This window comes from Intrasporangium sp. Soil_C_50, from assembly GCF_057656595.1.
This window is the reverse complement of the sequence record NZ_JBDGKB010000020.1, coordinates 1-55,731: the sequence shown is the minus strand read 5'-3', so window position 1 is coordinate 55,731 and position 55,731 is coordinate 1. Positions and strand designations below refer to the sequence as shown.

57 protein-coding genes and 3 tRNA genes (1 of these 60 only partly in view) are annotated in these 55,731 nt (G+C 72.4%); 41 read left to right on the top strand and 19 right to left on the bottom strand.

Features of this window, described 5'->3' with window-relative positions; translation table 11 throughout:
* On the bottom strand, positions 1-601 hold the 5' end (the start) of the coding sequence (locus AC3A5R_RS22500) for a RecQ family ATP-dependent DNA helicase (protein WP_487623000.1). It extends 1,577 nt beyond the left edge of the window; the window shows 601 of its 2,178 coding nt (coding positions 1-601); it begins with the start codon at positions 599-601; its stop codon lies beyond the left edge, outside the window.
* A 109-nt stretch (positions 602-710) separates the two neighbouring features.
* On the opposite strand from AC3A5R_RS22500, the gene AC3A5R_RS22495 reads away from it, so the two are divergent.
* Entirely contained in the window at positions 711-1,214 is a 504-nt protein-coding gene (locus AC3A5R_RS22495; protein WP_487622999.1) for an acyl-CoA thioesterase, read from the top strand.
* Between the two features lie 10 nt (positions 1,215-1,224).
* Positions 1,225-1,884, top strand: a complete 660-nt coding sequence (locus tag AC3A5R_RS22490) for a DUF8185 domain-containing protein (RefSeq protein WP_487622998.1) — start codon at positions 1,225-1,227, stop codon at positions 1,882-1,884.
* A gap of 57 nt (positions 1,885-1,941) precedes the next feature.
* On the opposite strand, the gene AC3A5R_RS22485 is transcribed toward AC3A5R_RS22490, so the two are convergent.
* Positions 1,942-2,742, bottom strand: coding sequence for a glycerophosphodiester phosphodiesterase family protein (locus AC3A5R_RS22485; protein WP_487622997.1), 801 nt, complete (start codon positions 2,740-2,742; stop codon positions 1,942-1,944).
* Between the two features lie 102 nt (positions 2,743-2,844).
* Positions 2,845-4,644 carry a glycoside hydrolase family 13 protein gene (locus AC3A5R_RS22480; protein ID WP_487622996.1) on the bottom strand — a complete coding sequence of 600 codons (1,800 nt, stop codon included), beginning with the start codon at positions 4,642-4,644 and terminating at the stop codon, positions 2,845-2,847.
* Positions 4,645-4,786: 142 nt separating this feature from the next.
* Here AC3A5R_RS22480 and AC3A5R_RS22475 point away from each other — a divergent pair, with 142 nt between their 5' ends.
* Positions 4,787-5,635: an LLM class flavin-dependent oxidoreductase gene (locus tag AC3A5R_RS22475; RefSeq protein WP_487622995.1), complete on the top strand. Its 849-nt coding sequence runs from the start codon at positions 4,787-4,789 to the stop codon at positions 5,633-5,635.
* A gap of 41 nt (positions 5,636-5,676) precedes the next feature.
* Here the strand turns inward: AC3A5R_RS22475 and AC3A5R_RS22470 are convergent, their stop codons facing one another.
* Positions 5,677-6,150, bottom strand: coding sequence for a MarR family winged helix-turn-helix transcriptional regulator (locus AC3A5R_RS22470; RefSeq protein WP_487622994.1), 474 nt, complete (start codon positions 6,148-6,150; stop codon positions 5,677-5,679).
* A gap of 55 nt (positions 6,151-6,205) precedes the next feature.
* Between AC3A5R_RS22470 and AC3A5R_RS22465 the strand changes: the two genes are divergently transcribed.
* Both AC3A5R_RS22465 and AC3A5R_RS22460 read left to right on the top strand, forming a co-directional pair.
* A complete protein-coding gene (locus AC3A5R_RS22465) occupies positions 6,206-7,426 on the top strand; it encodes an FAD-dependent monooxygenase (RefSeq protein ID WP_487622993.1) in 1,221 nt (406 codons plus the stop codon).
* Entirely contained in the window at positions 7,423-7,821 is a 399-nt protein-coding gene (locus AC3A5R_RS22460; protein ID WP_487622992.1) for an NUDIX hydrolase, read from the top strand. The genes AC3A5R_RS22465 and AC3A5R_RS22460 overlap by 4 nt, the downstream gene beginning before the upstream one ends.
* Positions 7,822-7,835: 14 nt before the next feature.
* Here AC3A5R_RS22460 and AC3A5R_RS22455 read toward each other — a convergent pair whose 3' ends face one another.
* The 4 genes from AC3A5R_RS22455 to pepN form a co-directional block, all read right to left on the bottom strand.
* Positions 7,836-8,495 (bottom strand): hypothetical protein, encoded by a 660-nt coding sequence (locus AC3A5R_RS22455; protein ID WP_487622991.1) that lies wholly within the window; start codon positions 8,493-8,495, stop codon positions 7,836-7,838.
* 56 nt (positions 8,496-8,551) lie between these two features.
* Positions 8,552-8,938: a globin gene (locus AC3A5R_RS22450; protein WP_487622990.1), complete on the bottom strand. Its 387-nt coding sequence runs from the start codon at positions 8,936-8,938 to the stop codon at positions 8,552-8,554.
* Between the two features lie 33 nt (positions 8,939-8,971).
* The gene (locus tag AC3A5R_RS22445; protein ID WP_487622989.1) at positions 8,972-9,877 is read right to left on the bottom strand and encodes a mechanosensitive ion channel family protein; all 906 of its coding nucleotides are present in this window, start codon (positions 9,875-9,877) and stop codon (positions 8,972-8,974) included.
* A gap of 260 nt (positions 9,878-10,137) precedes the next feature.
* The gene (gene pepN / locus AC3A5R_RS22440; RefSeq protein ID WP_487622988.1) at positions 10,138-12,699 is read right to left on the bottom strand and encodes an aminopeptidase N; all 2,562 of its coding nucleotides are present in this window, start codon (positions 12,697-12,699) and stop codon (positions 10,138-10,140) included.
* A gap of 248 nt (positions 12,700-12,947) precedes the next feature.
* Between pepN and AC3A5R_RS22435 the strand changes: the two genes are divergently transcribed.
* The 4 genes from AC3A5R_RS22435 (at position 12,948) to trmB (ending at position 16,093) form a co-directional block, all read left to right on the top strand.
* Positions 12,948-13,535 carry a mycothiol-dependent nitroreductase Rv2466c family protein gene (locus AC3A5R_RS22435; RefSeq protein WP_323099835.1) on the top strand — a complete coding sequence of 196 codons (588 nt, stop codon included), beginning with the start codon at positions 12,948-12,950 and terminating at the stop codon, positions 13,533-13,535.
* Positions 13,536-13,600: 65 nt separating this feature from the next.
* Complete coding sequence (locus AC3A5R_RS22430; RefSeq protein ID WP_487622987.1) at positions 13,601-14,083, top strand: ribose-5-phosphate isomerase; 483 nt, start codon at positions 13,601-13,603, stop codon at positions 14,081-14,083.
* Between the two features lie 45 nt (positions 14,084-14,128).
* On the top strand, positions 14,129-15,244 hold the full coding sequence (locus AC3A5R_RS22425; protein WP_487622986.1) for a PP2C family protein-serine/threonine phosphatase: 1,116 nt from the start codon (positions 14,129-14,131) through the stop codon (positions 15,242-15,244).
* A gap of 81 nt (positions 15,245-15,325) precedes the next feature.
* Positions 15,326-16,093, top strand: a complete 768-nt coding sequence (gene trmB / locus AC3A5R_RS22420) for a tRNA (guanosine(46)-N7)-methyltransferase TrmB (protein WP_487622985.1) — start codon at positions 15,326-15,328, stop codon at positions 16,091-16,093.
* 235 nt (positions 16,094-16,328) lie between these two features.
* On the opposite strand, the gene AC3A5R_RS22415 is transcribed toward trmB, so the two are convergent.
* Positions 16,329-16,402, bottom strand: a tRNA-Pro gene (locus AC3A5R_RS22415).
* Between the two features lie 108 nt (positions 16,403-16,510).
* Between AC3A5R_RS22415 and AC3A5R_RS22410 the strand changes: the two genes are divergently transcribed.
* Both AC3A5R_RS22410 and AC3A5R_RS22405 read left to right on the top strand, forming a co-directional pair.
* Positions 16,511-16,584 (top strand) — tRNA-Gly (locus AC3A5R_RS22410).
* A gap of 45 nt (positions 16,585-16,629) precedes the next feature.
* Positions 16,630-16,929, top strand: a complete 300-nt coding sequence (locus AC3A5R_RS22405; protein ID WP_487622984.1) for a DUF2087 domain-containing protein — start codon at positions 16,630-16,632, stop codon at positions 16,927-16,929.
* 42 nt (positions 16,930-16,971) lie between these two features.
* Here the strand turns inward: AC3A5R_RS22405 and AC3A5R_RS22400 are convergent, their stop codons facing one another.
* Positions 16,972-17,523: a hypothetical protein gene (locus tag AC3A5R_RS22400; RefSeq protein ID WP_487622983.1), complete on the bottom strand. Its 552-nt coding sequence runs from the start codon at positions 17,521-17,523 to the stop codon at positions 16,972-16,974.
* 158 nt (positions 17,524-17,681) lie between these two features.
* Here AC3A5R_RS22400 and tig point away from each other — a divergent pair, with 158 nt between their 5' ends.
* The 5 genes from tig (at position 17,682) to AC3A5R_RS22375 (ending at position 21,444) form a co-directional block, all read left to right on the top strand.
* Positions 17,682-19,073, top strand: a complete 1,392-nt coding sequence (gene tig / locus AC3A5R_RS22395; protein WP_487623011.1) for a trigger factor — start codon at positions 17,682-17,684, stop codon at positions 19,071-19,073.
* Between the two features lie 107 nt (positions 19,074-19,180).
* Positions 19,181-19,507 carry a hypothetical protein gene (locus tag AC3A5R_RS22390; protein WP_487622982.1) on the top strand — a complete coding sequence of 109 codons (327 nt, stop codon included), beginning with the start codon at positions 19,181-19,183 and terminating at the stop codon, positions 19,505-19,507.
* Positions 19,508-19,728: 221 nt separating this feature from the next.
* Complete coding sequence (locus AC3A5R_RS22385) at positions 19,729-20,370, top strand: ATP-dependent Clp protease proteolytic subunit (RefSeq protein WP_076259080.1); 642 nt, start codon at positions 19,729-19,731, stop codon at positions 20,368-20,370.
* Between the two features lie 29 nt (positions 20,371-20,399).
* Positions 20,400-21,053, top strand: a complete 654-nt coding sequence (locus AC3A5R_RS22380; protein WP_076259078.1) for an ATP-dependent Clp protease proteolytic subunit — start codon at positions 20,400-20,402, stop codon at positions 21,051-21,053.
* Between the two features lie 136 nt (positions 21,054-21,189).
* Complete coding sequence (locus AC3A5R_RS22375) at positions 21,190-21,444, top strand: acyl-CoA-binding protein (RefSeq protein WP_487622981.1); 255 nt, start codon at positions 21,190-21,192, stop codon at positions 21,442-21,444.
* Between the two features lie 147 nt (positions 21,445-21,591).
* On the opposite strand, the gene AC3A5R_RS22370 is transcribed toward AC3A5R_RS22375, so the two are convergent.
* Positions 21,592-22,560 (bottom strand): DUF559 domain-containing protein, encoded by a 969-nt coding sequence (locus AC3A5R_RS22370; RefSeq protein WP_487622980.1) that lies wholly within the window; start codon positions 22,558-22,560, stop codon positions 21,592-21,594.
* Positions 22,561-22,854: 294 nt separating this feature from the next.
* Here AC3A5R_RS22370 and AC3A5R_RS22365 point away from each other — a divergent pair, with 294 nt between their 5' ends.
* The 3 genes from AC3A5R_RS22365 to AC3A5R_RS22355 all read left to right on the top strand — a co-directional run bounded on the left by AC3A5R_RS22365 (position 22,855) and on the right by AC3A5R_RS22355 (position 25,661).
* On the top strand, positions 22,855-23,520 hold the full coding sequence (locus AC3A5R_RS22365; RefSeq protein WP_487622979.1) for a hypothetical protein: 666 nt from the start codon (positions 22,855-22,857) through the stop codon (positions 23,518-23,520).
* Between the two features lie 184 nt (positions 23,521-23,704).
* Positions 23,705-24,982 (top strand): ATP-dependent Clp protease ATP-binding subunit ClpX, encoded by a 1,278-nt coding sequence (clpX, locus tag AC3A5R_RS22360; RefSeq protein WP_487622978.1) that lies wholly within the window; start codon positions 23,705-23,707, stop codon positions 24,980-24,982.
* A 52-nt stretch (positions 24,983-25,034) separates the two neighbouring features.
* On the top strand, positions 25,035-25,661 hold the full coding sequence (locus tag AC3A5R_RS22355) for a hypothetical protein (RefSeq protein ID WP_487622977.1): 627 nt from the start codon (positions 25,035-25,037) through the stop codon (positions 25,659-25,661).
* Between the two features lie 32 nt (positions 25,662-25,693).
* On the opposite strand, the gene AC3A5R_RS22350 is transcribed toward AC3A5R_RS22355, so the two are convergent.
* From AC3A5R_RS22350 to valS, 6 genes are all read right to left on the bottom strand, one after another.
* On the bottom strand, positions 25,694-26,254 hold the full coding sequence (locus AC3A5R_RS22350) for a hypothetical protein (RefSeq protein WP_487622976.1): 561 nt from the start codon (positions 26,252-26,254) through the stop codon (positions 25,694-25,696).
* Between the two features lie 4 nt (positions 26,255-26,258).
* The gene (locus AC3A5R_RS22345) at positions 26,259-27,587 is read right to left on the bottom strand and encodes a DUF58 domain-containing protein (RefSeq protein ID WP_487622975.1); all 1,329 of its coding nucleotides are present in this window, start codon (positions 27,585-27,587) and stop codon (positions 26,259-26,261) included.
* A complete protein-coding gene (locus tag AC3A5R_RS22340) occupies positions 27,584-28,570 on the bottom strand; it encodes an AAA family ATPase (RefSeq protein WP_487623010.1) in 987 nt (328 codons plus the stop codon). Before AC3A5R_RS22340 ends, AC3A5R_RS22345 begins: the two co-directional genes overlap by 4 nt.
* 93 nt (positions 28,571-28,663) lie before the next feature.
* Complete coding sequence (locus tag AC3A5R_RS22335) at positions 28,664-29,245, bottom strand: hypothetical protein (protein WP_487622974.1); 582 nt, start codon at positions 29,243-29,245, stop codon at positions 28,664-28,666.
* The gene (locus AC3A5R_RS22330) at positions 29,235-29,957 is read right to left on the bottom strand and encodes a DUF4129 domain-containing protein (RefSeq protein ID WP_487622973.1); all 723 of its coding nucleotides are present in this window, start codon (positions 29,955-29,957) and stop codon (positions 29,235-29,237) included. The genes AC3A5R_RS22335 and AC3A5R_RS22330 overlap by 11 nt, the downstream gene beginning before the upstream one ends.
* Positions 29,958-30,110: 153 nt before the next feature.
* The gene (gene valS / locus AC3A5R_RS22325; RefSeq protein WP_487622972.1) at positions 30,111-32,765 is read right to left on the bottom strand and encodes a valine--tRNA ligase; all 2,655 of its coding nucleotides are present in this window, start codon (positions 32,763-32,765) and stop codon (positions 30,111-30,113) included.
* Between the two features lie 130 nt (positions 32,766-32,895).
* On the opposite strand from valS, the gene AC3A5R_RS22320 reads away from it, so the two are divergent.
* From AC3A5R_RS22320 to AC3A5R_RS22265, 12 genes are all read left to right on the top strand, one after another.
* A complete protein-coding gene (locus tag AC3A5R_RS22320; RefSeq protein ID WP_487622971.1) occupies positions 32,896-33,672 on the top strand; it encodes a lysophospholipid acyltransferase family protein in 777 nt (258 codons plus the stop codon).
* 65 nt (positions 33,673-33,737) lie between these two features.
* Entirely contained in the window at positions 33,738-34,511 is a 774-nt protein-coding gene (locus AC3A5R_RS22315) for a TIGR03936 family radical SAM-associated protein (RefSeq protein WP_487622970.1), read from the top strand.
* Positions 34,512-34,717: 206 nt separating this feature from the next.
* Positions 34,718-38,011, top strand: a complete 3,294-nt coding sequence (locus AC3A5R_RS22310; RefSeq protein WP_487622969.1) for an Rne/Rng family ribonuclease — start codon at positions 34,718-34,720, stop codon at positions 38,009-38,011.
* A 123-nt stretch (positions 38,012-38,134) separates the two neighbouring features.
* Entirely contained in the window at positions 38,135-38,443 is a 309-nt protein-coding gene (gene rplU / locus AC3A5R_RS22305; protein ID WP_076259053.1) for a 50S ribosomal protein L21, read from the top strand.
* A 36-nt stretch (positions 38,444-38,479) separates the two neighbouring features.
* Positions 38,480-38,749, top strand: coding sequence for a 50S ribosomal protein L27 (gene rpmA / locus AC3A5R_RS22300; RefSeq protein WP_487622968.1), 270 nt, complete (start codon positions 38,480-38,482; stop codon positions 38,747-38,749).
* A gap of 131 nt (positions 38,750-38,880) precedes the next feature.
* A complete protein-coding gene (gene obgE, locus AC3A5R_RS22295) occupies positions 38,881-40,413 on the top strand; it encodes a GTPase ObgE (RefSeq protein WP_487622967.1) in 1,533 nt (510 codons plus the stop codon).
* Between the two features lie 40 nt (positions 40,414-40,453).
* On the top strand, positions 40,454-41,578 hold the full coding sequence (locus tag AC3A5R_RS22290) for a sensor histidine kinase (protein ID WP_487622966.1): 1,125 nt from the start codon (positions 40,454-40,456) through the stop codon (positions 41,576-41,578).
* Positions 41,575-42,321, top strand: coding sequence for a LytR/AlgR family response regulator transcription factor (locus AC3A5R_RS22285; RefSeq protein ID WP_487622965.1), 747 nt, complete (start codon positions 41,575-41,577; stop codon positions 42,319-42,321). The genes AC3A5R_RS22290 and AC3A5R_RS22285 overlap by 4 nt, the downstream gene beginning before the upstream one ends.
* Positions 42,318-42,767 carry a hypothetical protein gene (locus AC3A5R_RS22280; protein WP_487622964.1) on the top strand — a complete coding sequence of 150 codons (450 nt, stop codon included), beginning with the start codon at positions 42,318-42,320 and terminating at the stop codon, positions 42,765-42,767. Before AC3A5R_RS22285 ends, AC3A5R_RS22280 begins: the two co-directional genes overlap by 4 nt.
* A gap of 9 nt (positions 42,768-42,776) precedes the next feature.
* Positions 42,777-44,336 carry a sodium/solute symporter gene (locus AC3A5R_RS22275; protein ID WP_487622963.1) on the top strand — a complete coding sequence of 520 codons (1,560 nt, stop codon included), beginning with the start codon at positions 42,777-42,779 and terminating at the stop codon, positions 44,334-44,336.
* A 178-nt stretch (positions 44,337-44,514) separates the two neighbouring features.
* Positions 44,515-44,805, top strand: coding sequence for a DUF485 domain-containing protein (locus AC3A5R_RS22270; protein WP_323099840.1), 291 nt, complete (start codon positions 44,515-44,517; stop codon positions 44,803-44,805).
* Entirely contained in the window at positions 44,802-46,445 is a 1,644-nt protein-coding gene (locus tag AC3A5R_RS22265) for a solute symporter family protein (RefSeq protein WP_487622962.1), read from the top strand. The genes AC3A5R_RS22270 and AC3A5R_RS22265 overlap by 4 nt, the downstream gene beginning before the upstream one ends.
* Before the next feature lie 101 nt (positions 46,446-46,546).
* Here AC3A5R_RS22265 and proB read toward each other — a convergent pair whose 3' ends face one another.
* Positions 46,547-47,659 carry a glutamate 5-kinase gene (gene proB / locus AC3A5R_RS22260; protein WP_487622961.1) on the bottom strand — a complete coding sequence of 371 codons (1,113 nt, stop codon included), beginning with the start codon at positions 47,657-47,659 and terminating at the stop codon, positions 46,547-46,549.
* Between the two features lie 98 nt (positions 47,660-47,757).
* Between proB and AC3A5R_RS22255 the strand changes: the two genes are divergently transcribed.
* The 4 genes from AC3A5R_RS22255 (at position 47,758) to AC3A5R_RS22240 (ending at position 51,556) form a co-directional block, all read left to right on the top strand.
* Positions 47,758-48,426, top strand: coding sequence for a GntR family transcriptional regulator (locus AC3A5R_RS22255; RefSeq protein WP_487622960.1), 669 nt, complete (start codon positions 47,758-47,760; stop codon positions 48,424-48,426).
* 18 nt (positions 48,427-48,444) lie between these two features.
* Positions 48,445-49,464 (top strand): 1-aminocyclopropane-1-carboxylate deaminase, encoded by a 1,020-nt coding sequence (locus AC3A5R_RS22250; protein WP_487622959.1) that lies wholly within the window; start codon positions 48,445-48,447, stop codon positions 49,462-49,464.
* 80 nt (positions 49,465-49,544) lie between these two features.
* On the top strand, positions 49,545-50,828 hold the full coding sequence (locus AC3A5R_RS22245; protein WP_487622958.1) for a glutamate-5-semialdehyde dehydrogenase: 1,284 nt from the start codon (positions 49,545-49,547) through the stop codon (positions 50,826-50,828).
* A gap of 32 nt (positions 50,829-50,860) precedes the next feature.
* Positions 50,861-51,556 (top strand): class I SAM-dependent methyltransferase, encoded by a 696-nt coding sequence (locus AC3A5R_RS22240; RefSeq protein WP_487622957.1) that lies wholly within the window; start codon positions 50,861-50,863, stop codon positions 51,554-51,556.
* Here the strand turns inward: AC3A5R_RS22240 and AC3A5R_RS22235 are convergent.
* Positions 51,541-52,698, bottom strand: coding sequence for a glycosyltransferase family 2 protein (locus AC3A5R_RS22235; RefSeq protein ID WP_487622956.1), 1,158 nt, complete (start codon positions 52,696-52,698; stop codon positions 51,541-51,543). The genes AC3A5R_RS22240 and AC3A5R_RS22235 overlap by 16 nt on opposite strands.
* Before the next feature lie 95 nt (positions 52,699-52,793).
* Between AC3A5R_RS22235 and AC3A5R_RS22230 the strand changes: the two genes are divergently transcribed.
* The 6 genes from AC3A5R_RS22230 to AC3A5R_RS22205 all read left to right on the top strand — a co-directional run bounded on the left by AC3A5R_RS22230 (position 52,794) and on the right by AC3A5R_RS22205 (position 55,475).
* Positions 52,794-53,384 carry a DUF402 domain-containing protein gene (locus AC3A5R_RS22230; protein WP_487622955.1) on the top strand — a complete coding sequence of 197 codons (591 nt, stop codon included), beginning with the start codon at positions 52,794-52,796 and terminating at the stop codon, positions 53,382-53,384.
* A gap of 4 nt (positions 53,385-53,388) precedes the next feature.
* The gene (locus AC3A5R_RS22225; protein WP_323099738.1) at positions 53,389-53,610 is read left to right on the top strand and encodes a hypothetical protein; all 222 of its coding nucleotides are present in this window, start codon (positions 53,389-53,391) and stop codon (positions 53,608-53,610) included.
* A gap of 2 nt (positions 53,611-53,612) precedes the next feature.
* Positions 53,613-54,236 (top strand): nicotinate-nucleotide adenylyltransferase, encoded by a 624-nt coding sequence (gene nadD / locus AC3A5R_RS22220; protein ID WP_487622954.1) that lies wholly within the window; start codon positions 53,613-53,615, stop codon positions 54,234-54,236.
* Entirely contained in the window at positions 54,233-54,625 is a 393-nt protein-coding gene (gene rsfS / locus AC3A5R_RS22215; protein ID WP_323099743.1) for a ribosome silencing factor, read from the top strand. Before nadD ends, rsfS begins: the two co-directional genes overlap by 4 nt.
* Positions 54,622-55,275 (top strand): histidine phosphatase family protein, encoded by a 654-nt coding sequence (locus tag AC3A5R_RS22210; RefSeq protein ID WP_487622953.1) that lies wholly within the window; start codon positions 54,622-54,624, stop codon positions 55,273-55,275. Before rsfS ends, AC3A5R_RS22210 begins: the two co-directional genes overlap by 4 nt.
* A gap of 127 nt (positions 55,276-55,402) precedes the next feature.
* Positions 55,403-55,475: transfer RNA gene (locus AC3A5R_RS22205), tRNA-Ala, on the top strand.
* Positions 55,476-55,731: the final 256 nt, after the last annotated feature.

Genomic DNA, 55,731 nt, shown 5'->3' with positions numbered 1-55,731 from the left:
GGGTCGTGAGCAGGTCGCGGATGCGGCGGTAGTCGGGCCGGAAGTCGTGGCCCCAGTCGCTGACGCAGTGTGCCTCGTCGACGACGAGGAGGCCGCACGTGCGCGCGAGGTGCGGCAGCTGCTCGTCGCGGAAGCGCGGGTTGTTGAGCCGTTCGGGGCTGACGAGCAGCACGTCGACCTCACCGCGGGCCAGCGCCCCCGACACCTCGCCCCACTCGTCGGCGTTCGTCGAGTTGAGGGTGACGGCCCGGATCCCGGCCCGCTGGGCGGCGCCGATCTGGTCGCGCATCAGCGCCAGCAGCGGGCTGACGATGACGGTGGGGCCGGCCCCCTCGGCGCGCCGCAGGGCGGTGGCGACGAAGTACACCGCCGACTTGCCCCACCCGGTGCGCTGGACGACGAGGACCCTGCGGCGCCCCTCGACGAGCTCGGCGATGGCTTCGAGCTGGCCGTCGCGGAAGTCGGCGTCGGGGCGGCCCACGAGCCGGCGCAGCGCTTCGGTGGCCCGGGCCCGGAGCGCGTCGTCCACCGGGGCGTCGGAGATGCCGGTCGGGTGGGTCGTCGCGGGCTCGGCGGCAGGGGTCGCGGACATGCGGGACATGCGCCCCAACCTACGTGCCGGCGCCGACGCGACCACCATGGCCACCGGCCGTGTGGACGGACATGGGCGCCCGGGCGGGGGATGTGGACGGGCTGCGAGGATGGGCAGCATGACCGATGGGACGACCGACGCGCACACCCCCTACGCCGCCCACGTCGCGCTGCGCTGGTCCGACATGGACGCCTACGCCCACATCAACAACGTCCAGTTCCTCCGCCTGCTCGAGGACGCCCGCGTCATCGCGTTCCGCGACTGGTTCGACGCCAGCGGGGCCGGCGACAAGTCGCTCCTCGACGAGGGCGTGCTCGTCGCGCGCCACGAGATCGAGTACCGCCGGCCGCTCGGGTTCCGGCACGCACCGGTCGAGATCCGGCTGTGGGTCTCGCGCGTGGGCGGCGCTGGCTTCGACGTCGCCTACATCGTCACCGACCCCGAGGGCATCGACCCGGAAGGCACCGAGACCCGTGGTGCCGAGGTCGTCTACGCCGTGGCCGAGACCGAGCTGGCGCTCTACGACTTCGCCTCCGCCTCACCCCGCCGGATGCGGCCCGAGGAGCGCGCCGCCCTGCAGGCCCACCGCGGCGGGCCGGCCCCGTTCCGGCGTCGTCGGTGAGGTGGCGGAGATGAGCGCCTCGACCCAGCACGTCGACCTCGGCGACCCCCGTGCCCTCGCCGACCTCGACACCTTCCTCGGCCGCGCCCGCCGGGCCAACCCCGACGGGGCGGTGCGGCTCCAGGTCGTCGGCGGCGTCGTGCTCGTCACCGTCGCCGTGCTCGAGGGCACCGGCCTGCTCGGCGAGGGCACGGTGCTCGGGCTGCGCGTCGCGCCGGTGCGCCCCGAGGGCACGGACGGGGACGTCGACGCCACCGTGTCGTTCGCCTCGCTCGCCGACCGCCGGGCCCGTCACGACCCCTCGAACGGCTCGAGCGTCCTCGCCGTCCCGCCGACGACGGTCCGCGCGTCGTGGAGCGGCCTCACCCCGCCACGCGACGGCTGGGAGCCGGTCGGCCGGCTCGCGTCGGAGACCGTCGACGCCGTTGCGCGCGAGGGGATCTCGCAGATCGCGCAGGGCACGCCCGACGGCGCCGGCGGTCACGCCGTCACGGCGCTGCGGCGTCGGGTGTGGGGCGCCATGACCGACTCGGTGCCGCCCGTCGCGGCCGGCCTCGCCTTCGGGGCGCACGTCCTCGGCTTCACGGCGCCGGGGGCGGAGGCGTCGGTGTCGACGAACGGACGCTGGACGCGTCTGTCGACCTCCCGCGGGCACGTCCTCGTGCGTTGACGCGTCGGCACGCCGGACGCGTCGGCACGCGCCGACGCCTGACCCGCCCCTGACGCGTCAGCGCCCCGTCCAGCCACCCCGCTGGACGAGCACCTGCTTGAGCACGTCGATGCGGTCGCTGACGAGGCCGTCGACGCCGAGGTCGAGCAGCTGGTGCATCTGCCCGGGGTCGTCGATGGTCCACACGTGCACCTGCTTGCCCGCGGCGTGGGCGGCGGCGACGAAGCCGGGCGTCACCACCTCGACGACGCGGCCGCGGACCGGGAACGAGGCCGGCACCTGGAACACCTCGGCGGGGGAGTGCAGCCACCGGGCGAGCCACCGCGGCCCGTAGCGGGTGACGGCCGCCCCCACCGGTGCCGCGGCCGTCGTGACGCGACCGCGCGCCAGACGTCGGAACTGCGCGATGTTGCGCTGCGAGAACGACCCCACGCACACCCGGTCGTGCAGGCCGCGCTCCTCGACGATCTGCCACAGGACGGGAGCGGTGCCCGCAGCCTTGAGGTCGATGTTGAGGTTGACCTCGGGCCACGCGTCGAGCACCTCGGTGAGCAGCGGCACGTGCTCGCCCTGGCCGAGCGTGGCCGCGCGCACCTCGTCCCACGTGAGGTCGTGGATGAGCCCGGCCCGGTCGGTGACCCGGTCGAGGCGGGTGTCGTGGAAGGCGACGAGCCGGCCGTCCCTCGTCAGGTGCACGTCGGTCTCGAGGTGGGTGTAGCCGAGGGCCACGGCGTTGCCGAACGCCGTCATCGTGTTCTCGAGGCCGATGTTCGGCCGGTACAGTGCGCCGCCGCGGTGTGCGAGGGCCACCGGCGTCCGGGCGAGGTAGGGGCGGGGACGCGGTGCCGGCACGGTCATGTCGCGAGACTAGGCGCTCGCCGCGGCCCCCGTCACCGACTGCCCGTCACGCGACGAGGGCGCCCCCGGTGGCCGGGAGCGCCCTCGTGCGAGGTGGGTGGCTCAGGCCCAGAGGGCCCAGACCGTGGTGTCCGTCGGCACGAGGCCGCCCTCGAGCGGGCCCGACGTGACGAGCACGTCGACGCCCTCGGGCAGCTCGACCGGTTCGGTGCCGAGGTTCGCCACGACGAGGACGCGCTCGCGGTCCTCGGCGCCGTTGGTCAGCGCGACGACGTCCGGGCCGTAGCCCTCGACCCACGTGAGCGAGCCGGTGCCGAGCGACAGGCGGCGACGCGCGGCGAGAAGCGACCGGTACAGCTCGAGCGTCGAGCCGGGCACGCCGGTCTGGCGGTCGACGGCGTACTCGTCGTAGACGGCCGGCTGCGGCAGCCACGTCGCGTCGGACGGACCGAAGCCGAGGCTCGGGGCGCCCGCGACCCACGGGATCGGCACGCGGCAACCGTCGCGGCCGGTCTCGGCGCCGTTGGTCCGCGCGAACGTCGGGTCCTGGCGGAACGCTGCGGGCATGTCGGTGGAGTCGGGCAGGCCGAGCTCCTCGCCCTGGTAGACGTAGGCGCCGCCGGGCAGCGCGAGCATCAGGGTCGTCGCCGCGCGGGCTCGGCGCAGGCCGAGCGCACGGTCGGGCTGCGGGTCGGTCGCCGAGATGCCGTTCATCCGCGGCGTGCCGGGCGCGAAGCCGAGGCGCGACGCGTGCCGCACGACGTCGTGGTTGGACAGCACCCACGTCGAGGGCGCACCCACCGAGTCGGCGGCGTGCAGCGACGACGTGATCACGGCACGCAGGTCCTCGGCCACCCACGAGGACGTGAGGAAGTCGAAGTTGAAGGCCTGGTGCATCTCGTCGGGGCGGACGTACTTGACGGCGCGCTCCTGCGGCTCGACCCACGCCTCGGCGCAGAGGATGCGGTCGGGCGTGCCGTAGGACTCGAGGATCCGGCGCCAGGCGCGGTAGACCTCGTGGACGCCGTCCTGGTCCCACATCGGGCTGCGCTTGGTGTGGTCGATGCGCGGGGCGTCCTCGGGCTGGGCGACCGCCGGCGTGGCGTCGTCGTCGTGCTCGGCGTGGCCGAGCATGACGGTGCGCTCCTCCTCGGTGTCGGGCAGCCCCTGCTCCTTGATGAGGCCGTGCGCGACGTCGACGCGGAAGCCGTCGACGCCGCGGTCGAGCCAGAAGCGTAGGATCGACTCGAACTCGGCACGCACCTGCGGGTGCTCCCAGTTGAAGTCGGGCTGCTTGGGGTCGAAGAGGTGCAGGTACCACTGGCCTGGGCGGCCGTCGGCCTCCGTGATGCGGGTCCACGCGGCGCCGCCGAAGACGGACTCCCAGTTGTTCGGGGGCAGCTCGCCGTGCTCGCCGCGTCCCTCGCGGAACATGTAGCGCTCGCGCTCGGCCGAGCCGGGGCCCGCCGCGAGGGCGGCCTGGAACCAGACGTGCTCGTCGGAGGAGTGGTTGGGCACCATGTCGACGATGACCTTGAGGCCGAGCTCGTGGGCGCGCGCGATCATGGCGTCGGCGTCGGCGAGCGTGCCGAAGATGGGGTCGACGTCGCGGTAGTCGGCGACGTCGTAGCCCGCGTCGGCCTGCGGCGAGGTGTAGAAGGGCGAGAGCCAGATCGCGTCGACGCCGAGGGCGCTCAGGTGCTCGAGGCGGGCGGTGATGCCCGGCAGGTCGCCGATGCCGTCGCCGTCGGCGTCGGCCCACGAGCGCGGGTAGATCTGGTAGATCACGGCCTGGCGCCACCACGCCGCGTCGGGGCGGTCGGCGGCGTGGATCGGGCTGGGCGCCTCGCGGACGTCCGCCGCGGTGCCGGTCGTGAGGGTCTGGGTTGCTGATCGCGTCACGGGCCACCATCGTTCCGCATCAGGACCGAAACTCAAAGCAAGAATTGCAAGATCTTGCATGCCGTCTCCTGATTCCGAGCCTGCCCGGTGCCCGGACCCGGTGTCGGGACCCGGTGTCGGGACCCGGTGGTAGGCAGGGTCCATGCGCTACGGCTTCGTCGTCCCGTTCACCACCGAGCACGAGTTCGTCGAGCTCGCGCGGCTCGGGGAGGAGCGCGGCTGGGACGCCGTCCTCACGTGGGAGGCGCTCTTCGGCACCGACGCGTGGGTCCTGCTCGGCGCCACTGCCGTGGCCACCGAGCGCATCCGGCTCGGCACCTTGCTGACGCCCGCCTCGCGCTACCGCCCGTGGGACCTCGCCACCGATGTCGGCACCGTCGACCGGCTGAGCGGCGGCCGCGCGTTCCTGTCGGTCGGGCTCGGCGCCCTGCACCCGGGGTGGACGGCCTTCGAGGCCGACGAGGGCCGCGGCGTGCGGGCCCGCAAGCTCGACGAGTGCCTCGACGTGTATTCCGGGCTGACGCGCGGCGGCGACCTCACGTACGAGGGGGAGTTCTACCGCGCCGTGCCCTACGACTTCCCGAAGCCGGCGCTGACGCCCCAACGGCCGCACCCACCGGTGTGGGTCGTCGGCGCCCCGGCGCCGGGCGGTGGGCGGCAGCGCTCGCTGGAGCGGGCGGCGCGCTGGCAGGGCCTGATCCCAGCCGTGCACCCGCCCGACGGTGAGCCGAAGACCGTCGAGGCCTTCGCCGCCGTCGTCGACCCGGTCCGACGGCTCCGGGCCGAGCTCGGGCTGGCGTGGGAGGGCTACGACGTCGTCGTCGAGGCCGACTCGTGGGGTGACTTCGCCACGCTCGAGCCGGCCGAGCCTGCGGCGTGGGCCGACGCGGGTGCCACGTGGTGGGTCGAGAGCTGGTGGGACGTGCCGGCCGGGCCCGACGGCGTGGCCGAGCTGCGCCGACGCGTCGACGCCGGGCCGCCGCACCGCTGACGTCCGCGCTCACGCTCGCACTGACGGCCCGTGAGGCCGGGTCAGTCGCGCCGGCCCAGGTGCTCGCGCTGGTCGTCGGTCAGGGCGGTGATGCGGTGCAGGTAGTCGGTCATGAAGGCGAGCTGCTCGGGGGAGAGCTCGTCGAGCATCGGCCGGCCCGCGGCGACGAGCGGTCCGTAGGCCTGCCACGTCAGCGCGTTGCCCTGCTCCGTCATCTCGACGAGGACGGTCCGGCGGTCGGCCTCCGAACGGCGTCGGCGCACGAGCCCGCGCTTGGCCAGCCGGTCGACCAGGGCCGTCGTCGCGGCGGGGCGCAGGCCGGTGGCCGTGCTCAGCTGCCCGGCCGTCTTCGGGCCGTCGACGAGCCAGTCGAGGCAGCGCAGGTCGCTCGGTCCGAGGTCGAGGAGCCGGCCGACGGCGTCGTCGAAGGCCTGCACCGAGCGCTGGTACTGCTGCATCGCCGAGCCGAGGGCCTCGACGAGGTCGTCGCGGGCGGGTTGACGGGACGGGCTCACCGCACCTACCTTTCGAAAATCAAATCATTTGGTCCTCGTAAGAAAGGTTAGCAAGATGCGTGCACTCGTCGTCGGAGGCGGCATCGCCGGCCCCGCCACCGCCCTGGCCCTGCACCGGGTCGGCATCGAACCCGTCGTCCTCGAGGCCTGGCCGCGCGGTGACGGCGAGAAGGGCTCCTACCTCACCCTCGCCCCGAACGGCCTGCACGCCGTGGACGTGCTCCACCTGCGGGAGGTCGTCGAGCCGCTCGGCTTCGCCACGGACGGCCACGAGATCGTCGGCAGCACCGGCCGGCACCTCGGCTCCCTCTCGCTCGGGGTGCCGCTCGACGACGGCCGGGTCGGCCTGACCCTCAAGAGGTCCCGCCTGGCGCTCGCCCTCGCCGACGAGGCAGCAGCCCGAGGGATCGAGGTGCGCCATGGCACCCGGGTGGTGGACGTGGTCGACACGGCCGGGGCCGTGCAGGTGCGTCTCGCCGACGGCAGCACGCTCACCGCGGACCTGCTCGTCGGCGCCGACGGCGTCCACTCCGTCGTGCGCCGGGCCATCGACCCCGACGCTGCGGCCGCTCGCTACGTCGGCCTGACGAACTTCGGCGGCATCACGGACGCCGCATCCGCCTCGTCCCTGGCAGAGGAGCTGCCCGAGCGGGCCTGGTACTTCGTCTTCGGGGCCCGGTGCTTCTTCGGCGCCCACCCCACACCGGCAGGCGAGGTCGTCTGGTTCGTCAACGAGCCCCGGCCGCCGATCACCCCGGAGGAACGCGCCACGGCGACGCCCGAGCAGTGGCGCGCGCACCTGGCCGACCTCCTCGACGCCGACGCCGGGCCCGCCTCCGCGCTCGTTCGCGCCGGCCGGCTCGAGCTGTGGGCCGACAACACCCACGACCTGCACCATGTCGCGGGCTGGCGCCGCGGACGCGTCATCCTCGTCGGCGACGCCGTCCACGCGCCGGCCCCGAGCTCGGGCCAGGGGGCCTCGATGGCTTTCGAGGACGCCGTCGTCCTCGCCACGAGCCTGCGCGACCATGCGGACCCGGACGACGCCCTCGACGGGTACGAGCAGGCCCGGCGCCGACGCGTCGAGCGGATCGTCGCCGCGGGGGCCCGCAGCAGCAGCGCGAAGGTTCCCGGACGCGTCGGGCGTGGCCTGCGCGACTTCGCGCTGCGTGTCGTGTTCCGGTACCTCGCCACCGAGCGCGCCGGCGCCTGGATGACCGGCTACCGGGTGCCGTGGGAGCAGGCGGGCACCCCACCGCTAGCGTCGAGGCCATGACGACCTATGTCACCGCCGCCTTCTGCCTCCTGCGCGACGGGCACCTGCTCACGGTGCGCAAGGCCGGCTCGAGCCGGTTCATGCTGCCGGGCGGCAAGATCGACCCGGGCGAGTCGCCGTACGAGGCCGCCCTGCGCGAGGTCAGCGAGGAGGTCGGGCTCGTCCTGCCGCTCGGCACCGGCACGCCGCTCGGGCGGTTCCACGACGTCGCGGCCAACGAGCCCGACTCGTGGGTCGACGCGACGGTGTACGTGGCGCCTCTCGACCCGGCCGACCGGCCCGAGCCGCGCGCGGAGATCGCCGAGCAGCGCTGGCTCGACCTCGCCGGCGACCTGCCCGAGGACCTCGCGCCGCTGCTGCAGAATCACGTCGTCCCGGCCCTGCGCGCCCTCTAGGGCCGCCGGGCGGGTCAGTGCGGGCCGTCGTCCATGTCGATGACGCCCGCGGCAGCCGCCTTCTTGACGGCGTCCGCCTCGGCCCGGGTCAGCTTCCCGTCCTTGACCGCTTGGGCGAGCCGGTCGTCGAAGGCCTTCTGCCGGTCGGCCTGACGGGCGGCCTGCCCGGCGGCGACCGCGGCACGCACCTTCGTGACGTCCATGCCGAGCCGCTTGGCCAGCGCTGCCGTGTACGCGTCCAGGGCTGCCTGTCGCTGGGTCGTGGACGGCGGCGCCGTGGGAGGCGTCGTGGGCTTGGGCCGGGCGGCGCGCAGGTCGTCGCGGGCGCTCTTCATGGCGTCGCGCAGGGCTTGCTCGGTGACGCCGAGCCGGGCGGCCAGACCGGACAGGTCGCCACCGAGGCGCCCGAGGCCCATGCCCCGGCCGAGCCCCGGACCGCCCGGCCGGTGATCCTTGCCCTTGCCGAACGCGTGGCCGTTCCCGTTGCCGTTGCCGTTGCCGTGGCCGGTTGCGGTGCCCGTGGGGGTCGCCGCTGCGGGGGCAACCATGGCACCGGTGCCCGACGCGGCCCCCGGGGCGTCGGCACGCGCCACGGCGGCGACGCCGAAGCCGATGGCCAGCGCCGCGGCACCGGCGGTGGCGACCCCGACGGCAGTGCGGTTCAGCTCGACCATGTCAGCCTCCTGGAGGTGCGGTGAGTCGAGCGTACGTGCCGTCGGGGGCCGGGGGGTCAGAACGTGCCGTCGGGGCCCGGGGCGTTGACGAGGGAGTACGCGGCACGCGTCAGGTAGTCGCGCAGCAGGTCGTCGTGCTCGGGGGCGAGGTCGAGGGTGTCGACGGCGTTCATCATGTGCAGCAGCCAGCGGTCGCGCATGTCGGGCGTGACGGTGAAGGGCATGTGCCGCATGCGCAGGCGCGGGTGACCGCGCTGCTCCGAGTAGGTCGTCGGGCCGCCCCAGTACTGCTCGAAGAACATCCGCAGGCGCTCCTCGGCCGGGCCGAGCTCGTCCTCGGGGTAGAGGGCGCGCAGGGGCTCGTCCTGCGCCACGCCGCGGTAGAACTCGTGGACGAGCTTGGCGAAGGTCTCGTGGCCGCCGAAGTCCTCGTAGTACGTCACGCGCGTCAGTCTCTCAGGTGGGTCGCGAGCCGATCAGAGCGGCTTGCCGCCGCCGTAGGGCGGCAGGGCCGGTGACGGGCTCTTGATGCCGGCGCGGTCGAGGGCGCCCTTGACCTGCTCGCGGATCTCGCGCTGGATGGCGAACTGCTCGTTGGCCACGGTCTTGGCCAGGACCCGGATCGTGATGACGCCGGCCGACATCGACTCGACGCCGACGACGTTCGGCTCCTCGAGCAGGATGTCCCGCCACCGCTCGTCGTCGTCCATGACCGAGACGACCTCGCGGATGACGCCGATGGCCTTCTCGACGTCCTGGTCGTAGGCGATGGGGATGTCGACCATGGCGGTCGACCAGCCCTGCGTCTTGTTGCCGATGCGGATGATCTCGCCGTTGCGGACGTACCAGGTCATGCCCTGCGCATCGCGCAGCTGGGTGATCCGCAGCGACACGTTCTCCACCGTGCCGACGGCCTCGCCCGTGTCGACGACGTCGCCGACGCCGTACTGGTCCTCGATGATCATGAAGACGCCGGACAGGAAGTCCTTGACGAGGCTCTGGGCGCCGAAGGCGAGCGCGACGCCGCCGACACCGGCCGAGGTGAGCAGCGGCGCCAGCGGGATGCCGACGAGAGACAGCACGGTCAGTCCCGTCAGGCCGAAGACGACGAACGTCGTGATGCTCTTGAGCAGGGCTCCCATCGTCTGGGTGCGCTGCACGTGGCGGACGTTCGCGGCACCCAGTGAGCTGGGGGTGCGTCGGTTGTTGCCGAGGAGGCCGGCGAGCCGCTCGGCCCGCTTGGACGCGGCCGTCGCGACGACCCGGTTGATGAGGCGGTGCACGAGCCATCGCACGACGATCCCGAGGGCGATCGTCAGGATGATGAGCAGGGGAGTGCCGACGAGCCAGTCGCCGACCTCCGACCAGGTGAGCTGGGGCATCGAGAGCTCCAACGCTCCCTCCGTTCCGGGCAGGTGTGGTGTCGCCGTGGATGGCGGGGTCAGGGTCGTGAGTGCGTCAGTCACAGGCTCTCGGTCGGTGCTTTCGGGGGCAGGTGGAGGGATGCTGCGGCAACGCCGGAGCGTCGTCTCGATGGTCGCAGACGGCGGGGCCGGGCGACCGGGCGGGGGAAGCGGGAGAGCGCCCGACCGGCCCCCGGGAGGGGCCGGACGGGCGCTCGGGCGCTCGGGCGCCGGGCGCGTCAGGCCCGGCGGTCCGCCTCCTGCGCGCGCAGGGCGCGGGCGATCGTGTCGCGGTTCTCGGCGACGGTGCGCACGAGGCCGGCCTGGGCGTCGGGGTGGGCGTTCAGCCAGGCGTCCGAGGCCTCGAGCAGCTCGGTGTTGGCGATCGCGAACGGGTAGAACCCGCCGACGACGCGCTCGCCGATGGCGACGCTGCGCGCGGCCCACGCGTCGACGAGCATCTCGTGGTACTTCGCGACGTACGGCTCGAGCAGCGACAGGTCGGTGCTCCGACGGAAGCCCGCGGACACGGCCTCGACCATCTGGTTGGACAGGACGTTCTGCTCGACGGCCTTGGCCCACGCGTCGGCCTTGGCCTCGGCGGTCGGGCGCGAGGCCAGTGCCTCGGCGTGCCGCTCCTTGCCGGTGGCCGTCGGGTCGCGGTCCAGCTCGGCCTCGAGCTCGGCGTCGGTGACGACGCCGAGGGCGGCCAGGGCACGGGTGAACGTCCAGCGCAGCTCGGTGTCGACCGTCAGGCCCGACAGCGACTCCTCGCCGGCGAGCAGCGCCCGGAAGCGGTCGGCGTCGGAGGCGTCGGCCGTCGTGTTGGCCCACCCCTCGACGAGCTGGAACTGCGCGTCGCTGCCCGGCTCGGCCGACTCGGCCAGGGCCCGCAGCGAGCTGCTGAGCAGCGCCGAGGTGTCGGCCCGGTGCTCCGGCGCGACGTAGAGGCGCGCGGACTGGACGATCTGGCCGAGCAGGACGCGCAGCAGCGTCGAGTCGCTCTCGCCCGGGAGGGTCTCGAGGACGAAGCGCACGAAGTCGCGCGCCGACATCTCGGCGTCGCGCGTCATGTCCCACGTCGCGCCGAGCACGAGCGAGCGGGGGAGGGAGTCCTGGAAGCCGCGCGGGTGCGCCAGCGCCGTGGCGAGCGAGCGCTCGTCGAGGCGGATCTTGGCGTAGGCGAGGTCGTCGTCGTTGAGCAGCAGCAGGTCCGGCTGCGCGGCCCCGACGAGCTCGGCGATGTCCGTGCGCTCACCGGCGACGTCGACCTCGTGGTAGGCCGTGCGGACGAGGTCGTCGCCCTGCACCGAGTACAGGCCGATCCCGAGGCGGTGCGGCCGCAGCGTCGGGTACTCGTCGGCGGCGGTCTGCTCGACGGCGAAGCGCGTGTAGCGGCCGTCGGCGTCGACGTCGAACGACGGGCGCAGCGTGTTGACGCCGGCCGTCTCGAGCCACAGCTTGCTCCACTCGGTCAGCTCGCGACCCGACGCGGTCTCGAGCTCGCCGAGGAGGTCCGAGAGGGTCGTGTTGCCCCACGCGTGCTTGCGGAAGTACTCGCGCAGCGCGGCGACGAACGGCTCGCGGCCGACGTAGGCGACGAGCTGCTTGAGAACGGAGGCGCCCTTGGCGTAGGTGATGCCGTCGAAGTTCACCTCGACGTCCTCGAGGTGGCGCATGTCGGCAGCGATGGGGTGGGTCGAGGAGAGCTGGTCCTGCGTGTACGCCCAGGCCTTCTCGGCCGTGCCGAACGTCGTCCAGGCGCTGCTCCACTCGGTGGCCTCCGCCTGGCACGTCGTCGAGGCCCACTCGGCGAACGACTCGTTGAGCCAGAGGTCGTCCCACCACTTCATCGTCACGAGGTTGCCGAACCACATGTGGGCCAGCTCGTGCAGGATCGTCAGGGCGCGGCGCTCGATCTTGGCCTCGCTCACCTTGGAGCGGAAGACGTAGACCTCGGTGAACGTCACCGCCCCGGCGTTCTCCATCGCGCCCATGTTGTACTCGGGCGTGAAGACCTGGTCGTACTTCTCGAACGGGTAGGCCTGGTCGAACTCCGACTCGAAGAACGCGAACCCCTTCTTCGTGCAGTCGAAGATGTTGTCGGCGTCCAGGTGCTGCGTCAGCGACTTGCGGCAGAACACGCCGAGGGGCACGGTGCCGCGTCGGGTCTGCACCTCGTCCCGGACCTCGTCGTACGGGCCGGCGATGAGCGCGGTGATGTACGAGGAGATGCGCGGGGTCGGTGCGAAGGACCACGTGGCCTTCTCGACGCCGTCGGCGACACCTGCCGGCTCGGGCTGCGGCGTCGGGGAGTTCGAGATGATCTTCCAGTGCGCGGGCGCCGTGACGGTGAACGCGAAGGCGGCCTTGAGGTCGGGCTGCTCGAAGACCGCGTACATGCGGCGCGAGTCGGGCACCTCGAACTGGGTGTAGAGGTACACCTCGTTGTCGACCGGGTCGACGAACCGGTGCAGGCCCTCACCGGTGTTCGTGTACCGGCCCGTGGCCTCGATGGTCAGCTCGTTGTCGGCGGCGAGGCCGGGCAGCGCGACGCGCGAGTCGGCGAAGAGGGCCGCCGCGTCGAGGTCGGCGCCGTTGAGGGTGACGCGCTCGACCGAGTCCGCGATGAGGTCGATGAACGTGTCGGTGCCGGGCTCGGAGCAGGCGAACCGTGCCGTCGTGACCGTGCGGAACGTCTCGGGGCCAGTGGTGAGGTCGAGACGGACGTCGTAGCTGTCGACCCGCAGGACCGCGGCCCGGGCCGCCGCCTCCTCGCGGGTCAGGTTCTTGCCGGGCACGAAGGGACCTCCTGGGGACGGAAAGTGCGTGGCGTGCGACGCAGGCGGGACCGGTCGGACGGCCTCGTCGCCCGGACATCCTCGCACGGGACCACCCCCGCACCGCCACTGCGATACGGCTCGTCGAGGGCCGGTGCAGGCGTTCTCGGGCGGGTGCGAGGATGTCCACCATGACGGCGGCGACCCCTGCACCCCTCCCCTCGACGACCCGGCCGGACGCCGACGGCGGCGGGGACCAGGCGGTCGAGATGTGGTTCGACCCGATCTGCCCGTGGGCGTGGATGACGTCGCGCTGGCTCATGGAGGTCGAGCGCCTGCGCGACCTCCGGGTGACCTGGTCGGTCATGAGCCTCGCCGTCCTCAACGAGCACCGCCACGACCTCGACGCCGCCTACCGGGCGCGCATGGACGAGGCCTGGGGCCCCGTTCGCGTCATCATCGCCGCCGCCGAGGCGCACGGCGACCGCGTCATCAAGCCGCTCTACGACGCGATGGGCACCCGCATCCACCTGCGGAAGATGAGCGACTTCGACGCCGTCATCCGCGAGTCCCTCGACGAGGTCGGCCTGCCTGCGGCGCTCGCCAAGGAGGCCCACCACAAGAAGTTCGACGCCGCGCTGCACCGCAGCCACAAGCGCGGCATCAGCCTCGTCGGCACCGAGGTCGGCACCCCGATCATCTCGGTCGCGGGCGTCGCCTTCTTCGGGCCCGTCGTCACGCCGGCCCCCAAGGGCGAGGACGCGCTCCGCCTGTGGGACGGCTGCGTGCTCGTCGCCTCGACGCCCGGCTTCTTCGAGCTGAAGCGCACCCGTACGCTCGGCCCGATCCTCGACTGACCGGTTCCGACACGCCCACCCCGGCACACCCACCCCGACAGACCCCGACGCACCCAAGGACGGACATGCGCATCCACATCGGCGGCGACCACGCGGCCTTCGACCTGCACCAGGCCCTCCTGACCCACCTGCGCGAGGCCGGCCACGACGTGGTCGACCACGGCCCGTTCTCCTTCGACGCCCTGGACGACTACCCGGTCTTCGTCCTGCGGGCCGCGGAGGCCGTTGCCGCCGAGGCGGGCTCGCTCGGCGTCGTCCTCGGCGGCTCGGGCAACGGCGAGCAGATCGCGGCGAACAAGGTGAGTGGGATCCGGGCGGCGCTCGCCTACTCGACGGAGATCGCGAGCCTGGCCCGCGAGCACAACGACGCGCAGGTCGTGTCCATCGGTGCGCGGTTCACACCGGTGCCGGACGCCATTGCCATCGTCGACACCTTCATCGGGACGAACTTCTCAGATGGGGAGCGCCACGCCCGTCGTCTAGGTATGGTTTCCGCGTACGAGAACACGGGGGACTTGCCGGCGCTGCCGGACTCGGACGCGTCCTGACTGGGCGCCCGGGCCGGCTCCCCTCCAGCCCAGCAAGGGAGGCACGTGGCGACCAACGAGAGCATCGTCTCTCGCCGTTCGGGCTACGCTGCCGGACCCCTCCGACGCCTGAGCCATCTCGGCCCGTGGCTGTCGCGCGCGCCCTGGGTCGTCGTCGGCCTCTTCCTGACGCTGGGCATCATCGGAACGGCGGCCATCTACCAGTGGCCGCTGGCCGTGCCGTGGAGCATCTACTGCTTCCTCGTCGTCGCCGCGGGCCTCTTCCTCGAGCCGCGGTTCCTCCTCGTCGTCTTCATCTGGCTCTTCCTGGCCATGTCGATCCTCGGGGTGTACCTGAGCGAGATCAAGGGCTCCCCGACCGGATCCCAGATCGTCACCGTCGCCACGATGCTGCTCATGCTGTGGCTCTCGCACGCCCGCGCCCAGGTCGGCGTCGTCGGGGTCAGCGGCGAGTCGATGCTCGTCGACATGCGCGACCGGCTGCGGGCCCAGGGCGAGCTGCCCGAGCTGCCGCCGACGTGGCAGGCCGAGGTGGCCCTCGAGTCCGCCTACGGTGACGGCTTCGCCGGTGACTTCGTCGTCGCGAGCCGGTCCACCGACGGACGCACGCTCGAGGTCGCGCTCGTCGACGTGTCCGGAAAGGGCCGCGAGGCCGGCACCCGCTCGCTGCTGCTGTCCGGGGCCTTGGGAGGCCTGCTCGGTGAGACGGAGGAGGACGGGTTCCTCCACTCGGCGAACAACCACCTGCTCCGGCTGCGCTGGGCCGAGGGTTTCGCCACCGCGGTCCACGTCGCCGTCGACCTCGAGAGCGGCAACTTCACCATCGGCTACGCCGGTCACCCCGCCGCCGCGCAGTTCGCGGCCGGCTCGGGCCGTTGGCGGATGCTGACCGGTGGACGCGGCCCGCTCCTCGGTGTCATCGAGGAGGCGCGCTACCCGCGCGAGAGCGGCACGATGCGCCGGGGCGACGCCCTCGTCCTCTACAGCGACGGTGTCATCGAGGCTCGCGACAAGGCGCTCGTCGACGGCATCGACCGGATGCTCGGCCGGGCCGAGTCGTTCATCCGCACCGGGTTCGAGGGCCTGGCCCAGCGCCTCTGCGACCAGGCCGCCGCGGGCCTGGGCGACGACCGCGCCGTCGTCACCATCTGGCGCACCTGACGCGTCCGGCGGGCGGTGCCACCCCGTCCGCGCGGGTCGGCGGGTTCGGGCGTGGGGCAGCGCCCTCACTACGATGCCCGCGTGGACGAGCAGCCCGACGACCAGACCCCCGCCGACGCGGCCGACGCGTCGGTGCCCGCCGCGCGCCGCAAGGCGCACGACGTGCCCGACCTGCCCGAGGGCGTCAGCCCGGCCCGCGTGCGCAGCTTCGTGCGCCGTGGGCGTCTGTCGACGCTGACGCTCGAGCGGATGGAGACGCTGGCCCCCGCGCGGGCACTGCCACCCGGCCCGTTCGACCCCACCGTCGCGTTCGGACGCCTCGCCCCCGTCGTCCTCGAGATCGGGTGCGGCCACGGGCACGCCGCCATCGCCTACGCCGCCACGCACCCCGAGCACGACCTGCTCGCGATGGACGTGCACACCCCCGGCATCGCCCGCATGCTCGCCGACGCCGAGACGGCCGGCGTGCCCAACCTCCGCGTCGAGGTCGGCGACGCGGTCGTCTTCCTCGAGGAGCGCGTCAGTGACGCCGTCCTCGATGCCGTCCACCTCTTCTTTCCCGACCCGTGGCGCAAGACGAAGCACACCAAGCGGCGCTTCGTCAGCCCGACCAACCTCGACCTGCTCGCCCGCGTCCTCAGGCCCGGTGGCCACGTCCTCGTCGCCACCGACCAGGACTTCTACGCCGAGCACGTGCTCGAGGAGGTCGCAAACCACCCGCGCTTCACCGCCCGACGCGTCGAGCGCCCCGCGTGGCGACCCGGCGACGGGTTCGAGGCCAAGGGCCTGCGCGCCGGCCGCACGATCAACGAGCTGCGCCTCGACCTGCTCCCGCTGGCTTCCGCCTGAGCCGGGTCGGTGCTTGCGCACCTGCTCGAGGCCCGCTGTGGGCTCAGGGCCGGCTCGGGTGGCTTCGGTCCTGCCAGCACGAGTCTCGATGAGGACGGGGGCAACAGGACGCCGGCCTCTCCGCCGCGGCTCGTTCCTCGCCGCGGCGGTTCGGCCTCCCGGCATCCTCGTGCCCCGACGAGCGAAAGGCCCGGCTGAACGCGACGGAGTCGCTTCAGCCGGGCCTTTCGTGATGTCGGGGCAACAGGATTTGAACCTGCGACCTTCCGCTCCCAAAGCGGACGCGCTACCAAGCTGCGCCATGCCCCGTTCGCGCCCGCGGACGCGACGAACCCGCTGGCAACGGGTCGAATTCGGCGGACGGGGCGCGAACCAGTAGGCTAGCGCCTCGGATCGCAGGCATCGACCAGCGCTCCTGCGGGCGTAGCTCAATGGTAGAGCCTCAGTCTTCCAAACTGATTACGCGAGTTCGATTCTCGTCGCCCGCTCCAGAAAGCCAGTGGCACCGCCCCGGGCGCGACTCCTACGGTTGACGCGTGTTCCGCCCCGACCTCCAGGACGCCCTCCGCGACCGCGACGCCGTCCTGCGTGCCTTCCTCGCACCCGACGGCTCGTTGACCGCCATCCCGACGAAGATCCGCAAGCGACTCGTCGTGCTCGACCTGCTCGCCCAGCAGTTCGAGCCCGGTCGCCGTTACGAGGAGACCGAGGTCAACAACACGCTCCGGGCCTACCACCCCGACGTCGCGGCCCTGCGCCGCTACCTCGTCGAGGAGGGCTTCCTCGACCGGGCCGAGGGCTACTACTGGCGCAGCGGCGGCACCGTCACCGCGTGACGCGTCGGCAGTGGCGCGTCGGTGACGACGCGTTCGGCGGGCTCAGTCGGCGCGGAAGCCGAGCGCCTCGGACAGGTAGGACTCCGCACCGCCGGCCTCGAGACCCACCTCGACGGCAGCTGCCGTGCGCGGCGACGGCCACGCGTGCAGCCAGAAGAGCGCGAGCCCGCCCGGCAGGGCGATGAGCAGCGTCAGCCACGTGTGCGGCGTGAAGACGAACGACACGGCGAAGGCCACGAGCACCGGCGCCTCGGCGAACGCGGTGCGCAGGATCGTCGTCGAGGTGAAGTAGCGCAGGCTCGTCGCCTCGGCGTTCTCGCGCGGCAGCCCCAGGGGGAGCGCCGGCACGGTGTAGCCGAACCGCCGCACGAGCACGGCCGACCCGACGAGCGCGACGAGCACGATCGCGACGGCGGGCCACGACGGCATCGGGGCGTCCGGGTCGACGGCGATGCGCACCGCCGAGAACATCAGCGCTCCGATGCCGACCATGCCCGAGACCATCTGGACCGTCCGCAGCGTCCCGAGGGCGCTGGACGGCACCCGGTTCGTCGGGTCCGACGGGCTGGGCGACGGGGCCGGCGACTCGCTCATGGGCCCCGAGCATAGGCGAGCGCGGGAGGGCTGCCGTCGGCGCATTTAGCCATCCGTCGTGCGGCCTATAGCATGGTGCGTCGGTTCCCTGTCCAGCGTCGGCGCCACCGTCGAAACACGCGCCGACCCCCCAACCGCCCAAGATGGAGTACCCCGCAGTGAAGAGTGCCCTCGAGACCCTCAGCCCGACCCGGGTCAAGATGACCGTCGAGGTCCCGTTCGAGGAGCTCAAGCCGAGCCTCGATGCGGCCATCCAGCACATCGGCGAGCACATCCAGGTCCCCGGCTTCCGCAAGGGCAAGGTCCCAGCGCGCATCATCGAGCAGCGCGTCGGCCGTGCGGCCGTCCTCGAGGAGGCCGTCAACAACGCCCTCCCGACCTTCTACGGCCAGGCCCTCGAGGCCAACGAGGTCCGCCCGCTCGGCCAGCCCGAGATCACCGACCTCAAGGTGCCGGCCAAGGACGGCGAGGACTTCAGCTTCACCGCCGAGGTCGACAAGCGCCCCGAGATCGACCTGCCCGACTTCTCGGACATCGAGCTGACCGTCGACGAGGCCACCGTCTCCGACGACGAGGTCACCAAGCGCCTCGACGACCTCCGGGCCCGCTTCGGCACCCTCAAGGGCGTCGAGCGCGCCGTCCAGGACGGCGACTTCGTCTCCATCGACCTGTCCGCCGAGATCGGCGGCGAGGAGATCGACGCGGTCAAGGGCGTCTCCTACGAGGTCGGCAGCAAGAACATGCTCGACGGCCTCGACGAGGCCCTCGTCGGCATGAGCGCCGACGAGACCAAGACCTTCACCGCCCCGCTCGCCGGTGGCGACCAGGAGGGCCAGGACGCCGAGTGCACCGTCACCGTCACGGCCGTCAAGGAGCGCGAGCTGCCCGAGCTCGACGACGAGTTCGCCCAGCTGGCCTCGGAGTTCGACACGCTCGACGACCTCAAGGCCGACCTCGCCCAGAAGGCCGAGATCGACGCGAAGTTCGCCCAGGGCGTCGCCGCCCGCGACCAGCTCCTCGACGCGCTGCTCGAGAAGGTCGAGGTCCCGGTGCCCGAGGGTGTCGTCGAGGCCGAGGTGCACAGCCACCTCGAGGGTGAGGGTCGTCTCGAGGACGACGAGCACCGCGCCGAGGTCGACGAGAGCACCCGCAAGGGCCTGCGCACCCAGCTGCTCCTCGACGCGATCGCCGAGAAGGAGGAGGTCCAGGTCCAGCAGCAGGAGCTCATCGAGTTCCTCGTCATGAGCTCGCAGCAGTACGGCATGGACCCCAATGCCTTCGCCCAGCAGATCGACAAGGACGGTCAGATCCCCGCCATGGTCTCCGAGGTCGCGCGCCGCAAGGCGCTCGCCACGGTCCTCGAGAAGGTCTCCGTCAAGGACACCGCCGGCAACACGGTCGACCTCAACGAGGCCGTCCCGGGCTCCGAGGGTGACGAGGACGAGGCGCCCGTCGCCGAGGCCACCGAGGCCACCGAGGCCACCGAGGCCACCGAGGCCACCGAGGCCACCGAGGCCACCGAGGCCACCGAGGAGAAGGCCGACGCCTGACGCGTCCCCTTCCTCGTAGACGAACGGCCGGTCCTGTACGGGGCCGGCCGTTCTGCGTGCCCGGGTCGAGGCCGCGCACGCCGGGACAGTCTGGGTACGTGACGACCATGAGCACCCACGACGAGTTCGCACCTGGCCTGACCGACACCGACATCAACAGCGAGCGCCCCGACGGATCCGGCGGCGAGGGCACGTCCGCGACGACCTCCGCCACGACGAGTGGTGCCTCCGACGGCAGCCCGGCCGACGCGTCGGGCGCGGCGACCCACGAGGACGTGGAGCGCGGCAACGCCGACGGCAGCACCCCGAGCGCCGAGCCGCGCGAGGGTGCGCTCGGGGCTGCCCAGGACGCGACGGACCAGCAGGCCGAGCAGTGGGCCGACCAGGCGAGCGCCGCGGGGGAGTCCGGGCAGGACAACGGCCTGAACGAGTGACGCGTCGGCGCGCGTCGACACGCGTCGACGACCTGAGCGCCTCCGGCTTGCGCCGGGGGCGCTCAGGTTTGTGCGCTCACGGCGAACAGGAGCCGAATCGGGAAATCTGGTCCGGGGGCCGCGCGTTAGGGTCAGTGACGAGCCGGCCGGTGACCGGACCGAGACCCCGACGACCGGGGCCGAGGGCGGCACCGCGACCGGACAACTTCGACGATGGAGACATGGTGAACTCGGACATCTCCGCCAACGGCAACGGCCAGCCGGGTGGTCTCGACGACCACATCTACAACCGTCTGCTCAAGGAGCGGATCATCTTCCTCGGGTCCGACGTGCGCGACGACAACGCGAACGCCATCGCCGCGCAGCTGCTGCTGCTGTCGGCCGAGGACCCCGAGAAGGACATCTGGCTCTACATCAACAGCCCCGGTGGTTCGATCTCGGCCGGCATGGCCATCTTCGACACGATGAACTGGATCCCCAACGACGTCGCGACCGTCGCCATGGGCATGGCCGCCTCGATGGGCCAGTTCCTCCTGTCGGCCGGCACGAAGGGCAAGCGCTACGCCACGCCGCACGCGCGCGTCATGATGCACCAGCCCTCGGGCGGCATCGGCGGCACGGCCACGGACATCAAGATCCAGGCCGAGCAGATGCTCTACGTCAAGAAGCAGATGGCGCAGCTCATCGCCGAGCACACGGGGCAGACCGTCGACCAGATCGAGAAGGATTCCGACCGCGACCGCTGGTTCAGCGCGGAGGAGGCCAAGGAGTACGGCTTCGTCGACCACGTCTTCAGCCGCTCCGACCAGGCCGTCGAGGGGCGCGGCGTCGGTTCGGCCGACGCCAAGCCGGACGCCAACTGACCACGGCTGCAAGGACTTTGGAGAACACCATGATGATCGAACCCACGAACCGTCTCGCCGTGGCGCAGCCCTCGAGCCGCTACATCCTGCCGCAGTTCGAGGAGCGCACGTCCTACGGGATGAAGCGTTCCGACCCCTACAACAAGCTCTTCGAGGACCGCATCATCTTCCTCGGCGTGCAGGTCGACGACGCGTCGGCCGACGACATCATCGCCCAGCTGCTCGTTCTCGAGTCGCTGGACCCCGACCGCGACATCCTCATGTACATCAACAGCCCCGGTGGCTCGTTCACGGCGATGACCGCGATCTACGACACGATGCAGTTCGTCCGACCCGACATCCAGACGTTCTGCATCGGGCAGGCGGCCTCGGCCGCGGCCGTGCTCCTCGGCGCCGGCGCGCCGGGCAAGCGGTTCGCCCTGCCGAACTCGCGCATCCTCATCCACCAGCCGGCCCTCTCGGGCGGCGACTACGGCCAGGCCTCGGACATCGAGATCCAGGCGAACGAGGTGCTGCGCATGCGCACCTGGCTCGAGGACACCATGGCCCACCACACCGGCCGCACGTCCGACCAGGTCCGCCAGGACATCGAGCGCGACAAGATCCTCGGGGCGGCCGACGCCAAGGAGTACGGCCTCATCGACGAGGTGCTCGCCTCCCGCAAGGCCTCTCTGGAGGTCTGACACCCGAATCGAAAGAGCAGTCCGTCCCGCCGCCGCGCCCCGCGCAGGGGTGCCCAAGGGACGGACTGCTCTTTCGATTTCGGGTACCTGCTTGGATGGGTGGCGTCCGGGTGGTGCGCCGATCGGAGGAGCGGACATGGCGAGTGCGGAGTTCGAGCAGGCGGTCGAGGCGGTCAAGGGCCTGACGACCGACCCCGGCAACGACGTCAAGCTGAAGCTCTACGGACTGTTCAAGCAGGTCACCGAGGGCGACGTGAGCGGCTCGCGCCCCGGGATGATGAACCCGGTCGGCCGGGCCAAGTACGACGCGTGGGCGAAGCTGTCGGGCACCGCCCCGGAGGCCGCCGAGGAGCAGTACGTCGCGATCGTCCGCGACCTCACCTCCGCCTGACGCGTCCCAACCCATCCAGCGCGACAAGCGACCACGAGGCGCGTTGTCGCGTCCGCCCGGCGTCCGCCGGCGCAACACGGGGCCACATGGCGCGTTGTTGTGGCCGTTCCGCTCCGGTGAACGCAACAAGCGACCACGTGGCGCCGTTCAGGCGGGGATGGCGACGTCCTCCGGCAGGCTCGGGAAGTGCAGCCGCCACGCGTCGGACAGGCATGGCACGCACATGCCCTGGTCGCGCATCGCCGTGGTGACCCGGCTCAGGGTGCGCGCCGGCGTCCGGTAGACGTCCTTCGACCGCACGACGACCAGGCGCCACTTGTCGCCGTCCATCCACTCGCGGCGGTCGACGTCGCTGTCCCACTGCTCGTCGGACTCGGCGTGCTGCCGGCCGTCGTACTCGATGACGAGCCGCGCGTGCGGGAACGAGAGGTCGAAGCGGAAGCGGACCCTGCCGTCTGGCCAGCGGATGCGATGGTTGACCACGGGCTCCGGAAGGCCGGCCAGCACCATGAGCATCCGCACGCGGCTCTCCATCGGCGAGTCGACCTCGCCGCGCACGAGCGTCGCGGCGCGTCGTGCCAGCCGTCGGGCCTTGCCCCGGTAGGCAGCCGCCGCCTCGACCAGCTGCGCGGGGTTGACGACGCCGGCCTTGACGAGCGAGTCGCCGGCGACGACGAGGTCGACGAGTCCGAGCTCGTCGCTGAGGTCGAGGAACGTCGAGGCGGGCGTCGTCACGCGGATCCCGCGGGCCGTCGTGCCCCGCTGTCCCGGCTTGGGCCGGTGCGTCTTGAGACCGGCACCCCGCAGACGGGTGCGATCGGTCACGTGGACCAGGCCGTCGTCGGGGACCACGGCGCCCCAGACCCGGGCGGCCGTGTGGTGCGAGGCCACGGCGTCCGGGCCGGCGGCGAGGAGCCCGGCACGCGCAGCGACGAGCGGCGTGACCGGCACCGGGGCCGCGACGTAGACGCCCCGGAGCAGCCTGCGGTAGCGACCGGAGCGCAGGTCCCAGGCGCTGACGCCCGGGGGCGGGACGACGTGGCGTCGCCCGGTCGCCGGGTCGGTGGTGGTCGTGACCTTGAAGGGCCCTCGAGGTGGCGGAGGTGCGCCGGACATGGCCCGATGCTCCCGCAGGGGAGACGTCTGCCGAGCGCCTCATCCACACCCCTCGTCAGGTGGCCACATGGTCGCTTGTCGCGGCCGGCGGCCGTGGCCGGCCACATCACGAAGCCAGGTGGCGGCTTGTCGCGGCTGGTCGATCGCGTCCGGCGCGGCATGGCGCCATGTGGTCCCTTGTTGCGTTGTCAGGGCAGCGAGGCGGGGTCAGCGCACCGACCGGGCCCGCAACGATCGGGCCACGGCTGGAGTCTGGTGGGCATGGGAGAGCCGCGCACCTGCCACGCTCAGGCCATGACAGGGGTGTCACTGGGGCGGCGACGCCGCACGGTCGGGTTCCGCGCGCTTGCCGTCGTGGCGCTCGCGGCCGCGACGCTGCTCGGCGTGAGCGTGGGCGCGCCCGTCCCCGGGGCCGCGGCGTCCTGTGGCATGCCGGTGGCGGGCGAGGTGGTCGGGTGGGCCGACGTCGTCGTCGCGGGACGGATCACCGAGGTCGACGACCCCGGCGCCTCGTACAGCCCGCACCCGGTGTCGTGGACCGTCGAGGTGGCCACGGTCCACAAGGGGCAGGCGCCTCGCGTGCTCCACGTCGCCTCCGACAGCGACGCCATGCCGGCCCCGGGCGTGTACGTGCTGCCACTGGTCGTCCAGGACGGGAGGCTCGTCGGCGACGGCTGCGCGCTGAGCGGTACCGGGCCGGGCCTCGACTCCGACCTCGCACGCGGGATCCTCGCCGCGGCCGGCCCGGGGCACGCGCCCTCCGACGGCGAGGCGGCCACCGCGCTGCCCGGATACGCGCCGATCGACCTCGGCTCGGGGTGGAGTCCGGCTGGCGTCGGGTTCGCCCTGATGGGCGCCGCGCTGGCCCTCGCGCTGCTCGCGGTGGCCGTCGCCGGGCTGCGCCGGGCGCGCGTCGAAGCCCGTGCCCGACGCGTCGCGATGGGCCGCTCGACCCGCTGACCTGCGTCGATTCGGCTGGAACACCGTTCAACTGACACCGGCGTCGTTTGTCAGCCATCAGCGGACAAACGGCGTTGCGCGAGCGAGGGCGCCCCCCGCCGTCGTCTAATAGAGGCGACCCCGCGGGCAGTGGGGACGCTCGGGCGCATCCGGCACCCGGGGTCGAGCGACCAGGAGCGAATCGGTGGCACGCATCGGAGAAGGCGGGGACCTGCTCAAGTGCTCGTTCTGCGGAAAGAGCCAGAAGCAGGTCAAGAAGCTCATCGCCGGGCCCGGGGTGTACATCTGCGACGAGTGCATCGACCTCTGCAACGAGATCATCGAGGAGGAGCTCGCCGAGAACAGCGAGCTGGGCCTCGACCACCTGCCCAAGCCACGCGAGATCTTCGACTTCCTGCAGAACTACGTCGTCGGCCAGGACACCGCGAAGAAGGCCCTCGCCGTCGCGGTCTACAACCACTACAAGCGCATCCAGGCCGGTGAGGGCCCCAAGCGCGACGACGAGCACGTCGACATCGCCAAGAGCAACATCCTGCTCATCGGCCCGACCGGCTCCGGCAAGACGTACCTGGCCCAGACGCTCGCGAAGATGCTCAACGTGCCCTTCGCCATCGCCGACGCCACGGCCCTGACCGAGGCCGGCTACGTCGGCGAGGACGTCGAGAACATCCTCCTCAAGCTCATCCAGGCCGCGGACTACGACGTCAAGAAGGCCGAGACCGGCATCATCTACATCGACGAGGTCGACAAGATCGCCCGCAAGAGCGAGAACCCGTCGATCACCCGCGACGTCTCCGGCGAGGGCGTGCAGCAGGCGCTCCTGAAGATCCTCGAGGGCACGACGGCGTCGGTGCCCCCGCAGGGCGGGCGCAAGCACCCGCACCAGGAGTTCATCCAGATCGACACGACGAACGTCCTGTTCATCGTCGGCGGCGCCTTCGCCGGCCTCGAGAAGATCATCGAGTCTCGCGTCGGGCGCAAGGGCCTCGGCTTCGGGGCCGCCCTGCACAGCCCCAAGGACCTCGGCGACAGCTTCCAGGACGTCATGCCCGAGGACCTGCTCAAGTTCGGCCTGATCCCCGAGTTCATCGGACGCCTGCCCGTCCTGACGACTCTCGCGCCGCTCGACCGCCAAGCCCTCGTCAACATCCTCACGGCGCCGCGCAACGCGCTCGTCAAGCAGTACCAGAAGATGTTCGAGATCGACGGCGTCGAGCTCGAGTTCAGCGAGGAGGCCCTCGAGGCCGTCGCCGACCAGGCCCTGCTGCGCGGCACCGGTGCCCGCGGCCTGCGCGCCATCATGGAGGAGGTCCTGCTCCCCGTGATGTTCGACGTGCCGAGCGACGACGGCATCGCCCGCGTCGTCGTGAGCCGCGAGGTCGTCCTCGACAACGTCAACCCGACGATCGTCCGGCGGGAGGCCGAGCCGCGGGCCAAGCGTCCGCGCAAGGAGTCCGCCTGACGCCGGTGCGGATCGTCACCGGATCCGACCCGTCCTGACGGGAGGCTGAGCCGTGGTCCTACCGTTCCGCCTGCAGGCCGGCGACCCCGTGCCGGTGCAGCAGACGTCGACGACGTGCGGGTCGGCCTCGCTCACGGTGGCCCGGATGCTCGTCAACCCGGCCTTCGCGCAGTGGATCCGCCTCGGTGTCCCGCGCGATCCGGCCGCCGCGATGGACACGGGCACGGAGACCGCGCGGTTCGCGGCCTACGAGCAGGTCGTCGCCCGGCGCACCGGCGGCTGGTTCGGTGGGGGAGGACGGCCGCAGCTGCCGTGGCCCCGCGCGCTCGGCACCTCGCCGTGGGGGGCCCGCAACGAGCTGCGCTTCGGCGCCGGCGCCCCCGGGACGCGGTGGCACACCTCGTGGTTCCGGCTCGGCTCGACCGAGCGGCTCGGCCGCGCGTACGACGACCTCGTGGCCTCGGTGCGGCCGGGCCGTCCGGGCGTCCTCTACATCGGCAGTCCCAGGCTCCCGCGGCATGTCGTGCTGGTGCTGCCGCCCACGGGCGGCGACGGCCTCGACGTGTACGAGCCGTCCATCGGACGCGTCGTCGGGCTGTCGCGCGACGCTTTCGTGACGCGTCGGCTGCGCCTCGCCGGCTGGGACGTGCCCTGGGCCGCCGTCCACGACGTGCCCTGACCGACGCGCCCTGGCCGACGCGCTCGGGGTGGTCAGTCGCGCTCGGCCGGCGGCTCGGTGCGCAGGAGCAGGACGGCCGCGGCGAGGCCGGCCAGACCGATGACGAGGGCGGCCGGTCCGGCCACGCTCCCGCGGCCGACGAGCAGACCTGCCAGCACTCCCACGGGCAGCGCTGCCGCCGCCGCGATCCCGGTCGAACGCGCCCAGCGGAGCAGCTCGCGCCCGGCCAGCTGTGTCGCAGGCGGGACCGACGCCCCGAGCGCCGCCGCGGCGTGGCCGACGGCGACCCCGGCCGCGGCCGGCAGGCTCCACCACGAGAACGAGCCCTCCGGTGTCAGGGTGAACCAGCCGAAGAGCATGAGCCCCCAGTAGGCGAGCGGCAGTGCCGACCCGGTCCACGAAAGGGTGAACAGCGGGACGGCCGCGAGCACCCAGTAGAGGCCGCCGAAGCCACCCGACGCGCGGGACAGGCACACGAGGTAGACGAGTGCGCCGAGGGCGTGGGTGACGGCGAGGCCGAGCTGGCTCGTGGACCACTCCGGTCCGCCGAGAAGCAGCGTCCAGCGCGAGTGCCGCGTCCTCCTGCTGGTCACCTCGTCACCGCCTCGCCAGCCGTGGTGCACGGGCGCGACGCGCGATGTCGCGCAGCACCTGGTCGAGGGATCCCGGCCCGCGCCAGGCCACGACCGGCACGCCGCGCCCCCGCAACCCCTGAACCTGGGCCTCCCTCTGCAGCAGCCGGATCCGCCAGGCGAGCGATACGTAGGGGTTGGTCGACGGGTCGGTCAGGTGCTCGGGGAAGGTGTCGACGACGACGACCGTCATCCCCCTCGAGGCGAGGGTGTGCGCCAGCATCACCATGGTCGGGTCGACGAGGGGTGACAGCACGAGGCACAGGGCGTTCGCGTCGACGCCGCGGATCGCTGCCTCGCCGGTGTCGCGCCGCTCGGTGGCCGGCGAGATCGAGGCGAGCGTCTCGAGGACGCGACGCAGGTGGTTGACACCCGAGCCGACGCCGAGCGTCGGCACCTTGGCCGCCCCGACGGTCCGCAGGGTCAACCGGTCGTTGCCGGACAGGAAGTGCTCGCTCATGGCGCCGGCGGCCCGGACCGTGACGTCGAGGCTCGTCGGGCGCCCGTCGATGCCCTCGCGCGGACCGAGGTCGCTGAAGGCGTCGACGAGCAGGAACACGTGCGCGTCCTCGTCGGTGTAGGTCGAGGTGACGTGGAGCGTGCCGGTGCGCATCGAGACAGGCCAGTGGATGCGACGGAGCCGGTCGCCGGGGTGGAAGCGGCGGATGGTGTTGAACTCGCTGCCGGAGCCGGGTCGGTTCGAGCGGTTGAGCCCCACGACGCCGCGCGGGTGCGGGGTCGGGGCGCTCGCGTCGAAGAGGGCGGGGAGCGGCAGGGTGCCGATCTCGAGGTCGGGGATGTCGGTCGGGCCGATCCGGAAGGCGGCCCACGGGCTCGACAGCACGACGCTGACGGTGCCGATGCGTCGCCGCCCCCACCGTGTCGACCGGATCGCGACGGTGGCCCGGCCGTCGTCGAGCGGCACGATGCCTGACGACGGCTTGCGCTCGACCCACGGCACGCTGGCCAGCATCGCCACACCGTGCGCGTCGTGCAGCGCCGGTTCGGTGCTGACGAGGACGTTGGTCGCCTCGCCCTCGCGCAGCGTCGACGCCTGGAGGTGGGCCGAGGCAACGACCTCCCCGCGCGGGCGCGCCAGGTGGCCCCACACCGCGGCGACGGCGAACGGCGTCGCGAGGACGAGCAGGTCGGCATGCCGGCTCAGGACACCCACGACGGCGAACGCCGACGCGAGGACGATGGCGCGCTGGTGGGCCGCCGTCGGCGCCCACGACCCGAGGGAGCGCTCGTGGGCGACCTCGCCCGCCGTGCCGGCGGTCCGGCCGCCGGTCATTGCGGCCGGTGTGCGTCGTGGGGGAGGGCGCTCTCACGGGCCGAGGGCGTCGGGACGGTGCGCAGCAGCCCACCGACGACCGCGGCCCCGCTCACGTTGCTCATCCACAGCTCCGGCTTGACGGTGACGCGGTGGGCGAGCACCGGGACGGCGACCGCCTTGACGTCCTCCGGCGTCACGTAGTCGCGCCCGTTGATGACCGCGTAGGCGCGCGAGCACAGCATCAGGCCGAGCGAGCCGCGAGGGGAGGCGCCCATGAGGACGTCGCCGTGCGTGCGCGTCGCCGCCGTGACGGCGACGCAGTACCGGCCCACCGACTCCTCGACGACCGTCGCCTCGACGGCGGCCTGCATCGCGAGCAGCTCGCCGGCACCGACGACGGCGGGCAGCTGCTGCTCCTCCTGCTGGCGTGCCATCCGTCTCGCGAGCACCTGCCATTCCTCCTCGAGGCTCGGGTAGCCGAACGACACCCGCATGAGGAAGCGGTCCAGCTGGGCCTCGGGCAGCGGGTAGGTGCCTTCGTACTCGACCGGGTTGGCCGTCGCGAGCACGTGGAAGGGCCGGGGGAGGCCGAAGGTGCGTCCCTCGACCGTCACCTGCTTCTCCTGCATCGCCTCGAGGAGCGCGGCCTGGGTCTTCGGTGGCGTGCGGTTGATCTCGTCGGCGAGCAGCAACCCGGTGAAGAGGGGGCCGGGTCGGAAGACGAACTCCCTCTCGCGCTGGTCGAACACGAACGAGCCGGTGATGTCGCCCGGGAGCAGGTCGGGCGTGAACTGGGCGCGCTTGAACTCCAGGCCGAGCGTCTGGGCGAAGCTGCGGGCCGCGAGCGTCTTGCCGAGGCCGGGGAAGTCCTCCATGAGCACGTGGCCACCGGCGAGGATGCCCGCGAGCACGAGCGTCAGCGACTCGCGCTTGCCGACCACGGCGCGGTCGACCTCGTCGAGGATGGCGGCGCTGAGCTCGCTGACGCGGGCCAGCTCCATCGGGGTCGTCGCTCCGGTCGTCGCTCTGGTGGTCGCTCCGGTGGTCGTCGGCGTCGGCTGTGAGTCCATCTCGGGCTCCCTCTCGGTCATGGGTTACCACTGCTCGATTCGTCGGAGGATCGGGTCCAGCGTGGCCGGACGGTAGAGGTCGGACGGGGGCAGCGCGACGAGGAGCTGCCACAGCTCCGGCGGCGTGACGCCCTCGGACCACCGCGGCTCGTCCTCGACGACGAGCCCGTGGCGGACGAAGAGTCGTTCGCGGATGAGGTCCTGCAGCTGGACGTGCAGGTCGTGCACGAGCGCCTCACGCCCCTCGCCGTCGACGTCGGCCGCCTCGAGGCGCGCGGCGAGGTTGGTGACCCGGAAGTCGTTGCCGCGGCCACCGGAGCCGAGGTCGCCGTCGACGAGCGGCCACACGGTGCGCCCGAGCGAGCCGACGTGGTCGATGACGTGCCAGACGACGACGAAGCCGGCCACGAGGAGCGTGAGCAGGCGTGGCGCGTCGGGCGTCAGGCCGAGCAGTGCGGTGACGGCGACGAACCCGAGCCACGTCAGCAGCACCGCCGCGATGCGTCGTCGCCACGGGGCGAGCACCTCCCGCAGCCCGGCCACGTGATGCGAGGGCGCGCTCTGCGGCGCGGCGTGGCGTCCGCGACGCCCACGGTCAGCGGCCACCGTCGGCTCCCTCCGGCGCGGGGTCGGTCCCGGTCCCCGCGAGGCGCTCGAGGTCGGCAAGCAGCACCTCGAGGTCGGCGACGGCGCGGTCGCGGTGGGCCTCGCCGAGGTCGTGGACCGAGAAGCGGGCCTCGCGGTAGAGCGTGGCGAGGTCGCCGAGGCGGTCGCGGTCGACCGCCCACGTGCCGATGACGCGGGCGGTGTACTCGGTCGACGTCTCGGCCGGGTCACGCGGCAGGCCCGTGGCGGCAGCGGCCGTCTCCAGGCTCAGCCAGGCCGCGACGATGGCGTTGCGGGGTTCGCCGGTCAGCAGCAGGTCGATGCCGGCCCGGGCCCCGGCGAGCAGCTCCTCCGGCACGGCAGGAGCCTCGAACAGCGGCTCGTCGTGCCGGAGCAGCTTCGGGCGCCGGAGCACGGCGATGACGACCTGGGCGAGCACCGCGAGCACGCCGATGGCGACGAGGGCGATCACGACCTGGACGAGCAGGCCCCAGAGCGGGGAGGGCGTGCTCGGGGTGATGGCCTTGAACGACGTGACGGGCGAGGGCGGCGGCGTCGAGGGCTGGATCGTCGTCGTCGGCACCGCCGAGAACGACACGGTGGTGGCGGGGCGCGACAGGACCGGGACCGAGGGGCCGGTGGCGGCCACGACGAGCGCCACGGCGACGACGACCCCGGCCACGGCAGCGGCGACCGTCCCCCGTCTTGACATGCCGGTCACGATATTCCGCGCGGGTCGACGCGTCCGGGTGACTCCGCCGATCGTTGCCGTCCTGACACGTTGCTCGTGCCAGGGGCGCCACGGGTGCCACGACGACGGTGGGCGCCCCCGGCCGGGGACCGCCCACGCGTCAGGTCGGGATGGTCAGGCCCGCGCGCGGTCCTTCTCGACGGGCACGAGGTCGGCGTCGCGGACCTCGATGCCGTCGCCCTCGGCGTAGGCGAGGTCGGTGACGCGCCCGCTGGCCCGGAGGTCGCCCTCGGCCGCGCGGACCCGCTCGAGCTCCTCGGGCAGGCCGACGAGCGTCATGGTGCGGATCTCGGCGCGCATCCCGAGCTTGGCCTCGGACTTCACCTTGCGGACCGACGCCAGGGCCTCGCCGACGGTCACGAGCACGGCGGCGTCGCCACCTGCGGGCAGCGCTTCACGGGTGGGCCAGGTCTGGCGGTGCAGCGAGCCCTTGCCGAACCAGGACCACACCTCCTCGGTGGCGTAGGGGATGAACGGTGCGAGCAGGCGCAGCAGCGTGTCGAGCGCGAGCCGCAGCGCCGCGCGTGCGGAGGCCGCCTCGGCGTCGCCCTGGCCGCCGTAGGCGCGGTCCTTGACGAGCTCGAGGTAGTCGTCGCAGAACGTCCAGAAGAACGTCTCGGTGACCTCGAGGGAGCGGGTGTAGTCCCAGGCCTCGAACCCGTGCGTCGCCTTGTCGACGACGTCACCGAGCGCCGCGAGCATCGACAGGTCGAGGGGGTTGGTCACGGCCGTGCGCAGGTCCCCGGAGACGTCACCGAAGCCGAGGGCGAACTTGCTCGCGTTGAGCACCTTGATCGCGAGGCGACGGCCGACCTTCATCTGGCCGGTGTCGTAGGCCGCGTCGGTGCCGAGGCGCCCCGACGCCGCCCAGTAGCGCACGGCGTCGGCGCCGTGGGCCATGACGACGTCCTCGGGCGTCTCGGCGTTGCCCTTCGACTTGCTCATCTTCTTGCGGTCGGGGTCGAGGATCCAGCCGCTGATCGCCGCGTTGCGCCACGGCACCGTGCCGTGCTCGAAGTGGGCGCGCGTCACCGTGGCGAAGAGCCAGGTGCGGATGATGTCGTGGGCCTGCGGGCGCATGTCCATCGGGAAGATGGCCTCGAACAGCTCGGCGTCCGAGCCCGGGCCCTCGCCGCCGCGCACCGGCCAGCCGGCCGCGATCTGCGGTGAGAGCGAGGACGTCGCCCACGTGTCCATGATGTCGGGGTCGGCGACGAAGCCGCCCGGCACGCCGCGCTGGGCCTCGTCGTAGCCCTCGGGCACGTCGATCTGCGGGTCGACGGGCAGCGCCGACTCGGGCGCCACGATCGGGTGGTCGTGGTCGGTCTCGCCCTCGGCCGTGACCGGGTACCAGACCGGGAACGGCACGCCGAAGAACCGCTGGCGGCTGATCAGCCAGTCGCCGTTGAGGCCCTCGACCCAGTTCTTGTAGCGCGAGCGCATGAACGCCGGGTGGAAGTCGACCTCGTCGCCGCGGGCCACCAGGGCCGCACGCAGGTCGGCCTCGCGACCGCCGTTGCGGATGTACCACTGGCGGGAGGTGACGATCTCGAGCGGCTTGTCGCCCTTCTCGTAGAAGTTCGCCTTGCGCTGGGTCTTCTGCGGCTCGCCGTCGAGGTCGCCCGACTCGCGCAGCGCGGCCACGACGGCCTCGCGCGCGCTGAACGTCGTCTTCGTCGCGAGGTGCTCGGCGTAGAGCGCCGCGCCAGGGCCACCGGCGAGCCACTCGGGCGTCTCGGCCTGGAGGCGTCCGTTGCGGGTGATGAGCGAGCGGATCGGCAGGCGCAGCTCGCGCCACCAGATGACGTCGGTGAGGTCGCCGAACGTGCAGCACATGGCGATGCCGGCACCCTTGTCCATCTCGGCCGCGTGGTGCGCGACCACCGGCACCTCGACGCCGAAGAGCGGCGAGGTGACCGTCGTGCCGAAGAGCGGCTGGTAGCGCTCGTCGTCGGGGTGGGCGATGAGGGCCACGACCGACGGGATGAGCTCGGGACGCGTCGTCTCGATGAAGACCGGCTCGCCGCCGTCGCGGTGGAAGGCGACGCGGTGGTAGGCGCCCGGGTAGTCGCGGGCCTCGAGCTCGGCCTGGGCCACGGCGGTCTGGAACGTCACGTCCCAGAGGCCGGGCGCCTCGCTCTGGTAGGCCTCGCCGCGCGCGAGGTTGCGCAGGAACGCCTGCTGGGCCACGGCGCGCGAGCGCTCGTCGATGGTGCGGTAGGAGATGTCCCAGTCGAGCGAGAAGCCGAGGCGGCGGAACAGCGACTCGAAGGTGACCTCGTCCTTGACGGTGAGGACGTCGCACAGCTCGATGAAGTTCTTGCGGCTGATCGGCTGCTGGTCGGCCGCCTTGATCGCCTTGCCCTTGGCGTCGACGCCCTCGCTGAACGGCGGCTCGTAGCCCTCGACGTAGGGGAGGGTCGCGTCACCGCGCACGCCGTAGTAGTTCTGCACGCGGCGCTCGGTGGGCAGGCCGTTGTCGTCCCACCCGATCGGGTAGAACACCTCGAGGCCCTGCATCCGCTTGTAGCGCGCCATGCAGTCGGTGTGGGTGTAGGAGAACACGTGCCCGACGTGGAGGCTGCCCGACGCCGTGGGCGGGGGCGTGTCGATGGCGAAGACCTGCTCGCGCGGTAGCTGCAGCGCACGGGTCCGGTCGAACGCGTAGGTCTGCTCGTCCTTCCATACCTGCATCCACTTCTCCTCGAGGCCGTCGAGCGTCGGGCGCTCGGGGATCCGCGAGGTCGTGGGTGCAGGTGCGTCAGTCATGCGCCCAATCCTTCCATGCGGCGCGGGATGCCCTCGACCGGCTTTCCCGGCGGCCGGGCGCGGCGCGTGAGCCCGCTCACGTGAGCCGGCGGATGTGCCCAAGCCGGGGGCGACAGGGCAGCATGTCCCCATGGAGCCGGTCTACTCGTCGGTCATCGGGTTCGCCCGAGGCGTCTTCGCCCTTCAGGGCCTGCACTTCACGATCCTCGGCGACGAGAACGTGCCCCGGGTCGGTGGTGCCGTCATGACGGTCAACCACACGGGCTACTTCGACTTCGCCTACGCGGGACTCGCGGCCCGCAGCTCGGACCGGCTCGTGCGGTTCATGGCCAAGGACGGCGTCTTCAGCCATCCGGTCAGCGGGCCACTCATGCGGGGCATGCACCACATCCCCGTCGACCGCACCGCCGGTGCCGCTTCGTACGGGGCCGCCGTCGAGGCGCTCCGCGCCGGTGAGATCGTCGGCGTCTTCCCGGAGGCGACGATCTCGCGCTCCTTCGAGCTCAAGGCCTTCAAGAACGGTGCGGCGCGGATGGCGGCCGAGGCCGGCGTACCGATCCTGCCGACGGTCATCTGGGGGTCGCAGCGGGTGTGGTCCAAGGGCCTGCCGCGTCGCCTCGGCCGCACCAACGTCCCGATCCTCATCAACGTCGGCGAGCCGATCCCGGTGCCGCCCGACGCCGACCCCGACGAGGTGACGGCCCGCTACAAGGCCGTCATGCAGGAGCTGCTCGACGTCGCCCGTGCCGCCTACGAGCCGCTGCGTGGCGCCGACCTGCGCTACCTGCCGGCGAGCCTCGGCGGCACCGCGCCGACGCTCGAGGAGGCCGACCGCCTCGACGCGCAGGAGGCGCAGGAGCGCCGCCGCCTGGCCGACGAGCGGCGCGGGTTCGGGTCCGGGGACTGACGCGTCAGCGGCGTCGGCGGCAGCAGGTGCGGAGGCGGGCGGATGGCGCCGGTAGCCTTCCGCGCATGGCTCGTCAGGCTCGTCAGCGCGTCCCCGAGGGTCCGCCCCCGGCCCCCGCCGTCCAGAAGCTCCGCATCCGCTACACCAAGCGCGGACGCCTCCGCTTCACCTCGAGCCGCGACTTCCAGCGAGCCCTGGAGCGGGCCCTGCGCCGCGCCGACGTGCCGATGGCCTTCTCGGCCGGCTTCCACCCGCACCCGAAGATCAGCTACGCGAACGCGGCGGCGACGGGCACGGCGTCCGAGGCGGAGTACGTCGAGATCGCCGTCACCTCCCGCGTCGACCCCGAGTCGGTGCGCCTCGCCCTCGACGAGGCCCTGCCGGACGGCATCGACATCGTCGAGGTCGTCGAGGCGGCCCCCGGCGCGCTGGCCGACCGCCTCGAGGCCAGCGACTGGCTCCTCGTCTACGAGGGGCTGCCTGTCGACGTGCTCGCCGACGCGGTCGAGGCCCTCCTCGCGCGGGAGATCGCCGAGGTGACGCGCGTGACGAAGTCGGGCCCACGGACCTTCGACGTGCGCGGGGCGATCGTCTCGGCTCGCACCGGGCACCCGGCCGACACGGCGGCGGACGTGGCCGCCTCGCTCGCGATCCCGGCCGACTGTGCGATACTGCGCATGGTCGTACGACACACCACACCTGCCGTACGCCCCGACGACATTCTGACCGCGCTGCGTGAGATCGCCGACCTGCAGCCTCCGCGTCCACCACTGGTGACGCGTCTGGCGCAGGGACCGCTCGACACCGCAACCGCGAGGGTGACCGACCCACTGACATGACCAACCGGCCATGACGGCGAACCGGCTGCCGACGAGAGCGTCGACGGCACGAGGGACCGGGGCCGCGCCCAGCGCGAACCGGGACCGGGTGTAACGCATCGACTTCCGTCACGGGTCACGCCGGGACGACTCAAACCGCGTTTCGAGCGGTGGCGACGGCCCAGGCCGCGGTGTGGGTCACACCGCTCCTGACGGGAGGCTGCCAAATGGCACCCAACGACACCACCGCATCGACCGAAGGCACCGAGGCCACCGCGGCCACCGCGGCCCCGAACCTCTTCGACGGCGGTCACACCGCCGACGCGCCGAGCGCGCCGGCCCCGCGCAAGCGGGCCTCGCGTCGCGTCACCAAGAAGGCCGCCGCCCCCGCGCCGGCTCCCGAGGTGACCGAGCCCCCCGCCGAGGGCACGGCTCCCGAAGCCGCCCAGGCCACCGAGCCGTCGGAGACCGCCGACGCAGCGCCGGCCCGCACCCCGCGCAAGCGCACGAGCCGCGCGACCAAGGCCGCGGTGTCCGACGACGCACCCAAGGCGACGCGGACGCGACGCAAGAAGGCTGCGGCGACCGAGCCCACCGAGCCCAGCGAGCCCACCGCAGCCACCGCGAAGGCCGAGGTCGCGGCCGTGGAGGCGACCGACGCCACGCAGGCACCGGACGCGACGCCTGCCGAGGCCCCCGCCGAGGAGACGCCCGGCCGACGCCGCCGCAGCTCCAAGCGCGACCGTGCCGCCGCCGCGCTCGAGGAGCTAGTCGCCAGCGTCGACGAGCAGGCCGACGCGCCTGAGGATGCCGAGGACGCCGACGAGGAGTCCGAGGAGGTCGACCCCCTCGCGGTCGTCCCGAGCTTCAGCGTCCTCTTCCAGGCTCCCGACACGAGCAGCGTCCCGACGCGCCGGTCGCGCAGCCGCCGTCCGCAGCCGGAGGAGCACGACGCCGCTGACGAGCAGGCCGACCTCGACGAGTCCGACACCGCCGACACCGCTGCCGCGGAAGAGGCCGAGCGCTCCGCTGAGGAGCAGGAGGACCGCGAGACCGGCGACGACACGTCGCCGCGCCGCTCGCGCCGTCGCCGTGGCGGCAAGGGCCGCCGGGGCCGGGGCTCGGATGCCGAGTCCGACCAGGACACCGACGACGCGTCCGACGAGGACGCGTCGAGCGAGCCGGAGGGCGGCCGGGGCCGACGCACCCGAGGCCGCACCACCCGCGACACCCAGGAGGCCCGCGAGGCCGACGCGTCCGGCGACGAGCCCGGCGACGGCGAAGGCGCGGAGGGTGACGAGGAGACCGGCTCGAGCCGGCGCCGTCGTCGCCGCCGCCGTGCCGGGTCGGGCACCGACGCCGCCGAGGACACCCCCGGCGTCTCGACGCGCGTGCGCCAGCCGCGTAGCGACGAGCCGGTGGCCGTCAAGGGCTCGACGCGCCTCGAGGCCAAGAAGCAGCGCCGCCGCGAGGGCCGCGAGGCCGGTCGACGCCGCACGATCATCACCGAGGCCGAGTTCCTCGCCCGTCGCGAGGCCGTCGACCGCGTCATGGTCGTGCGCAACAAGGACGGCCGCACCCAGATGGGCGTGCTCGAGGACGACGTGCTCGTCGAGCACTACATCGACCAGGCCACCAACGTCTCGATGGCCGGCAACATCTACCTCGGCCGCGTGCAGAACGTGCTGCCCTCGATGGAGGCGGCGTTCGTCGACATCGGCAAGGGCCGCAACGCCGTGCTCTACGCCGGTGAGGTCAACTGGGACGCCGCCGGCCTCGAGTCCGGCCAGCCCAAGCGCATCGAGAACGCGCTCGGCTCGGGCCAGACCGTCCTCGTCCAGGTGACCAAGGACCCGATCGGCCACAAGGGCGCGCGACTCACCTCGCAGATCAGCCTGCCCGGCCGTTACCTCGTCTACGTGCCGAACAGCTCGATGACCGGCATCAGCCGCAAGCTGCCCGACACCGAGCGCGCCCGCCTCAAGAAGATCCTGCGCGAGGTCGTGCCGGACTCCGCGGGCGTCATCGTGCGCACGGCCGCCGAGGGGGCGAGCGAGGAGGAGCTGCGCGCCGACGTCGAGCGCCTCACCGCGACGTGGGAGGACATCCAGGCCAAGGCCGAGGCGGGCTCCACCCCGCGCGCCGGCAAGAGCAAGGGCAAGAAGAAGAACGGCGGCAGCGGCTCCGCGACCGGCGGCACGGCCCCGATGCTCCTGCACGGCGAGCCCGACCTCACCGTCCGTGTCATCCGCGACGTCTTCAACGAGGACTTCAAGCAGCTCGTCGTCTCCGGTGAGCAGGCCTGGCAGGAGATCCACCCGTACATCACGGCCGTGGCCCCCGACCTCGCCGACCGCGTCACGAAGTGGACCTCGGAGGAGGACCTCTTCACCCACCACCGCGTCGACGAGCAGCTGTCCAAGGCCATGGACCGCAAGGTGTGGCTGCCCTCCGGTGGCTCCCTCGTCATCGACCGCACCGAGGCGATGACCGTCGTCGACGTCAACACCGGCAAGTTCGTCGGCTCGGGCGGCAACCTCGAGGAGACGGTCACCAAGAACAACCTCGAGGCGGCCGAGGAGATCGTGCGCCAGCTGCGGCTGCGCGACATCGGCGGCATCATCGTCATCGACTTCATCGACATGGTCCTCGAGAGCAACCGCGACCTCGTCGTGCGGCGCCTGCTCGAGTGCCTGGGCCGCGACCGGACCAAGCACCAGGTCGCCGAGGTCACCTCGCTCGGGCTCGTGCAGATGACCCGCAAGCGCGTCGGGTCGGGCCTCATCGAGGTCTTCTCGCACACCTGCGAGCACTGCAACGGCCGCGGCTACGTCATCTCGACCGACCCCGTCGACAGGGGCGCCCACCAGCACGAGCCCGCGAGCGACAGCCGCCGGCGCGGCGGCCGCGGCTCCGGTGGCCAAGGCACCCAGGGCACCCAGGGCACCCAGGGCACCCAGGGCGGTCAGGGAGGCTCGGGCAACCAGGGTGGCTCGGGCCAGGGGTCGCAGGGCGCGAACGGCCAGGCGCCGGCCGCCCACGACGCTGCCGCCGACCACAAGCCGTCAGGGCCGACCGCGGCCCAGATCGCCGCGGCCGCGCACGCCGCTGCCATCAAGGGCGCGACGACCGCGGCCGAGCAGATCGAACAGCTCGAGCAGCTCGGGCAGGCGGCCGAGTCGGCTGCGTCGGGACTGTCTGCCGATGGTCACCCGCACGCCTTCCCGGAGGACTCCGGCCCGTGGGGCGGCGACGACGCCCCGATGGCCGAGAAGGACGCCGACGCGACTGCGGACGGGGACGCGGCCACCCCGGTCGAGCTCGAGTCCGACGTGCCCGGTGCCGTCGACGAGCAGCCCGAGCCGACGCCGGAGCCCGCGTCCGACCCGACGCCGGAGCCGGCGCCGGAGCCGGCGCCGGAGCCGGCGCCCGCTGCGCGCGGACGCCGTCGCCGCGGCCGTGTCGTGGCGCCCGCCGGCCCGCCCAAGGCGACCGCTGACGGCGGTGGCGAGGGCGCCTGACCTCGGTTTGGAGCAGCACGCTCCTGCCGGTACGCTTGATCCTTGGTGCGCCCACCGGGCCCGTGTTGACGGGCCGGTTCCGAAAGCGGCGATCACCCCTGAACGAAGAGAGTGAGTTTCACTGTGTACGCGATTGTTCGCGCTGGCGGTCGCCAGGAGAAGGTCTCGGTGGGCGATGTCCTGCTCATCGACAAGGTGACGGGTCAGCCCGGCGACGCCGTCGAGCTCACGCCGCTGCTCCTCGTCGACGGCACGACCGTCACGTCGGATGCCGCCAAGCTGTCGAAGGCGTCGGTCAAGGCCGAGGTCGTGAAGGCCGCCAAGGGCCCGAAGATCACGATCATGAAGTACAAGAACAAGACGGGCTACCGGAAGCGTCAGGGCCACCGCCAGCCGCTGACCCAGGTCAAGATCACCGCGATCGACGCCTGACCCGGCCGACACACAGACCTCACAAGGAGCAACGACATGGCACACAAGAAGGGTGCGTCCTCGACCCGCAACGGTCGCGACTCGAACGCACAGCGACTCGGCGTCAAGCGCTTCGGCGGCCAGCAGGTCAACGCGGGCGAGATTCTCGTCCGTCAGCGCGGCACGCACTTCCACCCGGGTGAGGGTGTCGGTCGCGGTGGCGACGACACGCTGTTCGCCCTCGTCGCCGGCGCCGTGAAGTTCGGCACCAAGCGCGGCCGCAAGACCGTCAACATCGAGCAGCCGGAGACCGCTGCCGCTGAGTGATCGCCTCGATCACCACTGATGTACCGGAAGGGCGGGCCCGCGCGGCCCGTCCTTCCGCCTTTCCCGGGCCACCCGGCACTCCGATCGTGCGGATGCCGTCGGCCCACCCTGAACTGGAAGAGTGACCTCCCATGGCAGTGACCTTCGTCGACCGTGTCGTGCTGCACCTGGCCGCCGGCAACGGCGGGCACGGCGTCGCGTCGGTCCACCGTGAGAAGTTCAAGCCGCTCGGCGGCCCGGACGGCGGCAACGGTGGCCACGGCGGCTCGGTCGTGCTGCGCGTGGACCCGCAGTCCACGACGCTGCTCGACTACCACCGCCACCCGCACCGCAAGGCCGGCAACGGCGCCCCGGGCGCCGGGGACGAGAAGAACGGCGCCGACGGCGACGACCTCGTGCTGCCGGTGCCGGAGGGCACGGTCGTCAAGGACGCGTCGGGCGCGATCGTCGCCGACCTCGTCGGGATGGGCACCGAGCACGTCATCGCGCGGGGCGGGCGCGGCGGGCTCGGCAACAAGGCGCTGTCGTCGGTGCGGCGCAAGGCGCCGGGCTTCGCGCTGCTGGGTGAGCCGGGGGAGGAGATCGACGTCGTCCTCGAGTTGAAGACGCTCGCCGATGTCGCCCTGATCGGCTTCCCGAGCGCGGGCAAGTCCTCCCTGGTGTCGGTGCTCTCGGCCGCGCGTCCGAAGATCGCCGACTACCCGTTCACCACGCTCGTGCCCAACCTCGGTGTCGTCACGGCAGGCTCGAGCCGGTTCACCGTCGCCGACGTCCCGGGCCTCATCCCCGGCGCCCACGAGGGCAAGGGCCTGGGTCTGGAGTTCCTGCGCCACGTCGAGCGCTGCTCGGTGCTCGTCCACGTCATCGACTGCGCGACGCTCGAGCCTGGCCGCGACCCGATGACCGACCTCGACGTCATCGAGAACGAGCTGTCGCTCTACGTGCCCGATGCCGACCTCGGCGGCCGCCCGATCGCCGAGCGCACCCGCATCGTCGTGCTCAACAAGGCCGACGTGCCCGAGGCGCGCGAGCTCGCCGAGATGGTCAAGCCCGACCTCGAGGCCCGCGGCCTCGAGGTGTTCATCGTCTCGGCCGTGGCCCACCAGGGTCTCAACGAGCTGAGCTTCGCCATGGCGCGCCACGTCGAGCAGGCCCGCAAGGAGATCGAGGCCGAGGCCGCCGTCCCCAAGCGGGTCGTGCTGCGCCCGCGCTCGGTCGACGACCAGGGCTTCACCGTGGCCAAGGAGAACGGACCCGACGGCCCGTTCTACCGGGTCACCGGCGAGCGCCCGGTGCGCTGGGTGCGCCAGACCGACTTCAGCAACGACGAGGCCGTCGGCTACCTCGCCGACCGGCTCGCCCGCCTCGGTGTCGAGGACCGGCTGTACAAGGTGGGCGCCGTCGCGGGGGACACCGTCGTCATCGGCGCCACCGACGACGCCGTCGTCTTCGACTGGGAGCCGACGCTTCAGTCCGGGGCCGAGCTGCTCGGCGTGCGCGGCACCGACCTTCGCCTCGAGGACACCTCGCGTCCGACCCGCGACGAGAAGCGCGAAGCGATGCGCGACCGCTACGCCGCGCGCGCCGCGACGCAGGAGGAGCTCGACGCCGAGCGCCGCTCGGGCCTCTGGCACCTTCGCGACGAGGACACCGACGACGCCTGAGCCACGCTCACGGGGGCGGTGCGGCCTCTAGGGTGTGCGCATGAGCACCTGGGGCGCACTGCTTCGTCGCGGTCACCTCGGCACGCAGGCCGACCGGGCCGCCTACCGGACGCTGCACACCGCCCTGCTCGCCTCGCCCCCGCTGCGTGCCGGGCTGACGCCGCAGGCGGCGGAGCGCTCGCTCAAGCACCTGCGCTCACTGCTCGGTGCGCCGGCTCTGGCAATGACCGACACGACCCGGCTGCTCGCGTGGGAGGGCGGTCGCGCCCACCACGCCCAGCAGCCGGTCGTCATCGCGGCCGGCACGCTGCAGCACGGGCGGGCCACCGTCGTCGGCGGTCCCGACGTGGCGTGCGGCGAGCCGTCGTGCATCGTCCGTCAGGCCGTCGTCGCGCCGCTCGACGTCGACGAGAAGGTCGTCGGCACGCTGCAGGTCTTCACCGACCAGGCCTCGGCGGGTCTGGTCCGTGCGACCAACGAGGTGGCCCGATGGGTGTCGGGCCAGCTCGAGCTGGCCGAGCTCGACGCGTCACGGACCCGCCTCATGGAGGCCGAGGTGCGGGCGCTGCGGGCCCAGATCAGCCCGCACTTCGTCTACAACTCGCTGACCGCCATCGCCTCGTTCACGCGCACCGACCCCGAGCGGGCCCGCGAGCTGCTGCTCGACCTCGCCGAGTTCACCCGGTACTCCTTCCGGCGGCACGGCGAGTTCACGACGCTCGCCGAGGAGCTGCGCTCGATCGAGGCCTACCTCGTCATCGAGAAGGCCCGTTTCGGCGACCGGCTCACGGTGACGCTGCGCGTCGCGCCCGAGGTGCTGCCGGTCGTCGTGCCGTTCCTGTGCCTGCAGCCCCTCGTCGAGAACGCCGTGCGCCACGGCATCGAAGGCCGCGCCGGGCCGGGGGAGATCAGCATCCTGGCCCAGGACGTCGACCAGGAGTGCGTCGTCACGATCGAGGACAACGGCGTCGGGGAGGACCCCGATCGGGTGGCACGCGTGCTCGCCGGCGACCCGGCGAGCGACTCGGTGGGCCTGGCCAACGTCGACGAGCGGCTGCGCGCCGCGTACGGCGACGAGTACGGTCTCGTCGTCGAGACCGCCCAGGGCGCCGGGACGAAGGTCGTCGTCCGGCTGCCGAAGTTCCGCCCCGGAGTGCACGTATGAACCCCACGACGCTGCGCGTGCTGGCCGTCGACGACGAGGCGCCGGCGCTCGACGAGCTCGTCTGGATGCTCGGCCGGCACGAGTGCGTCGGCGAGGTGCTGCCGGCGCAGTCGGGGGAGGCGGCGCTGCGGGTGCTCCACGAGCAGACCGTCGACGCGATCTTCATGGACGTGCAGATGCCGGGGCTGAGCGGCCTCGACCTCGCGCGCGTGCTGTCCCGGTTCACGGCCCAGCCGCCGGTCGTCTTCGTCACGGCCCACGAGCAGCACGCCGTCGACGCCTTCGAGCTCAACGTCGTCGACTACGTGCTCAAGCCGGTGCGCGACGACCGGCTCGACCAGGCCGTCCGCAAGGTGGTGCGACGCGTCGAGGGTGGGGCGGCGGCACCGCCGGCCCCGGATGAGAGCATCGTCGTCGAGCTGGCCGGGGTGAGCCGCCTGGTCCCGCGTTCGGAGGTGCTCTACGTCGAGGCGCAGGGCGACTACGCGCGGCTGCACACCGCGTCGGGCAGCCACCTCGTGCGCGTGCCGTTGACGACGCTCGCCGACCAGTGGCGCGAGGCCGGGTTCGTTCGGATCCACCGGTCCTCCCTCGTGTCGCTCGCCCACATCAGCGAGTGGCGCACCGAGGGCGGGCGCACGACCGTCGTCGCGGGCGGGCACGAGCTCGTCGTGAGCCGGCGACACACCCGCGCACTGCGCGACCTGCTCGCCGGCCGGGCCCAGCCGCGGGGGCGGACGTGAGCCCGGACGCCCAGCAGGACAGCCCCGACGCTGGTCCGGTCGCCGCGGCGGCGCCACCGGCATCCGGACCAGCCGCGCCGGAACCGCCGGCGCGGGTGCGCGTCACGAGCCCGCGCACGGCGGCCGCCCGGACGCGCGCGACCTCGATCGCCTCGGAGATCGACGAGCAGACGCCTCTCGGCGAGGTGTACATCACCTCCCTCATGCGCAGCCAGCTGCGGCTCGCGCTCGGCGTGGCCGCGGTGCTCGCCGCGACCCTCGGAGCGCTGCCGCTCGTCCTGCACGCCTGGCCCGCGATCGGCCGCGTCGACGTGCTCGGCGTGCCCCTGCCGTGGATCCTGCTCACGCTCGTCGCCTTCGCCGAGATCATCGGCCTCGGCAGGGTCTTCGTGCGCCTCGCCGAGCGCAATGAGGAGAGCTTCAGCGACCTGCTCGACGGGCGCTGAGGGTCGGCCGTGAACAGCGTCGTCGGCGTCGTCGCCGTGGTCGTCGTGTCGGTCGCGTCGCTGGCCGTCGGCGCGTTCGGGCTGCGCCTCTCGCGCACGATGAGCGACTTCTACGTTGCCTCGCGCGGCGTCAGCCCGATCCTCAACGCATCGGCCATCAGCGGCGAGTACCTCTCTGCCGCAAGCTTTCTGGGTGTGGCAGGGCTCATCCTCGCTCGCGGCGTCGACATGCTCTGGCTGCCGGTGGGGTGGACCGCCGGCTACCTGCTGCTGCTCGTCTTCGTCGCGGCGCCGCTGCGCCGGTCGGGCGCGTACACGCTGCCCGACTTCGCCCAGCTGCGCCTCGAGTCGCTGCCGGCCCGACGCCTGTCGAGCCTGCTCGTCGTCGGCATCGGCATGCTCTACCTCATCCCGCAGTTCCAGGGGGCCGGCCTGACCCTGCGCACCCTGACCGGTGCGCCGTCGTGGGTCGGGCAGTTCGCCGTCGCGTTCGTCGTGTGCCTCAGCGTCCTGCCCGGTGGGATGCGCAGCGTGACGCTCGTCCAGGCGTTCCACTACTGGCTCAAGCTCGTCGCGCTGCTGACGCCGCTCTTCTTCCTCGTCGGGGCCTTCGCGCGGCGCGACCCCGCAACCGTCGTCGCCGCCCTCGACGTCGCCGACTGGGTCGAGCCGCTGCGTGGACCGAACGCCCTCTACCTCACGTACTCGCTCGTGCTCGCGACTTTCCTCGGCACCATGGGGCTGCCGCACGTCGTCGTGCGCTTCTACACCAACCGCGACGGACGTGCCGCGCGCCGCACGACGCTCGTCGTCCTGACACTGCTGTCCGGGTTCTACCTCCTGCCGGTGCTCTACGGGGTGCTCGGCCGCCACGTCGCCGCAGACCTCGTGGCGAGCGGTCGCTCCGACTCCGTCGTGCTCGAGCTGCCGAGCCGGCTGCTCGACGGTGCCGCGGCCCAGGGGCTGACGGCCCTGCTCGCCGCCGGCGCCTTCGCGGCCTTCCTGTCGACCTCGACGGGCCTCGTCGTGTCGGTGGCCGGCGTGCTGAGCCAGGACCTCGTGCGGTGGGGCTCCGGGCACCGGCAGGGCATCGCCTCCTTCCGCGTCTCCACCGTGCTCGCCGTCGTCCTCGCCGTCCTCCTCACCGTCGTCTCGGCGGGCGTGCCGGTGGCGCACGCGGTCGAGCTGGCGTTCGCCGTCGCGGCCTCGACGTTCTGCCCGATGCTCGTGCTCGGCATCTGGTGGCGCGGGCTCACCGCGCCGGGTGCGATCTGCGGGCTCGTCGTCGGGGGAGGGCTGTCGATGGCCTCGGTCGTCGCGACGACCTTCGGCATCGCGACCGACGGCCGCCTCGGCGTCCTCATGAGCCAGCCGGCCGCCGTCACCGTGCCGGTGGCCTTCGCGACGATGGTGCTCGGCTCGCTCGCGACGCGCTCGCGCCGGCCCGAGCACATCGCCCGAACCATGGTCCGGCTGCACGCCCCGGAGCACCTGCATCTCGACCGCGGGCCGTTCCATCCGGTCGGCTCGACCGCTCACCGCACGAACGCGACCGCTCGTCGCGGTTGAGCCCGCGCACGGCGACGACCTCTGCCGCTCGGCGACACCTGCCGCGCAGAGGATTCCGGGCGGGTGCCCACGCTCCTACGTTGGCACTCGCCCGATCACCCACCACAGGAGGTGGCCCGTGAGCAAAGAAGCTCCAGAGCGCGTGGCCGACGACCCGAACGTCGACCCGAACGTCGCCATGCAGGAGTCGGCCGAGTTCGCCGAGCTGCGAACCAAGTTCCGCCGCTTCGTGTTCCCCCTGACCGCGCTGTTCCTCGCGTGGTACTTCCTCTACGTCCTCCTCGCCGTGTTCGCCAAGGACTTCATGGCCACGCGCGTCTTCGGCAACATCACGTGGGGCCTCATCCTCGGCCTCCTCCAGTTCGTCTCGACCTTCGTCATCACGATGTACTACGCGCGCTGGGCCGACCGGGAGTTCGACCCGGCCGCGGAGGCCCTCGCCCAGAAGATGGGAGGGCACCACCAGTGAGCGCCGTCGCGACCCTCGCCCCTGCCGCCACCACGGTCGGCAACCCGGCGATCAACATCGGCATCTTCGCCCTGTTCGTCGTCGTCACCCTCGCCATCGTCATCCGCGCCTCGCGCAACAACCGCAGCGCCGCCGAGTACTACGCCGGTGGCCGGGCCTTCACGGGGCGCCAGAACGGCATCGCCATCGCCGGCGACTACCTGTCGGCGGCCAGCTTCCTCGGCATCGCGGGAGCCATCGCCCTCAACGGCTACGACGGTTTCCTCTACTCGATCGGCTTCCTCGTCGCCTGGCTCGTCGCGCTGCTGCTCGTCGCCGAGCTGCTGCGCAACGTCGGCAAGTACACGATGGCCGACGTGCTCAGCTTCCGGCTGCGCCAGCGCCCGGTCCGCATCGCGGCGGCGATCTCGACGCTCGTCGTGTCGTTCTTCTACCTGCTGGCCCAGATGGCCGGTGCCGGTGGCCTCGTCGCGCTGCTGCTCGGCGTCGAGGGGGCGGTCGGCCAGCGCGTCGTCATCGCCGTCGTCGGCCTCATCATGATCTTCTACGTCATCTACGGCGGCATGAAGGGCACGACGTGGGTCCAGATCATCAAGGCCGTGCTGCTCATCATCGGCGCCGGCATCATGACGCTGTGGGTCCTCGGCCAGTTCGGCTTCAACCTCAGCCAGCTGCTCGGTGACGCCGCGGCATCGGCCCCCAAGGCCGCCGACGGCACGACCCGCGACCTGCTCGCGCCGGGCCTGCAGTACAAGAACCCGATCGACTTCATCTCCCTGGCCATGGCCCTCGTGCTCGGAACGGCCGGCCTGCCGCACGTGCTCATGCGGTTCTACACGGTGCCGACCTCGCGCGAGGCGCGTCGTTCGGTGGTCTGGGCGATCTGGCTCATCGGCATCTTCTACCTGTTCACGCTCGTCCTCGGGTTCGGTGCCGCCGAGCTCGTCGGGGCCAAGGAGATCAAGGCCGCGCCCGGAGCCGTCAACTCGGCAGCACCGCTGCTCGCGTTCCACCTCGGTGGCGAGATCCTCCTCGGCATCATCTCGGCGGTGGCCTTCGCGACGATCCTCGCGGTCGTCGCCGGCCTGACCATCACCGCGAGCGCCTCGCTGTCGCACGACATCTACAACACCGTCGTCAAGCACGGGAAGGCGACGCCGGAGGAGGAGGTCAAGGTCGCGCGCATGGCGGCGCTCGTCCTCGGCGCGATCGCCATCGTCGGTGGCATCTTCGCGCTGGGCCAGAACATCGCCTTCCTCGTGGCCCTCGCCTTCGCCATCGCGGCGAGCGCGAACCTGCCGACGATCCTCTACTCGCTGTTCTGGAAGCGGTTCAACACCCGGGGCGCCCTGTGGTCGATCTACGGCGGTCTCATCAGCGCGATCACGCTCATCGTGTTCTCGCCGGTCGTGTCGGGCAAGCCGGTCGACCCCGCGACGGGCAAGAGCCCCTCGATGCTCCAGGGCGTCGACTTCCACTGGTTCCCGCTCGACAACCCGGGGATCATCTCGATCCCGCTCGGCTTCCTGCTCGGGTACATCGGGACGGTGACGAGCCGGGAGTTCAACGCCGCGAAGTACGCGGAGATGGAGGTCCGCTCGCTCACCGGTGTCGGCGCGGAGACCGCGACACACCACTGAGCACCCGATCGGCTCGAGCAGCTCGAGCAGCACTGTCGCAGAAGCGGTCACGCGCCCACCCGGACGCGTGGCCGCTTCCGTCGTGTCCCTGTGGAGTTCGTCTAGAGCACGACGAGGTCGTCGCGGTGGATGACCTCGCGCTCGTACTCGGGGCCGAGGTCGCGGGCCAGCTCGCGCGTCGAGCGGCCGAGGAGCGCGGGCAGCTCGACGGAGTCGTAGTTGACGAGGCCGCGGGCCACGGCCGTCCCGTCGGGCCCGCAGACGTCGACGGGGTCGCCCTCGTGGAAGGTGCCCTCCACGGCGACGATGCCGGCGGGCAGGAGCGACTTCTTGCGGTGCACGAGGGCCGCGACGGCGCCGTCGTCGACGACGAGCCGTCCGCGCGCCGTCGTCGCGTGCTCGAGCCAGAGACGGCGCGAACGGCCGCGCACGCCGATCGGCAGGAAGACGGTGCCGACGTCCTCACCGGAGAGCACCTGCACGACGCGGTCGGCCGCGGTGACGGTCGTGACCACCCCCGCGGCGGTCGCGATGCGCGCCGCCTCGATCTTCGTCGTCATGCCGCCGGTACCGACCTTCGAGCCGCTGCCGCCGATCTCGACGCCGACGAGGTCCTCGGGACCGCGGACGAGCGGGATGCGGGTGGTGCCGGCACGAGTGGGCGGGCCGTCGTAGAGCGCGTCGACGTCGGACAGCAGGACGAGGGCGTCGGCATCGATGAGGTGGGCGACGAGGGCGGCGAGGCGGTCGTTGTCGCCGAAGCGGATCTCCGAGGTGGCCACCGTGTCGTTCTCGTTGACGATGGGCAGGACGCCGAGGTCGAGGAGACGTTCGAGGGTGCGGCGCGCGTTGGCGTAGTGGGTCCGGCGCGTCACGTCGTCGGCGGTGAGCAGCACCTGCCCGACGGTGATGCCGTGCCGGCCGAACGCCGCGGTGTAGCCGGCGAGGAGGGCGCCCTGGCCCACCGACGCCGCGGCCTGCTGGGTCGCGAGGTCGCGCGGACGCGTGCCGAGCCGGAGCGGGTGGATGCCGGCGGCGATGGCGCCGGAGCTGACGAGCACGACCTGGGTGCCGTCGCCGTGGCGTCGGGCGAGGGCGTCGGACAGGGCGACGAGCCGATCGTGGTCGATGCCGCCGTCGGGACCCGTCAGCGAGCTCGACCCGACCTTGACGACGAGGCGTCGGGCGGTGGCGATGACGGATCGGGGAGACACGGGTCGACTGTAGTGACGGGTGCGCCCGGCCGGGTGCGGTGTCCACGTGGGACCGGTCGCCGTTGACACGGATCACCTTGCGATGTGCAATATATTGCATGCCGATCCCGAGCGAGTCCCTCGCGCCGCGACCGCTGCTGCGCGACGACGTGCACCAGCGCCTGCGCGACGCCATCGTCGACGGCACGCTGACGCCGGGGGAGCGCCTGCGCGACCAGGACCTCGCCGCGTGGCTCGGGGTGAGCCGCACGCCCGTGCGTGAGGCGCTGCTGCGCCTCGGCCAGGCCGGGCTCGTGCACGCGGCCCCGGGGCGGTCGACGACGGTCGCCACCCTCGACGCCCGCGCCATCCGCGACGCGCAGGCCGTCGTCGCCGCGATGCACCGGCTCGCCCTCGAGCAGGGCGTGCCCCAGCTCGGGCCCGCCGACCTCGAGGCCATGCGGGAGGCCAACGACCGCTTCGCCGACGCGCTGCGCCGGGGCGACGCCGACGCGGCCGTGACCGCCGACGACGCCTTCCACGCCGTCGCGGTGCGCGCCGCCGCCAACGCCGCCGTCGAGAGCGTCCTCGACCAGTTCACGCCGGTGCTGCGCCGCCTCGAGCGGCTCCGCTTCGGCTCACTCTCGGGCCGCGCGTCCGTCGCCCTCCACGAGCGGATCATCGACCGGTGTGCGGCCGGCGACACCGCGGCAGCCGCAGACGTGGCCCACGAGACGTGGGAGACCCTCCGCCCCCTCATCGAGACCCTCGAGTCCGAGAACGCCTGAGCTGCAAGGAGATCCATCGTGTCGATCCACGACTTCGAGCGCTACCCGCTCACCTTCGGCCCCAGCCCGGTGCACCGGCTCGACCGCCTCACGACGCACCTCGGCGGCGCCGACGTCTGGGCCAAGCGGGAGGACGTCAACAGCGGCCTGGCCTTCGGCGGCAACAAGACCCGCAAGCTCGAGTACATCGTCCCCGACGTGCTCGCGAGCGGTGCCGACACGCTGGTCTCGATCGGCGGCTACCAGAGCAACCACACCCGGCAGGTCGCCGCGGTCGCGGCCAAGCTCGGCCTCGGCTGCCGGCTCGTGCAGGAGCGGTGGGTCGACTGGGACGACCCGGTCAACGAGCGCGTCGGCAACATCCTGCTCTCGCGGATCATGGGCGCCGACGTGCGTCTGGACCCGCACGGCTTCGACATCGGCATCCGCCCGTCGTGGGAGGAGGCCATCGCCGAGGTCGAGGCGGCAGGCGGTCACCCGTACGCGATCCCGGCCGGGGCGTCCGAGCACCGCCTCGGCGGCCTCGGGTTCGCGAACTGGGCGTACGAGGTGGCCGAGCAGGAGCGGGCCCTCGGAGTATTCTTCGACACCGTCGTCGTGTGCACCGTCACCGGCTCGACGCACGCCGGGATGATCGCGGGATTCGCCGCCCTCGAGGACGCCGGCGGACGCCCGCGGCGCGTCATCGGCATCGACGCGTCGGCCACCCTCGAGAAGACCCGCGACCAGGTCGGTCGCATCGCCCGCCACACGGCCGCCCTCATCGGCCTCGAACGCGAGTTGCGCGACGACGAGGTGACGGTCCTTCCGGGCTGGGCCGGCGACCTCTACGGCGTCCCGGTCGCCTCGACCGTCGAGGCGATCCGGCTGTCCGGCCGGCTCGAGGGGATGATCATCGACCCCGTCTACGAGGGGAAGTCGATGGCGGGCCTCGTCGACCTCGTCACGTCGGGGGAGATCCCGAAGGACTCCACGGTCCTCTACGCCCACCTCGGCGGCCAGCCGGCCCTCAACGCCTACAGCGGCATCTTCGACTGACGGGGCGCTCGGCGAAGGTCGGCGGTCCAGCCCGCGGAAACGCGGCGAGCAGCGACGCGGCGCCGACCTACCCTTGGACCATGGAACGGACGATCGACCCCGCCGTCGTCGAGCACGTGGCCCGGGTGGCCGACGGCGCCCGCGTCGCCTCCCGCCGCCTCGCCCTCATGTCCCGGGCCGAGAAGGACGCCGCCCTCCTCGCCCTCGCCGACGCCGTCGACGCCGCCACCGCGGCGATCGTCGCGGCCAACGCCGAGGACCTCGAGCGGGGGCGCCTGGCCGGGATGTCCGAGAGCCTGCAGGACCGCCTGCGCCTCGACGGGCAGCGCGTCGCCGCGGTCGTCCAGGCGCTGCGGGACGTCGCGGCGCTGCCCGACCCGGTCGGCGAGGTCGTCCGCGGCTCGACGCTCGCCAACGGCCTGCAGATCCGCCAGGTGCGGGTGCCGATGGGCGTCATCGGGATGATCTACGAGGCCCGACCCAACGTCACCGTCGACGCCGCCGGGCTCGCCCTGAAGTCCGGCAACGCGGTCATCCTCCGCGGCGGGTCGGCCGCAGCGAGCACCAACCACGCCCTCGTCGAGGCGCTCCGCGGCTCCCTCGCGGCGCAGGGGCTGCCGGCCGACGCCGTCAACCTCCTCGAGGAGGGCGGCCGCGACGCCGCACGGGCCCTCATGACCGCGCGCGGGCGCGTCGACCTCGTCATCCCGCGCGGCGGCGCCGACCTCATCCAGACCGTCGTCACCGAGTCCACCGTGCCCGTCATCGAGACCGGCGTCGGCGTCTGCCACGTGTACGTCGACCGCGCCGCCGACCTCGACAAGGCGCGCGCCATCACCCTCAACGCCAAGACGCACCGGCCGAGCGTCTGCAACGCCGCCGAGTCGCTCCTCGTGCACCGCGACGTCGCCGCCGACTTCCTGCCCAAGACGCTGACCGACCTCGCCGGTGCCGGTGTGCGCCTGCACGTCGGGCCCGAGGTGTCCGAGTACGCCGAGGCGGCCGGCGCAGCCTACGACCTCGCGTCCGAGACCGACTTCGGCACGGAGTGGCACGGCCTGGAGATGAGCGTCGCCGTCGTCGACGACCTCGACGAGGCCATGGAGCGGATCCGCCGGTACGGCACCGGGCACACCGAGGCCATCGTCACCGAGGACCGGGGCGCCGCACGGCGGTTCACCGCCGAGGTCGACGCCGCCGCGGTCATGGTCAACGCCAGTACCCGGTTCACCGACGGCGGCGAGTTCGGCTTCGGCGCCGAGATCGGCATCTCGACCCAGAAGCTGCACGCCCGCGGCCCGATGGCCCTGCCTGAGCTGACGACGACCAAGTGGGTCGTGGAGGGCGACGGGCACGTTCGTTGAGGGGTCGGGCACTGATGGCATGATGTGCCGTCATGGAAGGCACCGAGGTCCGCAAGCTCGCCCAGCTCGAGGACGAGCACTGGTGGTATCGGGAACGGCGTCACCTGCTCGCCCGTGCCCTCACCGGTCTCGCTCCCGGGCGCGCCATCGACATCGGCGCCGCGGGAGGTGGCAACACCCGCGTCCTGCGTGAGCACGGCTGGGACGCAGTGGCGCTCGAGTACGGCGCCGACGGCGCGGCGGTCGCCCACGAGCGCGGCCTGGCCACGCTGCGCGGCGACGCGACGAACCTGCCGCTGGCCTCCGACTCGCTCGACCTCGTCATCGCCTTCGACGTCCTCGAGCACATCGAGGACGACGACGCCGCGGTCGCCGAGGTGCATCGCGTCCTGCGCCGGGGCGGCACCTACCTCGTCGCCGTCCCGGCCGACCCGCGCCTGTGGTCGAGCCACGACGTCGCTGTTGACCACGTGCGCCGCTACACCCGTGAGGGCCTGGTCGAGCTGCTCGACCGGGGCGGGTTCGAGGTCGCCGACGTGCGGTCGTGGAACGTGCTGCTGCGGCCCGTCGTCGCGATGCGGCGCCGCACCAGCTCGGGCTCGGACCTCGAGGACCTCAACCCCGTGGTCAACCTCGGGCTGCGCGCCATCATCGCCGCCGAGCGGTACCTGCCGGTCGGCGGGCTGCCGGGCGTCAGCCTCCTCGTGCGGGCTCAGCCGCGCAGCTGACCTGCCTGCGCAGAGGGGTGCCCGTCGCCGGCGGGCGCGACGGGTCCCGACGCGTCACCGGCGACCGGCACGGACGCGTCGCCGGTCGGCACGGACGCGTCCGACGCGTCCGCCGTGACGTGGACCGACGCGTCGGCCGGGTGCGCCACCAGGTGGGCGTCGGAGGGCTGTGCCGGCAGGGGCGTGTCGGTCGGGCCGTGCCCGGCCGCGGTAGCCGTCATCGAGTCGTAGGCGATGAAGTACGTCGGCCGGCCCTGCATGTGCGCGTACATCCGCCCGATGTACTCGCCGAGGATGCCGACGCAGACCAGCTGCACCGCGCCGACGCCGGAGACGATCGCGACGGTGGAGGTCCAGCCGGCGACGGTGTGGCCCTGGGCGCGTGCGACGAGCGTGTAGAGGAAGAGCAGCACCGCGAGGACCGCGCCTGCGAACCCGGCGAACGTCGCCACCCGCAGCGGCGCCGTCGAGAAGCCCGTGAGGGAGTCGAGCGAGAGCTTGATCATCTTGATGAGCGGGTACTTCGAGTCTCCCGCCGCGCGCTCCTCGCGCTTGTACTCGACGGTGTCGGACGGGAAGTTCAGCGCCGGCACGATGAAGCGCAGCACGCGGTTGTGCTCCGGGAGGCTGTTGATCGCGTCGACCGTGGCCCGCGACATGAGGCGGTAGTCGCCGGCATCGGCGTGCGCGCTCGTCGGCGACATGAGCTGGATGAGCCGGTAGAACGACTGGGCCGAGACCCGCTTGAACCACGTGTCGGTGGAGCGGTCGTTGCGCACGCCGTAGACGACGTCGACGCCGTCGTCCTTCGCAGCCGCGAGCATCTGGGGGATGATCTCGGGCGGGTCCTGCAGGTCGGCGTCGATCGTCACGACGTAGTCGCCGAGGGCGCTGACGAGCCCCGCCGAGATCGCGGCCTGGTGTCCGGCGTTCGCGCGCAGGCGGACGACGCGCAGCTGCGGCCACTCGCGGTGGTAGCGCTGCAGGAGCGCCGCTGTGAGGTCCTTGCTGCCGTCGTCGACCGCGACGACCTCGTACGGCGAGCCGAGCCCGTCGAGGATCGGACGTAGCCGCTGCACGAGGAGGGGGAGCACCTCCTCCTCGTTGTACATCGGGATGACGACGGACAGCTCGGGAACCATGCGCACAAGGGTACGGCCGCCGATGGGTGCCTCCTGTCACCGTGCTGTGTGCTCGCCCTGTCGCGGCCGCGACCGGGCGGCGCTAGCGTGCCCGGGTGAGGCATCCCACCGACGAGCCGCCGCTGGGCGGCCTGGCCCCCGGCACCCCCGTGGCCGGACGGTTCACGAAGTGGGGGCAGCGTCCGCACTGGCAGTGGACGGGCGTCTACGTCGGGTCCGACGCGCACGGCCACTGGTGGTACGCGCCGCGGGGCACCCGCTGCGTCCGACCGGGTGTGGACTTCCTCGAGGAGCACGACTGGGTGTCGCTCGCCCCGCACGACGGTGGCTGGGCCGCCGGCTTCTACCCGGACGAGAAGGAGATCTCCGTCTACGTCGACATGACGACGGCGCCGCGCTGGCAGCGTCGCGACCCCGCCCTCGACCACTGGGGGGCCGAGGGGCCGGAGTGGGAGGTGACGATGGTCGACCTCGACCTCGACGTCGTGCTCACTCGCGAGGGGCACCTCTTCGTCGATGACGAGGACGAGTTCGACGAGCACCGGGTCAGCCTCGGCTACCCGCCCGAGGTCGTCGCGCTCGCCGAGGCCACCCGCGACGCCGTCTTCGCGGCCCTTGCCCGCGGGGACGAGCCGTTCGGCTCGGTCGGGCACGCGTGGCTGCGCCGGGCGCGGACGATAGGCTGACCCCATGTCTGATCGTGTCCTCGCCCTGGCCGCCGAGACCCAGGAGGCCACCCGCGAGCTTCCCATGCCGGTGATCGCCTACTTCCTCATCGCCTTCTCGGTGTTCCTCGTCCTCCTCGGGATCACGTGGAGCTTCCGCAACACCGCCTACAAGGTGGCCCAGAACCGCCGCCGGCAGCACGGCGCCCCGGGTGCCGGTGTCGACCCGAACGGACCGCACCACTGAGCATGCGCCTCGGCGTCATGGGTGGGACGTTCGACCCGATCCACCACGGCCACCTCGTCGCCGCGAGCGAGGTCCAGTCGCTGTTCGGCCTCGACGAGGTCGTCTTCGTCCCCACCGGGCAGCCCTGGCAGAAGGCCGCCCAGGACGTCTCACCCGCCGAGGACCGCTACCTCATGACCGTCATCGCGACGGCCAGCAACCCCCGCTTCACCGTGAGCCGGGTCGACATCGACCGCCCCGGGCCGACGTACACGATCGACACCCTGCGAGACATCAGGGCCGAGCGCCCGGACGCCGAGCTGTTCTTCATCACCGGCGCCGACGCGCTGGCCGAGATCCTGTCGTGGAAGGACTCCGAGCTCCTCTTCGACCTCGCCCACTTCATCGGCGTCACGCGCCCCGGGCACGAGCTGTCCGACAAGGGCCTGCCCGAGCACCGCGTGACGCTCCAGGAGGTGCCGGCCATGGCCATCAGCTCCACCGACTGCCGCGCACGCGTGGCCGGGGGCGAGCCGGTCTGGTACCTCGTCCCGGACGGCGTCGTCCAGTACATCAACAAGTACCGGCTCTACTCGGGACTGCCCGCGCAGCCCGAGCTGGCCGGTGCACCTCAAGGAGACCAGTGACCGCAGCAGACCGTTCGCTCCAGCTCGCCAAGGCGGCCGCGGCCGCGGCGGAGGAGAAGATCGCCGAGAAGGTCGTCGCGATCGACGTCAGCGAGCAGATGCCGCTCACCGACGTCTTCGTCATCGCCTCGGCCGCCTCCGAGCGCCAGGTGGGCGCCATCGTCGACGAGGTGGAGGACCGCCTCCGCGAGCTCGGCAGCAAGCCGATCCGACGGGAGGGCGAGCGTGAGGGCCGCTGGGTCCTCATCGACTTCGGCGACATCATCGTGCACGTGCAGCACGAGGAGGAGCGCGAGTACTACGCCCTCGAGCGCCTCTGGAAGGACTGCCCCGAGATCGACCTCACGCACGTCGACGCGCCGGCGAGGCCCGCGTCGGACGAGGCGTGAGCGCCGACCGGCCCACGCCACGGCGCATCGTCCTGGTCCGCCACGCCGAGACCGTCGACAACGCCGCCCGCGTCTGGCAGGGACACAAGGACACCCCGCTCTCGGACCGGGGACGCGCCCAGGTGCGGGCCGCCGCTCCGCACCTGGCCGCCTACGAGCCGGCCCTCGTCGTCTCCAGCGACCTCCAGCGGGCCGCGTCGACGGCCGAGGCCATCGCCGAGCTGACCGGGCGGACCGTGCGCATCGACGAGCGGCTGCGCGAGGTGCACGTCGGGCAGTGGCAGGGCATGCATGCCGACGACGTGCGCGAGCAGTTCCCCGACGTCGTCGCGGCCCTCGACCGTGGTGAGGACGCCCCACGCGGCGTCACGGGGGAGACCCGCGCCGACGTCGCCGTGCGAGCGGGCGCGGCCCTGCGCGACGTGGCCGACGCGCTCGAGCAGGGCCAGACGGCCGTCGTCGTCGCGCACGGGGTGTCGGCCCGGGTCGCCGCGAGCGACCTCGTGGGCCTCGACCAGGACGTCTCCGACGCCGTCTTCCGCGGCCTCGACAACTGCCACTGGATCGAGCTCGTCGAGGTCTCCAAGAGCTTCTCGGCGCTCACCCGGTGGCGCATCAGCGGCTGGAACCTCGGTCCCTGGAGCGTCTGAAGGCAGCTCCGCGGAGTGTCCTGCGTGACCCGGTCTGCCCGGATCGGCCGCTCCGCCACCGGATTTGGGATCGGGGCGCGGAACCCGCTATGGTTACGCAGTCGCCTCACGGAGACGACACCCGAAAGGGGCTGTGGCGCAGCTGGTAGCGCACCTCCATGGCATGGAGGGGGTCAGGGGTTCGAGTCCCCTCAGCTCCACAAATGAGAGAGAGACCGGACACGCTTTTCGTCCGGTCTCTCTCTCATTTCCGGATGTGTATGGGGGACTCGGGAGGAGGCGGAGCGCAGCGGAGCCGACGGCTCCCCTCAGCGCCCGGTCGAGCCGCACTGCTGGGCGTCAGGACGAAAACTCACTGGTTGGGTCCCGCTGGGGACTGCTAGATGTGATGCCCAGTCACGTTGGTCGAGTCAGTGTGACGAGACGATCTGACCTCCTGACAGATGAAGACCTCCC

Coding starts and splice junctions, on each gene's coding strand:
- AC3A5R_RS22465 (WP_487622993.1), top strand. CDS start 6,206: ATGCGTGCACTCGTCGTCGGAGGCGGCATCGCCGGCCCCGCCACCGCC.
- obgE (WP_487622967.1), top strand. CDS start 38,881: ATGGCAGTGACCTTCGTCGACCGTGTCGTGCTGCACCTGGCCGCCGGC.
- AC3A5R_RS22475 (WP_487622995.1), top strand. CDS start 4,787: ATGCGCTACGGCTTCGTCGTCCCGTTCACCACCGAGCACGAGTTCGTC.
- AC3A5R_RS22495 (WP_487622999.1), top strand. CDS start 711: ATGACCGATGGGACGACCGACGCGCACACCCCCTACGCCGCCCACGTC.
- AC3A5R_RS22345 (WP_487622975.1), bottom strand. CDS start 27,587: ATGACCGGCGGCCGGACCGCCGGCACGGCGGGCGAGGTCGCCCACGAG.
- AC3A5R_RS22370 (WP_487622980.1), bottom strand. CDS start 22,560: ATGTCCGGCGCACCTCCGCCACCTCGAGGGCCCTTCAAGGTCACGACC.
- AC3A5R_RS22310 (WP_487622969.1), top strand. CDS start 34,718: ATGGCACCCAACGACACCACCGCATCGACCGAAGGCACCGAGGCCACC.
- AC3A5R_RS22225 (WP_323099738.1), top strand. CDS start 53,389: ATGTCTGATCGTGTCCTCGCCCTGGCCGCCGAGACCCAGGAGGCCACC.
- AC3A5R_RS22445 (WP_487622989.1), bottom strand. CDS start 9,877: ATGCCCCAGCTCACCTGGTCGGAGGTCGGCGACTGGCTCGTCGGCACT.
- AC3A5R_RS22240 (WP_487622957.1), top strand. CDS start 50,861: ATGGAAGGCACCGAGGTCCGCAAGCTCGCCCAGCTCGAGGACGAGCAC.
- AC3A5R_RS22245 (WP_487622958.1), top strand. CDS start 49,545: ATGGAACGGACGATCGACCCCGCCGTCGTCGAGCACGTGGCCCGGGTG.
- AC3A5R_RS22490 (WP_487622998.1), top strand. CDS start 1,225: ATGAGCGCCTCGACCCAGCACGTCGACCTCGGCGACCCCCGTGCCCTC.
- AC3A5R_RS22375 (WP_487622981.1), top strand. CDS start 21,190: ATGGCGAGTGCGGAGTTCGAGCAGGCGGTCGAGGCGGTCAAGGGCCTG.
- AC3A5R_RS22290 (WP_487622966.1), top strand. CDS start 40,454: ATGAGCACCTGGGGCGCACTGCTTCGTCGCGGTCACCTCGGCACGCAG.
- AC3A5R_RS22385 (WP_076259080.1), top strand. CDS start 19,729: ATGGTGAACTCGGACATCTCCGCCAACGGCAACGGCCAGCCGGGTGGT.
- AC3A5R_RS22485 (WP_487622997.1), bottom strand. CDS start 2,742: ATGACCGTGCCGGCACCGCGTCCCCGCCCCTACCTCGCCCGGACGCCG.
- AC3A5R_RS22255 (WP_487622960.1), top strand. CDS start 47,758: ATGCCGATCCCGAGCGAGTCCCTCGCGCCGCGACCGCTGCTGCGCGAC.
- AC3A5R_RS22400 (WP_487622983.1), bottom strand. CDS start 17,523: ATGAGCGAGTCGCCGGCCCCGTCGCCCAGCCCGTCGGACCCGACGAAC.
- nadD (WP_487622954.1), top strand. CDS start 53,613: ATGCGCCTCGGCGTCATGGGTGGGACGTTCGACCCGATCCACCACGGC.
- AC3A5R_RS22330 (WP_487622973.1), bottom strand. CDS start 29,957: ATGTCAAGACGGGGGACGGTCGCCGCTGCCGTGGCCGGGGTCGTCGTC.
- AC3A5R_RS22380 (WP_076259078.1), top strand. CDS start 20,400: ATGATGATCGAACCCACGAACCGTCTCGCCGTGGCGCAGCCCTCGAGC.
- AC3A5R_RS22365 (WP_487622979.1), top strand. CDS start 22,855: ATGACAGGGGTGTCACTGGGGCGGCGACGCCGCACGGTCGGGTTCCGC.
- valS (WP_487622972.1), bottom strand. CDS start 32,765: ATGACTGACGCACCTGCACCCACGACCTCGCGGATCCCCGAGCGCCCG.
- rpmA (WP_487622968.1), top strand. CDS start 38,480: ATGGCACACAAGAAGGGTGCGTCCTCGACCCGCAACGGTCGCGACTCG.
- AC3A5R_RS22455 (WP_487622991.1), bottom strand. CDS start 8,495: ATGGTCGAGCTGAACCGCACTGCCGTCGGGGTCGCCACCGCCGGTGCC.
- AC3A5R_RS22285 (WP_487622965.1), top strand. CDS start 41,575: ATGAACCCCACGACGCTGCGCGTGCTGGCCGTCGACGACGAGGCGCCG.
- AC3A5R_RS22235 (WP_487622956.1), bottom strand. CDS start 52,698: ATGGTTCCCGAGCTGTCCGTCGTCATCCCGATGTACAACGAGGAGGAG.
- AC3A5R_RS22270 (WP_323099840.1), top strand. CDS start 44,515: ATGCAGGAGTCGGCCGAGTTCGCCGAGCTGCGAACCAAGTTCCGCCGC.
- AC3A5R_RS22320 (WP_487622971.1), top strand. CDS start 32,896: ATGGAGCCGGTCTACTCGTCGGTCATCGGGTTCGCCCGAGGCGTCTTC.
- AC3A5R_RS22435 (WP_323099835.1), top strand. CDS start 12,948: ATGTGGTTCGACCCGATCTGCCCGTGGGCGTGGATGACGTCGCGCTGG.
- AC3A5R_RS22315 (WP_487622970.1), top strand. CDS start 33,738: ATGGCTCGTCAGGCTCGTCAGCGCGTCCCCGAGGGTCCGCCCCCGGCC.
- AC3A5R_RS22460 (WP_487622992.1), top strand. CDS start 7,423: ATGACGACCTATGTCACCGCCGCCTTCTGCCTCCTGCGCGACGGGCAC.
- AC3A5R_RS22390 (WP_487622982.1), top strand. CDS start 19,181: ATGAGCACCCACGACGAGTTCGCACCTGGCCTGACCGACACCGACATC.
- AC3A5R_RS22340 (WP_487623010.1), bottom strand. CDS start 28,570: ATGGAGCTGGCCCGCGTCAGCGAGCTCAGCGCCGCCATCCTCGACGAG.
- AC3A5R_RS22430 (WP_487622987.1), top strand. CDS start 13,601: ATGCGCATCCACATCGGCGGCGACCACGCGGCCTTCGACCTGCACCAG.